The sequence below is a fragment of the Rahnella sp. CJA17(1/100) genome, assembly GCF_963881615.1.
Taxonomy (GTDB): Bacteria; Pseudomonadota; Gammaproteobacteria; order Enterobacterales; family Enterobacteriaceae; genus Rahnella; species Rahnella aceris.
The window spans coordinates 1-57,671 of the sequence record NZ_CAWOJA010000008.1; the positions used below are offsets into that span (position 1 = coordinate 1).

Sequence of the window (57,671 nt, forward strand, 5' to 3'; positions counted from 1 at the left end):
GCTAAAACTGCCCTCGAGACGTGAGCGTGAATATGTCAGGGAAGTGAGAGAAAAAAGGTCGAAATATCCCTTAAAAAACAATGCCGGTCACCTTAAGTGACCGGCATTAACCTGCGGGTGGCTTTTTCGTTTTGCGTTGCGAGGATCAGGCTTCGATCGCCATACGCAGTTTTTTCATCGCGTTCTTTTCCAGCTGACGAACACGTTCTGCAGACACACCGTATTTATCGGCAAGCTCCTGCAGGGTCGATTTGTTTTCGTCGTCTAACCAGCGGGCACGAATGATATCCTGACTGCGTTCGTCCAGACCTTCCATTGCAGAGGAAAGTTTGTCGGTTGCGTCCTGATCCCAGTTATCTTCTTCGATAGTTTCTGCAAAGTCAGAACTCTTGTCTTGCAGATACAGCATCGGTGCCATCGCTGCGCCGTCGCGTGGTTCATCATCCGGCGTCGGATCAAACGTCATGTCCTGTGCGGCCATGCGTGATTCCATTTCCAGCACATCTTTGCTCGTTACACCCAGTTCGCGGGCGACGTGCTCGACTTCGTCGTGGCTGAACCAGCCCAGACGCTGTTTGTTCTTACGCAGGTTGAAGAACAGCTTACGCTGCGCTTTGGTGGTAGCGACTTTCACGATGCGCCAGTTACGCAGCACATATTCGTGAATTTCCGCTTTGATCCAATGCACAGCAAAGGATACCAGACGGACACCGACTTCCGGATTAAAACGGCGAACCGCTTTCATCAGGCCGATATTCCCTTCCTGGATAAGGTCTGCCTGAGGCAAACCGTAGCCTGAATAGTTGCGGGCAATGTGAGCAACAAAGCGCAGGTGAGACAGGATCAGCTCTTTCGCTGCTTCCAGATCACCGTTGTAATGCAGCCGTTCAGCCAGCGCCCGTTCTTCCTCTGCGGTGAGCATAGGATAGGCATTGGCCGCCCGAACATAGGCTTCCAGGCTACCTTGGGGTACTAATGCTAAAGTGCGCATTTCTTTGGTCATTAAAGCCTCTCATGTATGACGTAATGCAGGTTTTATACCACGTTGCTGCGGGATGATACCGCGACATTGCTGGCCATAAAGGCGACAACAAAGCAACGCCGAGCCCTTCATATTCGCTGCTCTACGACCACGAATTTTACATAAAGTTCACGGAAAGATTCAACAGTCTGAAGACTGTAAGTGACAGACTGACTATTGGATAGTGAATTTGTGCCATTACGGGGAAAGCAGGAAAATGATGTGGCGGGCTGACCTGAAACAGCTTCCCCCTGAGACACAATTACTGAGCCGCAGGGGGACATTATAGCAAATTATCACTACTGTGGTGTAAATCGCCGTAAATGTTGAACCGTCGCCAGCCAGGCGGCAATCCAGCCAATCATCGCGGAAACGATCAGCAGCAACAGGCTTTCGTCCCAGCCCAGACCGTGCAGGTCAAAGGTGGTGCCGAAGACCTGCGCAACCTGCGTCACCACGCTCTCAAGCCGCAACACCAGCACTTCCGAGAGGATGAGTGATAACAATGCACCGGTGAAACCGAGCATCGCGCCACCGTTGAGGAACGGCCGCAAAATAAAGCCATCGGTCGCGCCAATCAGCTTCATCACGTTAATGGTATCGCGGCGGCTGAAGATGCTCAGTCGCACACTGTTACCAATAACGAGGAAGACGGCGATCACCATCAGAATGCCGATCATCGCCGCAATCTGCCCGACCAGACCGGTCAGCGCCGCAAGACGGGCAAACCAACTGTCGTCCATCCGCACTTCATCAACGCCATGTACAGCCGCCACGCGGTCACGCAACGTGCTGAGTGTCGCAGAGTCCTGGAAATTCATTTTAGGCGTGATGATCGCCACCGCTGGCAACGGGTTTTGCTCCAGCATATCCATTGCGCCGCCAAAGCCTGACCAGTTGCGGAATTCACCCATCGCCTCTTCACGGGACAGATAATTAACTTTATCCACGCCCGCTTCGGTTTTCAGGGTTTTGACCACGTTTTCTGCGGCGTCATCATCCAGCGCTTTATCGAGATAAACGGTCAGTTGTGGCGTCGGATACCACTGCTCTGCCGCCGTACTGACGTTTTTCCACACCAGATAACACACGCTCGGCAGCGTCAGGGAAATGGCGATCACCATCACCGTCAGCAGTGTTGCCAGCGGCTGACGCAGCATGTCAGCCAGCGCGTTCATCCAGGCATAGCGCCACTGTTCGCGCCAGCCGCCCTGCAACGCTTTACTTTTCGCGGCACGGGCGCTTTTTGCAGTTTTAGCCGGATTCGGACTGTTCGCCATTAGTACACCCCTCCCGACATACGCCCCTGACTCAGCGTCAGCGTGCGGTAATTACGACGGGCAATCAGACCCACATCATGCGTCGCCATCAGAACGGTAACGCCGACGCGGTTAAATTCTTCGAACAGACGCAAAATGCCTTCCGACAATTCGCCATCGAGGTTACCGGTCGGTTCATCCGCCAGCAGCACCGCGGGCTTGTTCACCACCGCACGGGCAATGCCCACACGCTGTTGTTCACCGCCGGAAAGCTGGATTGGCAAGTTCTTCGCTTTATCCAGTAATCCGACTTTATCCAGCGCAGCCGACACGCGGCGGCGGATATCTTCACTGCTTGCACCTGAAATGATCAGCGGCATCGCCACGTTGTCATACACGGTACGATCCATCAGCAGATGGTGATCCTGAAAGATCATGCCGATCTGACGACGCAGGAACGGCACTTCACTGGATTTCAGGCGGCTGATATCATGACCGCCAAACAAAATGTGTCCGGCACTCGGACGCTCTATGCCGCAAATCAGCTTCAGCAGGGTACTTTTACCCGCGCCAGAGTGTCCGGTCAGAAATGCCATTTCTGCTTGCTGGATATGAAAATTGACGCCCTGAAGCGCCTGTCGTCCGCCCAGATAAGCTTTACTGACCTGTTCAAAGCGAATCATCCGTATTAATCCTCTCGGGCAAAAAGTGCCTCAATAAAATCGTCTGCCTTAAAAGGCCTTAAATCTTCGATACCTTCACCGACGCCAATGTAACGGATCGGAATGCTGAACTGATCAGCGATGGCAAAGATCACGCCGCCTTTCGCGGTGCCATCCAGTTTAGTCAGCGTTATCCCGGTCAGCCCGACGGCTTCGTTGAATAATTTGGCCTGACTCACTGCGTTCTGGCCGGTACTGGCGTCGAGCGTCAGCATCACTTCATGCGGTGCGTCTTCGTCGAGCTTTTTCATCACGCGGACGATTTTCTTCAGCTCTTCCATCAGGTGCGCTTTGTTTTGCAAACGCCCGGCGGTATCAGCAATCAGCACGTCGATATTGCGGGCTTTCGCCGCCTGAATGGCATCGAAGATAACCGACGCGGAATCGGCACCGGTGTGCTGCGCAATCACCGGGATCTTGTTACGCTGACCCCAGACTTGCAACTGTTCAACGGCTGCGGCACGGAAGGTGTCGCCTGCTGCCAGCATCACGGATTTACCCTGTGCTTCAAACTGGCGCGCCATTTTACCGATGGTGGTGGTTTTACCGACACCGTTCACGCCAACCATCAGAATGACATACGGGGTTTTCCCGCTGACATCCAGTGGCTCGTCAACTTTCGCCAGTATTTCGGACATTTCTTCCTTCAGCTTGCCGTACAGCGCATCTGCGTCTTTCAGTTGCTTACGCGAGGCATGTTCAGTCAGTGAAGTGATGATTTTTCGGGTGGTCTCGACGCCAACGTCGGCGATCAGCAGCTGTTCTTCCAGCTCCTCAAACAGATCGTCGTCGATTTTCTTACCACGGAACAGACCAACGAAACCGGAGCCGAGATTCTGCTTGGTTTTGACCAGGCTGCGTTTCAGACGGGCGAAGAACCCTTCTTTGGTCGGGCGTTCCTGCTCGGTTTCACCGGCGGGCAACACCACAATCGGATCCAGCGCCACAGGTAAGGGTTCGTCCACAGCGACAGAATCATCAATCGAATCAATGGCGTCCTGACGCAGATCTTCGGCAATTTCTTCTGCCGATTCAACAAATTCGTCTTCAGCGATATCTTCAACAACGGCAGGCTGCGCGGCAACCTGCTCAGTGATGTGAACAATTTCTTCTGCCAGTTCAGCGGCGGCCTGCTCGCGAACCGGTTCAGGTTTGTCTTCCGGCTCAGGCTCTGTCAGCGGTTCGGGTACAATTTCCGGTTCCGGCTCAACAAATGGCTCGGGTTCAATTTCAGGCTCAGGTTGAACGTGTGCGGCCGGTTCAGTTTCAGGTTCTGCTTCAACTTCAGGTTCTGCAACAGCCTCGCGAGCTACCGGGACTGCCGGTTCTTCCGTCAGTTGTTCTTCGACAACCGGCTGTTCTTCGCGTGTTTCTTCCTTCTGCTGCTCTTCTTCCTGACGGCCACGACCGAACCAGGAGAAGAAACCGCGTTTTTTATCTTTTGCCATTTTACAACTTCACTCCTCGCCGTTAATGACTGGCGAACGGATTATTAATAGGGTTATGGTCAGGCAGTCTATCACTTTCCCCTGCGGGCAACACGCCCGCGTATTGAATTCCGCTGGTTTTTCAATCGACAATGTTAAACATTTGCCCATTGCCCGCACACCGGTAGAATAGCCCTCCAAACGATAGGCAACGAAGCCCGACGGCTTTGGATGACACAAGCGAACTATGGCAAAGAAACCCAACACGCCCGCCGCAGGCCAGATCCGAATTATTGGCGGACAATGGCGCGGACGCAAACTTCCGGTCCCTCACAGCCCGGGGCTGCGTCCGACCACCGATCGCGTGCGCGAAACGCTGTTTAACTGGCTTGCGCCAGTTTTACAGGGCGCACATTGTCTGGACTGTTTTGCAGGCAGCGGCGCACTCGGTCTGGAAGCCTTGTCCCGCTATGCGGCCAGCGCGACATTGCTGGAGTTTGAGCGCCCGGTTGCGCAACAGTTAGAGAAAAACCTGGCGCTGCTAAACGCCAGTGATGCGAAAGTATTTAACGTCAATGCCCTGAACTGGCTGGCAAAAGCCGGAAGCGCCTTTGATGTGGTTTTCCTCGATCCGCCTTTCCGCAAAGGCATTCTGCAAGACACCCTGAACCTGCTGGAGCAAAACCAGTGGCTGGCCGATGAAGCCTGGATTTATGTCGAAACAGAAGCCGAACATGACACGCTGGATGTGCCTGCCCGCTGGCGCTTACACCGTGAGAAAGTCGCCGGACAAGTTGCTTATCGTCTTTATCATCGCGATGTGACGCCTGAAACCGGCTCACCAGAACAGGAGCAGTAAGATGTTGATCAATATTGGTCGGTTGTTGATGTTATGTATTTGGGCGTTTCTGGCGTTTAACCTGATCCACCCGTTCCCGAAGCCGATCAAATACTTTTTAGACGTGGCAATTGTCTTCATGTTCTTTATGCATGGCCTGCAGGTGATGCTGCTTAAAGCCACGCAGGGCAAGGAAAAGGACACCATCGGGCCGTGGCTGCAAACCCGCATCTTCCTGTTCGGCGTCTTCGAACTGATGGCGTGGCAGAAAAAACAGCCTCCGTTGCCAGCCAAAAAGTAATCCCCGCTTTTACGGCGCGCCCTGCGCCGTAAATTCCCCCTATCCTAAACCAACATTCATCAGACCCGCCGTTACGGGGATTTCTGATTGTCGCCGCCATGCTCTCTCTCCTACACTGAAAGCAAGTTCAGGAAAACAGGATGTGTTTTCCCGCAAGCAGACCCTGACATCGGTTTTATGTTCTGTTCTGAAATATAAAAGGATAAACAATGAGTTGGCCATTCCTCGCTGTATTTTTCTCTGGCTGGTTGTTCGTTGACGCCAGCTATCGTGGCCCGCGCTGGCAGCGCTGGGTCTTTAAACCCGTCACCTTATTATTACTGCTGTTGCTGGCCTGGCAGGCGCCGACACTCAACGTTTACAGCTATCTGATCTTACTGGGTCTGGCGGCGACACTGGTGGCAGACAGCCTGTTACTGCTGCCTGAAGAACGCTTCATGTACGCCATCGGTGCCTTCTTCCTGTCGCATCTGCTGTATACGCTGAGTTTCGCCAGCCAGATGACCATCACCTTCTTCTGGCCGCTGCCGCTGACGTTACTGATCATCGGCGCGATACTTCTTGCGGTGATCTGGGCACGGCTGGCGGAGCTGCGATGGCCAGTGACCACTTACATCGCCATGACCCTGCTGATGGTCTGGCTGGCTGGCGAACAGTATTTTGCCCGCAGTACCGACATGGCATTTTCGCTGTTCTGCGGCGCAGCGCTGTTACTGCTGGGGAATATTTTCTGGCTGCTCAGCCGATACCGCTTCACCTTCCGCGCCGCCGACGCGCTGGTTGCCGCCTGTTATTTCGGCGGGCACTTCCTGATCGTCCGGTCGTTATACCTGTAATATCCCACAGCGGAACCGTTCTGGTTCCGCTGATAAAATACTTGTTGACCTTAGAGCCGACTCCAACGTTTACACTGGGGGTAATTCCACTCGGTTTCGAACCGGAGGCTTTATGATCCCACTGCAAAAAAACAACACCTGTCGCTGCGGATGTCAGGGCAAACATGCGCCTGCACTGCGTATCAACAAAATTGGCGCTATTGCGCAGCCCGGCACACATCCGGCTGGCTGCTGTAGCGAAAAAACCCCGCTGGCGGTTTCCGCCTGCTCCACCACTGACAGCTGCTGTGCGCCAAAAACAGGTGAGCACTCACATACATCGGACGATGGCAACGCCGAAGGTTCGCCGGGCGAAGACGAACCCGCCTCACCGCTTTCCGGCAGTCAGCAATACAGCTGGAAAGTACAAGGTATGGACTGCCCTGCCTGTGCCCGAAAAATTGAAAAAGCCGTTTCAGGTATTGATGGTATCAGCCACGCTAAAGTGCTGTTCGCTACTGAAAAGCTGGTGATTGATGCAGGTTTTGATATCACCCAACCCGTGCAAAATGCCGTTACCGCCGCAGGTTTTACCCTGCAATCGCTCGACAAACCGCAGGAAAAACCCACCGCCGAACCTTCCCGTTTGCAGGAAGCGCTGCCGCTCATCGCTCTTTCGGTTCTGATGCTGCTGAGCTGGGTGCTCGATCATTTCAACCCGCAACTGGGTAAAATCGCGTTTATCGCCACGACACTGGTCGGGCTCTGGCCGGTACTGCGTCAGGCGATTCGCCAGACCCGCGCCGGTTCGCCATTCGCCATCGAAACACTGATGAGTATCGCCGCGATCGGCGCACTCTTTATCGGTGCGACAGCCGAAGCCGCCATGGTTCTGTTGCTGTTTATGGTGGGCGAACGCCTTGAGGCTTTTGCCTCCAGCCGGGCACGCAGCGGCGTAAAAGCGCTGATGGCGCTGATCCCGGATACCGCTGTCCGCATTGTGAATGGCAAATCTGAAACCGTGCCGGTCAGCAGCTTGCGCCCCGGCGATATCATTGAAATCGCGGCAGGTGCACGCCTGCCTGCCGACGCTGTTTTACAAAGCGCCGCCAGTTTCGACGAAAGCGCGCTGACCGGCGAATCAGTTCCGGTGGATCATCTGCCCGGTGAAAAAGTCCCCGCAGGCAGCCTGTGCGTTGACCGGCTGGCACGCCTCGAAGTGGCTTCCGCGCCGGGCAACAGCGCCATTGACCGCATCCTGCAACTGATTGAAGAAGCCGATGAACGCCGTGCGCCGATCGAGCGTTTCCTCGATACTTTCAGCCGCTATTACACGCCGGTCATTATGCTGATGTCGTTGCTGGTGATTATCGTGCCGCCACTGGCGATGGGGCTATCGTGGGAAACCTGGATTTACCGCGGGCTGACGCTGCTGCTGATTGGCTGTCCGTGTGCGCTGGTGATTTCGACGCCAGCAGCGATTACGTCCGGGCTGGCAGCGGCCACGCGTCAGGGTGCATTGATCAAAGGCGGTGCAGCGCTTGAACAGCTGGCGCTGATTCAAACCGTTGCCCTGGATAAAACCGGTACGCTGACCGAAGGCAAACCTGAAGTTACCGACGTTTTACTGCTGAACGGCGCCAGCGAAGGCGAAGTATTAAGTCTGGCATCAGCGGTAGAAGAAGGTTCGCATCACCCGCTGGCGCAGGCGATTTTGGCCCGTGCAAAAACCAGTAATCCGCTACCGCTCACGGCGCAGGATCGCCGCGCGCTGGCCGGTTCCGGCGTGGAAGGCCTCGTTTCAGGCCGCAAAATTCAGGTGCTGGCACCGAAAAGTGTGGCTGAAAACAGCCTGACGGCAGAAACCCTCGCGCAAATTACTGACTGGGAATCCACCGGAAAAACCGTGGTGGTGGTGTTGCAGGAAGAAAACGCGATCGGGCTGATTGCCATGCAGGATCGTCTGCGGGATGACGCGGCCGAGGCATTGCAGAAACTGAAAGCGCTCGGCGTATCGGCGGTCATGCTGACCGGTGACAATCCGCGGGCGGCGAAAACTATCGCTGACCGGCTCGGCATTGATTTCCGTGCGGGCTTACTGCCTGCGGATAAAGTCTCAGCGGTCACCGCGCTGAATGCACTGAAACCGGTAGCCATGGTCGGTGACGGCATTAACGATGCGCCCGCCATGAAAGCCGCGACTATCGGTATTGCGATGGGAAGCGGAACGGACGTCGCGCTGGAAACGGCGGATGCGGCACTGACGCATAACCGCCTGAGCGGGCTGGCGCAGATGATCAGCCTTTCGCGTGCCACACGGGCGAATATCCGTCAGAACATCACGATTGCGCTGGGGCTGAAAGCGATTTTCCTGGTCACCACGCTGATGGGATTGACCGGATTGTGGCTGGCGGTGCTGGCGGATTCCGGCGCAACGGCGCTGGTGACCGCCAATGCGTTAAGGCTGTTGCGCAATAAATCGAAATAAACAACACGGGCTGAGCCATCAGCCCTGTTTTTCTGCCAACCCTTTGCACAGCAAATAGCGGTACGGCACGCTTTCGGTATCCGAGGCCAGCAGCGTATGTTCCATAAAACGGCAGAAACCGGGGATATCGCGGGTCGTTGCCGGATCATCAGCGATGATCAATAACGTTTCGCCGTCTTGCATGGTGCGTACCGCTTTACGAACCATCATCACTGGCTCCGGGCAACGCAGACCCAACGCATCAAGCTGATGGTCAGGATTGATAAAGGGGTCGGTCATTTCGTGTCTCAACATCTACATACGTGAATGGGCGGTTGTTTGGCAAAGGCGGATAGTTTAACCCGCTGGTTTTCTGGCGCAACAAACACGGCTCATTGCGCTAAAATTAACCGGTAGATCTGTTGCGCAAACGGTGCGCAAACAGGTACTATGCGCGCCGCACGCCATTACGGGTGCGAAAGTAAAAATTTTCTTGGGTTCCCTCACCCCAATTTATTCATAAAAAAAGGTCACATATATGTACTCTTTTACTGCTCAGCAGCGGTTTTCCGCGCTGATATGGCTTTCGCTATTCCACATCGCCATCATCACCTCCAGTAACTATCTGGTTCAGTTACCCGTTTCCATTTTTGGTTTCCATACCACCTGGGGCGCGTTCACTTTCCCGTTTATTTTTCTGGCTACCGATCTGACCGTCCGTATATTTGGCGCGCCGCTGGCACGACGGATTATTCTGTCCGTGATGGTGCCTGCACTGGCCATTTCCTATGTCATCTCGGCGTTATTCTTTGAAGCGCAATGGCAGGGTGCAGAAGCGCTCAGCAGCCTGAATATCATGGTCGCCCGTATCGCCACCGCCAGTTTTATGGCGTATGTGCTGGGGCAAATTCTTGACGTTCATGTGTTTAACCGCCTGCGCCAGAACCGCCGCTGGTGGATAGCACCGGTCGCCTCAATGTTCCTCGGCAATATCAGCGATACCCTGTCCTTCTTCTTTATCGCTTTCTACAAAAGCAGCGATGCCTTTATGGCACAGCACTGGGTAGAAATAGCGATGGTGGATTACACCTTCAAGGTGCTGATCTGCCTGGTGTTCTTCCTGCCGATGTACGGCATGCTGCTGAATATGCTGCTTAAGCGTTTATCAGCACAAGGAAACAACCCGCATTCCGCCATCAGTGCGCACTAAACCGGGTCGCCGGGAAGACACAAATGGCGCCATAATCTGACTTGCATTTGTGGCCTGAATAGGTTGCCATAAAGGCTGTTAAGTCAACATGTAAGCCTGGTGAACAGGCCACTTAAGGAAGCCCGATGCGTAATATCGCGAAAATGATGGGAATGGCAGTACTGATCGCCGGTCTGGCTGCGTGTGACGGTAAGTCGACCGATGCACCTGCCGCAGATAAAGGCGCACCAGCGGCCGCAGCCACGGCAGCCACCACGCCGGTCAGCCTGCTGGACGGCAAAGTCACCTTCTCCCTGCCGCAGGGAATGAGCGACCAGAGCGGTAAACTGGGCACACAGGCAAATAATATGCACGTGTATGCAGACAGCACCGGACAGAAAGCGGTGATTGTCATTTTGGGTGATAACACCCCGGAATCACTGGACGTTCTGGCGGGTCGTTTACAGGACCAGCAAAAAGCGCGCGATACCAATCTGCAAGTCGTCACCAATAAATCTATTCAGGTCAACGGCCAGACATTGCAGCAGTACGACAGCGTGATCACTTCTGCTGGTCAGAAAGCCTATTCGTCTATCGTTTTAGGCAAGGTCGACAGCCATCTGCTGACCCTGCAAATTACTCTGCCTGCTGATAATCAGCAGCAGGCGCAGACCGATGCGGAAGCCATTATCAGCACACTGAAAATTCAATAATTTCAGACCGTGTGAAAATATCAGGCGGAGCTTAGTCTCCGCTTTTTTTTGTATTATGCCATGACTCGACCTTACCAATCCGCCTCATTTATAAGGTGAAAATATATCGTTATATTATTTACAATGAAGTACAGTGGTATATAACAGAGAGTAACCGATAGTATTATTATATATTTTAACCAGCACATATCATAAAATGGAATAATTAACTTAAGGAATAAGTTATGTACCATAGTGATTTTATTATTAATAAGTTGGCGAATGATGAAATACTTGCAAAAAAGTTGGATGCAGCGGTTACCGGAGTTAAGGAGCAGATTCTCGATCAATCTCACAGAATTCAGGATGGCGCAACAAGGCTAGTGTATTACACTTCATGTTTTACGGAGAATTATAAAGATGTTTGCGCAAAGCTGAAACGAGAAGATGTTCGATTCCTTGAGTCTTTACAGCAGTTAATTAAAGACAGAAGGATCATATCTGACATGATACAGATTTATGTCGAATCACTTATTAAAAATAGAAACCAAAGCCAACTACACTATATCCAGCGCACCTTAATGAAAGCAAGCGTAAATATATCAACGAGTTCTCTGACGACACAATCATTTGCATTAGGCATAACAACGTCCATTTGCCTTGGATTCAATATTCATACCAGCTTCAGCCAGAAAATTGGGAAGGTGTCCGCACTTGCCGCTGCCGGAATAGGCTTTTACGGATACGTACAGGAAGCTGCAGAGAGTGCGGAACGTTTGCAGGTTCTGAGTCCTGCATATTACTACGCGTTATATATGCGAAAATTAGAAATGATGTATTTTTTAGTTGAGCCTCTTTTTATGAAAGCTCACTCCTTTAGCACGAATCTTACATCAGATGATGAAGTCGCCAAAACAATAATTGATATGGTAAGGTGAACATCATGATTAATTTTTTAAAGCGATGGTTTAAACATCAACAGTCTTATTTTTTCTGGACTTACATTCCATTAATTATAACTGTGATCTTCGGTGTATTTATGGTGAGTTTTTTTCCTGATATCGCGATACAGTCAATTGGGGCGTTTTTCCTGCTGATGCTAGTTTTCGTTTTTTTATTCTCACGGTAAATTTCATGAACTCGGATTATATAAGGATATAAAATATGTCAAACCCAGCTCACATTTGGTTAACTGATGAAAATGGCTCGCCTATTGTTGGGGGATGTCTGATACCCGCCAGGCTCGGTTCCATTGAGTTAAAATCATTATCACACAATGTTAACATTCCTGTTGATCAGCACATGGGGAAATTAACAGGAACAAGAATTCATTCACCGATTATTATGCAAAAAGAGTTTGACCAAACCACACCGCTTCTTTTCCGGGCATTATGTGAAGGCCGCACACTGCAATCCGCAATAATAAAAATGTATCACATATTGGATGCGGGAATTGAAAGTGAATATTTCAATATTATTTTAGAAAACGTCAAAATCACATCTATTTCCCCCTATTTGCTTCCAAATGGAATGACAAGTACACATATAGAAAATATCGAATTACGTTATCAAGCCATAACTTGGAAAAATGTAGAAGGGAATATTATATACAAGGATACGTGGAATGAGCGCATGACAGCTTAGTGCCGAAAAGAATGTCTGACGATTTAGAATGAGTCTTTTGATATGTCACGAACCTGCCAGGCGGAACTTAGTCTCCGCTTTTTTTGTTTCTTATTGTCACCCTCGCTCACAAAATCGCCTCCCTCTGTAATAAAAATGTAACATTTCCGTCATAAATCACAGTTCGTTTGTGCGCGAATGGCTAAAATGATGTTCGTTTTGGAACACATTGGCTCCGCCATTTCGTCCGTGGCTCATGATGAGTCCGCCCTGATTTATGCCATCGGAGGCATTTATGCTCAGTATCTTTAAACCCGCGCCCCACAAAGCTCCTGTTGATGAGGCTCACGTCGATCCGCTGTACCGCCGTCTCCGCTGGCAAATCTTCATGGGGATTTTCTTCGGTTATGCGGCCTACTATCTGGTGCGCAAAAACTTCGCGCTGGCCATGCCTTATCTGATTGATCAGGGCTTCTCCCGTGGAGACTTAGGGTTCGCACTGTCCGGGATTTCCATTGCTTATGGCATCTCAAAATTCATCATGGGTTCGGTGTCTGACCGTTCGAATCCGCGCGTATTTCTGCCCGCCGGTTTGATTCTGGCGGCGGCCGTGATGTTGTTTATGGGCTTCGTGCCGTGGGCAACCTCAAGTATTGCCATCATGTTTGTGTTGCTGTTCCTGTGCGGCTGGTTCCAGGGCATGGGCTGGCCGCCGTGCGGACGTACTATGGTGCACTGGTGGTCGCAGAAAGAACGCGGCGGCGTGGTGTCGGTGTGGAACTGTGCGCATAACGTCGGCGGCGGTATTCCTCCGCTGCTGTTCCTGCTCGGTATGGCGTGGTTTAACGACTGGCATGCAGCGCTGTATATGCCTGCCTTCGGCGCAATTCTGCTGGCAGTGTTTGCCTTCATGACCATGCGCGATACACCGCAATCCTGCGGTTTGCCGCCCATTGAAGAATACAAAAACGATTATCCGCCGGACTATGTGAAAGAGTCCGCCGAGCAGGAACTGACGGCGAAACAGATTTTCATGCAGTACATTTTGCCGAACAAATTGCTGTGGTATATCGCGCTGGCTAACGTCTTTGTCTATCTGCTGCGTTACGGCATTCTCGACTGGTCACCAACGTATCTGAAAGAAGTGAAGCATTTCGCGCTGGATAAATCCTCGTGGGCGTATTTCCTTTATGAATACGCTGGCATTCCCGGCACGCTGCTGTGTGGCTGGATGTCGGACAAAGTTTTCAAAGGCAATCGTGGTGCTACCGGCGTGTTCTTCATGGTGCTGGTGACTATCGCTACCGTCGTTTACTGGCTGAATCCGGTCGGCAATCCGGGTATTGATATGGCCTGTATGATCACCATCGGTTTCCTGATTTACGGGCCGGTGATGCTGATTGGGTTACATGCGCTGGAACTGGCACCGAAGAAAGCAGCCGGTACCGCCGCAGGCTTTACCGGACTGTTTGGTTATCTGGGCGGCTCGGTCGCGGCCAGCGCCATTGTCGGTTATACCGTGGATTATTTTGGCTGGGACGGTGGCTTTATCGTGATGATCGCCGGTTGTGTGCTGGCTGTTCTGTTGCTGTTACTGACCATGCTGAGTGAAAACAAACACAAAGCGCAGCTGGCTAAAAACATCTGACTTTGATTTATCTTCGTTGGGAAGGCACCGGAAGGTGCCTTTTTTGTTTTTACGCGGCGTCGGGGAGGATACGCCTGCCTGCTTCATCAAACAGTAAAACACTGGCAGCATTAAACCCGAACCTGAGCGGTGTGTTTTTAGCAAAGGAGAGCTGTTTCGACGATTTCATTTTCAGGATGTGCTCACCAACGCGCGCATATACCAGCGTGGAATCACCCTGCAATTCAGTGAAATCAACCAAAACTTCAAATGCATGATCCGTCACTTCATTCAGGCGCAACAGCTCAGGGCGGATGGCCAGCGACACCATTTGTCCATCCTGCGCCGCCGGGAATTTATCCTCCAGCGGGTACATCGGCTGGCCGTCAATACTCAGCTGGCGGCCGACGACTTGTGCCGGGATCACATTGATTTTCGGCGTACCGATAAAACCGGCGACGAACAGGCTGGCCGGGCAATTATACAGCTCAACCGGCGTGCCAATTTGCTCAATGTGACCTTTGTTAAGCACCACTATCCGGTCCGCCAGTGTCATGGCCTCGACCTGATCGTGGGTCACGTAAATCATGGTGTTTTTCAGACGGGCATGTAGCTGACTGATTTCCTGACGCATCTGCACACGCAGCGCGGCATCAAGGTTCGACAGCGGTTCATCAAACAAAAAAACTTTCGGCTGCTGAACAATGGAACGCCCGATAGCGACGCGCTGACGCTGTCCGCCGGAAAGATTTTGCGGTAACCGGTCGAGCATGTCGTCCAGCCGCAGGATCAGGGCCGCTTCGCTTATGCGTCGGGCAATTTCTTCCGGCGGCGTGCGGATATTTTTCAGACCAAATGCCAGATTCTGTCTGACGGTCATGTGCGGATAAAGCGCGTAGGACTGAAATACCATCGACAGACCGCGCTTCCCGGCGGGTAAATCCGTCACATCAGTTTCTTCAATGTGAATAGTCCCGTCGCTCAGCGCATCCAGCCCGGCAATCATGCGCAGTAACGTTGATTTCCCGCACCCTGACGGACCGACCAGTACCAGAAACTCACCTGAATGGATCTCCAGAGACAAATCGGGGATCACGACAGTTTTGTCATAGTATTTTTTGATATTTTTGAGTGTTAAGCCTGACATAACGTTGTCCTTTGAAACAAAAAGATGAGCGGTTACGCCCCGGCAAGGGCGAGCAGTTTTCCGGTGATTTCAGTTAACAGCGCGGTGGATTGTCGGGTTTCGACGTTGAGGCGCAGGAGCGGCTCAGTATTGGAAGCGCGCAAATTAAACCGCCAGTTATCGAATTCCATACTCAGCCCGTCAGTCTGGCGGATACTTAGCGCCAGATGTTGGTAATGGTCGCGGACACGGCTGATGGCCTCAGCGGGCTGACTGACGGAGATATTGATTTCGCCGGATACCGGGAAAAGGGCTTTACGGGCAGCAATCAGTCCGGACATTTTCCGGCTGCACTGGCTGAGATGTTGTAGTACCAGCAAGGCCGGGATCATCCCGCTGTCGCAGTAACCAAAATCGCGGAAATAGTGATGGGCGCTCATTTCACCGCCGTAAATAGCGTTTTCACTGCGCATTCTTTCTTTGATGAAGGCATGGCCGGTTTTGGTTTCGATGGCGATACCGTGTCTGGCGCTGACAATGTCGCGGGTATTCCAGACCAGACGCGGATCATGAAGGATTTTTTCGCCGGGCGAGCGTTGCAAAAACAGTTCAGCCAGCAATCCCACAATGTAATACGCCTCAACGTATTCACCCTGTTCATCAAAGATGAAGCAACGGTCAAAATCACCGTCCCAGGCAATGCCCAAATCCGCCTGATGTTCACGCACCGCATCGCATGTCGCCAGTCGGTTTTCCGGCAACATCGGGTTGGGAATACCGTGGGGGAAAGTGCCGTCCGGCTCATGGTGAATTTTTATTAGCGTAAGGGGAATACCGCGTGCCAGAAAGGCGTGTTCCAGCGCATCCAGCGTCGGGCCAGCCGCACCGTTTCCTGCGTTAACCACCACCCGCAGAGGCCGTCCGAACGGTAACGTTAAATAGCTAAGCAGATGATCCAGATAAGCGCGGCGGTTTGAAAGCTGCTGATACCCACCGGGCTGCGCCACCGCCGAAAACAGATGTTTTTCGGCCAGTGCCTGAATATCGTGTAAACCATTTTCGCTGCTGACAGGTCTTGCATCCCGTCCTACCAGCTTCATACCGTTATAATTATCCGGATTATGGCTGGCGGTGATCTGAATTCCGCCATCAGCCTGCCGGGAACGGGTGGCAAAATACACCTCTTCGCTGCCGGTCATACCAATATCAATCACGCCGCAGCCCTGATCCATCAGTCCGCGCGCAACGGCCTGCTTGAGAGCCGGTGATGTCAGGCGAATATCGCTGCCCAGCACCACCCGTTTTGGGCGATAAAAATGCGCAAATGCACAACCGATACGGTAAGCAATATCCTCGTTTAATTCACTGCCCAAAACACCGCGTATATCGTAAGCTTTAAAACACGTTAATAAGGCCATATTTCATCCTGAAAATAGACATAAGTACTTGCGTCTTTATGGCCCCACCGGGAATCAGGTAGAACCACGTATAATTAACGTAAACTCAAGGTCTAAGTGAATATTATTTTTCCCCTCCAGCAGCAAGGCCGCGGCTATCTCACCTTTTCTGACCGGATCCTGGGCAATGGTAGTGAGCCCGATTTCATTCTCTGGCCGGGGAATATTATCAAATCCGGTAATCGCGATATTTTGCGGAACACGTAACCCGGCCTGCCGGCAATAATTAATCGCACCTTGCGCAAAGCGGTCAGACAGGCAAATAAACGCGGTTATTCCCGGATTTATTTTAAGTAATTCCTGCGCTGCTATTTCGCCAAACATCTCGTGATGGCTTGTTTCACAAAGAAAGCAATTATCGAGTTCGATATTCCATTCGCGGAAAGTCTCCACACAAGATTTCACCCGGGTGATCATAACGTCATTATCGCCTGAAATATCCTGACTCAATGGCACGACACCCTTACGCCCCTGCAGTGAAGGAAATGAAATAATGCCGAATTCACGGTGTCCTTTTTCCAGCAGGTGCAGGCAAATTTCCCTCATCGCCCGGTAGTTATCAATGGAGACACTGCTGTGCGGGGGAATTTTAAAATCCGTGGTCACCACAGGCAGATTTTTTGACAATGCCTTAGCGATAATCTGGTCATTATTGTGTGTCGCATTAAGGATATAGCCATCTACCGCAGTGTTAATCACACTGGCCCGCGCGCCCTGTCCGTTATGCAACGGGATCAGGATGATGCTGACACCTTTCCGGTCACATTCACCGGCGATGCCCTGCATGAGCTGCACGTCATGGCTGTCAGTAAAAACATAACTCAGCGTGTCATTGAAGATAATGCCAATTGCGTCCGACCTGCCGGTACGTAATGCGCGCCCGATATTATCAGGGCCGTAGAAATTAACGGAATGCGCATAATCAATTATTCGTTTTCTTAAGGATTCAGATAACTTTCCCGGATTATTAAATGCATTCGACACCGTCGTATGCGTCACCCCTAATTCACGGGCAATTGACTTTAAGGTTATCTTACTCAGTTTACACACTCCTGAATGCTTTGAATAAATGAAATCCCCTGTCTGAAAAACCATTAATTCGCCAATATATACTCACAGAAAATAGGCTATTGCAATGAATATATAAAATAAAGTTTAACGTTAAACAAAATCATTTCTGTGACCGTAATAACGTTTACTGATTGTATGTCCATGCTAGCGTTTAAAATAGAAGTCCACTCATAAAAATATAATATAAATAACCATTAAATATAATGATGAATTATTAATAACAACCTAATGGAAATAGGATACAGCATGAAAATAATGAAACTGGCTGCACTTGCAGGTATCACGTTATTTCTTTCGGGCTGCGGGCCTGAGGAGAAAGATCAAACCAGCATTAAAATGTGGATAGCGCCTAATGTTACTCAGGAAGTGTATTGGGGCGAGGTGGTAAAAGAATGGAACAGTAATCCGGCCAACAGAAAAGTGGAATTCACGCCAATACCGGCTGCGGGGAGTTCTGAAGAAGCCATTATGAACGCGCTGGCATCAGGCACTGAGCCCGATATATCCACCAATATTTTTATCGGCTTCGCGAAACAGTTATCTGAACTTAAACAACTCAATGACTACGCCAAAATGCCCGGTTTTCAGGAACTGGTTGAAACCCGACATATGGGGAAAGCCATGGCATCATGGCAGTTCGAAGGGCAGCAAAATGTTATCCCGATTTATATCAGCCCGGTCGTGTACTGGTGGCGCAGCGATCTGCTGGCTGAGCAAGGTTTTGATCATGTGCCGACCACCTATGATGAGATTTACACGCTGTCAGAACGGATAACGCAAAACCAGAAAGGTTACAGTCTGCAAATCACCAGCGGCAAAAACTGGTGGGATCGCTGGTTTGACTTTATTCCGCTGTATTACGCCGCCTCTCAGGGCAGCCCGTATATTCAGGATCACAAATCCAGCTTTGATAACGAAGCCGGACAACAGACCCTCACCTTCCTCAACAAAATGTTTGCGAACAAATGGACCAGCTACGACTTCACCGCCGCAGACGATCCGCTGGCAGCGGGAACCGTGCTGGGCGCGGTACGTGGTCCATGGGATATCGACCGCTATCAGAAACAATTTCCCGAAGTGTTAAAAACCATCCGTATCGGCCCGATGCCGACACAAACCGGCGAACCCGGCGTTGCCACCATGGCTGACAGCAAAGGGATCGTGATGTTCAGTACGTCAAAAGTGCAGGCCGACGCCTGGAAGTTTATTCAATGGGTATACAGCGATCCTAAACATGACCGACGCTGGCTGGAACTCACCGGCATGCCGCCTGCCCGGGAAGATCTGCAAAGTAATCCGATTTTTGAAGAGTATCTGCAACAGCACGCATTGGTTAATGCGATCGCCTCCTACGTGTCGAAAGCGGTTCCGCCAGCACCAGTCACTAAAACCGTTGAAGTCCAGCGGACGATGACGCAAATGATTGAAAATTTGGTGTTTAAAAATAGCCCGATACCCGAGGTGATTCAGGCGTCCTCACAAGAGATCGACAAAACGCTGGAGCAGTAAGTGATGATAAAAATGAAAGAGTCATCACTCGGAGGCCTTCTGGCCTCCACTTACCTCGGATATTCGCTGGTATTCTGGCTTTATCCTTTTCTCTGGCTGGCGGTGCTGAGCTTTACTGACTGGAAATTTATTGGCGCACCGTCTTTTAACGGCGTGAAGAATATTATCGCCGTCATGCAGAATCCTTTATTCTGGACGGCGATGTATAACGTATTTAAATTTCTGGCTTACTATCTGCCCATTGTCCTGGTGTCTTCATTATTATTCGCGTTCGGATTAAGAAAAATAAAATATGGCAAAGCGTTTGTTGCCCTGAGCTTCCTGCTCGCCAATGTTTCATCCGGCGTGGCGTATTCCATTGTATTTTCCAAACTGTTCAGTGAAACAGGACCGATAAATACGTTCCTGATGGACATGTTTGGCGTTAACGTCCCGTGGTTCACCCATCCGGATTTCGCCATGTTATCGATTGCCCTTATTATCACCTGGAAATTTGTCGGCTATTACGGCCTGATTTTTTATTCCGGGCTGATTACTATTCCCAAAGATATTTACGATGCCGCCGATCTCGATAAAACCACGGGCCTCGGAAAAATATGGCATATCACATTGCCCCTGATGAATGCCCAGATAGTCATGGTGCTGGTTCTCGCGATCACAGTAGCGTTCAGTATTTTCACCGAACCCTATCTCATCACCGGAGGCGGTCCGCTGAAAAGCACCACCACGCCAATGGTGGTGATGTATGAAGCCGCCTTCCGGCAGATGCAGCCAAGCTGGGCCGCTACCATGTCAATTATTGTCGCGCTGTTCAGTTTCACATTGATCTGGATATTGCGCCGGTGTCTGGAAAAGAAAATCGAGATCGTATGATGAAGACACAATCTGTGGAGACGGGAGCCGCCGCTCCTGTACAAAAATTTTTACTGAAACAAACAATCAGCTCCGTGGCGATCCACCTGCTGATGTTTGCGCTGGCCATCACCTGGTTATATCCGTATTTGTGGATGTTAATCGGTTCGTTTAAAAATACAGCCGATATTTATACGACATCTCTTTTTTCCGGCCCGCTGTCATTCGATAATTATATTTTCCTGTTTGATGGTACCGGTAAAGCGGAAAAACCCTTTCTGCGCACATTGTTTAACTCCATATTCATTACATCAACCATAACGGTATGCGTCACGCTGAGTTCCTGTTTAATTGGTTATGCGCTGGCAAAAATGGAATTTAAAGGCCGGGATATTTTCAAAAACCTGCTCATCCTGCAAATGGTTTTTCCGGCTTTCATGTTTATTATTCCGCATTTCGTGCTGATGCGTGAACTCGGCATGATTAATTCCTATGGCGCCCTTATTTTACCGTTTGTGATGAATGGCTGGGGGATTTTTATGATCTCGCAGAGTTTCAAAGGCACGCCAAATGACTATATTCATGCCGCAAGGTTAGATCATGCCGGTCTTATCAAAATATTGCTCCATGTCATGCTGCCCCTCAACAAATCGATTCTGGCTATCGTCGCGATTTTTACTTTTACCAGCGCCTGGGACAATTTCCTCTGGCCGCTGATTGTGATGCAGGATGCCAACAAAATGCCGCTTTCAGTGCTGCTGGCAACGTTCAGTAAATCCTATGGCATTTATGTCGGCCCGGTACTGGCGGGTTCGGTAGTGCAAACCTTACCAATCGTCGTTTTGTTTATCCTCTTCAGGAAGCATTTCCTGGAAGGGATGTCGCTTTCACTTAAATAACAGGCCTGAATGATGGACAACCTGAAAACATGGCAGGACCGGGTATTTTATCAGGTGTATTTACCCTCGTTCTGCGACGGTAATGCTGACGGATTAGGCGATTTCCTGGGGCTGGTTTCTAAACTGGATTATCTGGCTGAGCTGGGCATTGGCGGCATCTGGATCACCCCCTTTTATCCCTCTCCGCTGGTGGATAATGGCTACGACATTAGTGATCACTGCGCCGTTGACCCGCGCTTTGGCACAGTAGACCTTTTCGATGAACTGATTGCGGCCTGTCATCAGCGCGATATCTTGCTGGTCATCGACGTGGTGATTAACCACGTTTCGGACCAGCATCCGTGGTTTCAGGCGGCGCTCCGTCAGCCGGACAGTCCGTTCCGTGACTTCTTTTTCTTTCGTGAACAAACCAACAACTGGACCTCTTTCTTTGGCGGTTCAGCCTGGACGCAGGAACCCGGCGGGACGGCCAGTTACTACCATAAATTCTCGCCTCAACAGGTATGCCTGAACTGGTCCAATCCCGCCGTTGAGCATGAGATCAAAAAAATCTTCGATTTCTGGATAGCGCGCGGCGTCGACGGCTTCCGGTTTGACGTGATTAATTTTCTGACCACTGACGGTATCGGGGAAGATCATCCACCCGTTGAGGCAGGCGCAGAGCCCCCTCATGATAAAGATATCAATCAGCCCGGTGTGCTCAGCGTGGTGAATCGCCTGTGTCGCCATATCCGTGCGCAAGGTGAATTCCTGCTGATTGGCGAAGTGGGCAGTGATGAATTGCCGGTAATGGCACCTTATCAGGGCACAGAGTTGCTGGACGTGGTGTTCAATTTCAACCTTGGCAGCCAGAAACGCTTCGATATTGCAGCGATCTTCGCCGAAATACAGGCAATGGAAAACACACTCTCCGGTTTACCGACACTGTTTTTCTCCAGCCATGATATGTCACGCATGATCAGCCGTTTCGGTGAATCACCCCGCGATATTCCCCGCGCTGTAGCCATTTTTGCCCTGCAAATGACCACCCGGGGCTTGCCTTTTATCTTCCAGGGAGAAGAAATCGGCATGACCGATTTTGTCCCGCAGAATTTGCAACAGATGCGGGATATTCAGGGAATCACGCACTATCACACCGCTATTTCACAGGGCATGAATGAGGAGCAAGCGCTTACTTACGCATTACCTTTCTGCCGCGATGCCTCCCGTTTACCTGTCCCGTGGACGCCAGCCGATGCCCGTGAAAGCCAGATTAACGTCGAAAATGAGAGTAAGTGCTCACAATCAGTTTTGACCCGTTATAAGCAGCTGATCCACATAAGAAATACACACCCTTCTCTTCAGGGGGGCCACTATCAGTACCTCACGCTGTTTAAGCAATGTCTGATTTTCCGCCGCCAGCTGGGCGCGGAATGTCTGGAAGTGATGATCAATTTCGGTCCGCCTGTCGTCAACGTGGGCTATGCCGACGGCAATTCAGTCTTGTTTGGCACGGATGAACCGCTGCTGGAAAAAAACCAAATTCTTATCAAAAAGGTAAACCATGAAAATGCTCAGAAGTGAAAAAAATCCGCTGTTAACACCTGCTGACATTGCACCTTCCCAGCCCGGCTGGAAGGTCGATTGTGTTTTTAACGCAGGCGTATGTTCGTATCAGGGTGAAACCCTGCTGTTGCTTCGTGTCGCGGAAAGCGTGATCTCAACGGATGCTAATTGTCTGGAAGTACCGCTTCTGGTGAACCAGCAAAACGTCTGGCGGGCGGGCACGAAACGTTTTCGACGTGACGACCCGGCCTATGATTTCAGCGACCCGAGAATGATTGCGCTGAAAGCTGACCCTTCAGTGATCTGGCTGACCTCCATGTCGCATCTGCGGTTAGCGCGTAGTCATAATGGCGAAGATTTTAGTGTTGATGCACAGCCCTTTTTGACCGCTGATACGCAATACGAACAATTTGGCTGTGAAGATCCGCGAATTACGCTGATCGATGGCGTTTACTACATCAACTATTCGGCCATTTCGCCGTATGGCATTTCCACCGCGCTGGCGACGACCACCGATTTTGTCACGGTGGAAAAACAAGGCGTGATTTTCTGCCCCGATAACCGCGATGTCTGCTTCTTCCCGGAAAAAATTAACGGCAAATATCAGGCGCTGACCCGTCCTTCACCCAAACATTTTGGTAAGCCGGAGATCTGGATGTGTGAATCACCGGACATGCTGCACTGGGGCAATCATCGCCATTTACTCGGCAGTGCTTCCGGCGACTGGGATGCGCTGAAGCTGGGTGGCGGCGCACCGCTGATGAAAACGACGCGCGGCTGGTTGCAGATTTATCACGGCGTGGATAAAGACCAGCGTTATTGCCTCGGCGCGATGCTGCTTGATCTGAATAATCCGTTCAACATCCTCGCCAGGTCTCCAGTGCCGCTGTTACAGCCTGAAGCGATATATGAGAAAGAAGGATTCTTTGGCAACGTGGTGTTCACCTGCGGCGCACTGCTGGAACAGGATTTGCTGAAAATTTACTACGGCGCAGCCGATGAATGTATCGGGCTGGCGACAATGCCGCTTGATGCCTTATGGGCGCATCTCGGATTGCCGCTGTGAGCAGGGTTGAAACATTACTCCGGCAATTTCGTACTCTGAAATTGCCGGTACCCGCCGGAGAAAAAATCCAGTTCTCCGGCGCAGGAGACGACGATGTTTATAACCTGACCGCTCCGTTTCAGTGCGGTGATACTTCGGTCATTGCGGCCCGTGTCGAGCCCAGAAACTCCGAGTTATCACAGGTAAAATTTTTTGCATTTGATGGTGTCCGCCAGTGCGAATTACTGCCCGACGCGCCGGTCTTCGCTCTACAGGATCCGTTTTTTACCCGGATCTGCGGGGAGTTTATTTTTGGCGGGGTGAGTGTTGAACCGGCGGATGACACCAGCGGGAGACTGCGCTGGAAAACCGTGCTGTACCGGGGGACCGATTTGTATTCCCTGCGCCCATTTTTTATCGGGCCTGAGGGCATGAAAGACATCCGTCCGGTGGGTTTACCGGACGGAAAAGTATTACTGTTTACCCGTCCGCAGGGTGAAACCGGCGGACGGGGTACCATCGGCTATATTCTGCTGGATTCACTGGAGGACCTGACCCTGGGCAAGATAGCTCAGGCGACATTGTTGCAGGGACAGGTCGCCGCCGAAGAATGGTGCGGCGTGAACGCAGCTTATGTTCTGGATGGCCACCAGATCGGTGTGCTGGGACATGTCGCCCGTTTCGATGCGCAGGGGCACCGGAACTATTACGCCTGCTCGTTCATTTTCAACTACCAGACGTATCACCGGACAGCGCTGAAAATCATCGCTGAACGCAACCAGTTCAAACCAGGAGCCGCCAAACGTGCTGATCTTGAAGACGTTATTTTCCCCGGTGGCCTTTGCATTACTGAGTCATCCGTGCCCCGGTTATATTGCGGAACCAGTGACTGTGAAGCGCAATGGATTGGAATTAATAATCCTTTCCTATAACGGAATAAGATAATTTACGGGTGAATCTCACTAAATCACTTATCAGCACGGCTCCGAAATAAATTCCCCCCCTCAATACCATTAAAAAATTTGATTTATTTGTCGACACGAAACATCATATTAAAATCTGTATCAAAATATTACTTCATTAAGTATCCATGGGATAAATTTGTTTTGTGTAAATATTCATTCCTTAAATATATTCTGCCCATTTTAATGGCTGGCATCATTACATCCGGCGTTGCGGCCCCCCTGAATCCGGCAGACCGAGACCTGATCCGTCAGGAACAACAGGAATTATTAAGGCAAAGCCAGCAACAACGTGATGATCTACAACGCAGTTTTTCTCCCGTTTCACCCACCGAATCGCACATAGAAGAAAATAATGGCCCCTGCTTTTACATTCATAAAATATATATAAATAACGTAACACTTCTTTCTGATAAAAAACAACGCGAGATTAATAAACCTCATCTTAACCAATGTATTGGGATGAACGGGATTGCGGAGATAACCCGTCAAATCTCTGACTGGTATATTCACCAGGGATATATAACCAGCCGGGCTTTTATCACCGAACAGGATTTATCTCAGGGCGAATTACATATTTCGGTACTGGAAGGACGTCTTGAGAAAATTACCCTCGAAGGCATGTCAGCGACACAATTAAGAATGGCTTTCCCGGGACTGGAAGGCGGCATTCTTAACCTGCGTGACATCGAACAGGGTATGGAGCAAATCAACCGGTTGCGCAACGATCCGGTGCAAATAGAGATCCTTCCGGGCAAGAAATCAGGCTATTCCATTGTCAATCTCACCGCCTCGCCGGAATTCCCGCTCAGTTTCTCACTTAACTTTGATAACAGCGGGCAGAAAAGTACCGGTACAGGGCAATCTGGCGGCTCACTGACGGCCAATAATGTGCTGGGTATTGCGGATAAATGGTTCGTCAGCGGCGGGCGCAGCAGCGATTTTTCATCCACGCATGACGCACAAAATGTTCAGGCCGGGCTGAGCATTCCCTACGGTTATAACCTGTTTGATTACAGCTATAGCTGGAGCAACTACCTCAGCACCATTGACAACAATGGCTTTGGCTGGGCATCGACCGGCGACAGCATCAGCCACCGTTTTACCACCTCGCGGGTGTTATTCCGCGATGGCGATATCAAAACCGGTGCCTCCATCGGACTGACACATCAGATCAGCAATAACTATCTCAATGATGTGTTGCTCGACAGCAGCAGTCGCAAGCTGACCAGCCTGCTGTTTGGCCTCAACCACACGCAAAAAATCTTCGGTGGCGTCGCAACTTTCAACCCCACTTTCAGCCATGGCGTGTCCTGGCTGGGTGCGGAAGACGATAACGGCAAAAATGATGACTTGCCGAAAGCCGGATTTAAAAAATGGAGCCTGAACGGCAGCTTTCAGTTGCCGGTGGCTGAAGATTTATGGTGGCTGACCAGCGTCTACGGTCAGTGGTCGCCGGACAGGCTGTATGGCAGCGAGCGTCTGACCATCGGTGGCGAAAGCTCGGTACGCGGCTTTAAAGAGCAATATCTTTCCGGCGATAACGGCGGCTACTGGCGTAACGAGCTGAACTACAGACTGTTCACATTGCCGCTTATCGGCCAGGTCAGCAGCGTGGTCGCACTCGACGGTGGCTGGCTGCAAAAAGATAACAAAGACCCGTGGGCGTCCGGCACGTTGTGGGGAGCCGCTGTCGGGCTTTCTACCACAAACCGTCACTACTCCAGCCAGTTTACCGTGGGTACACCGTTGCAATATCCGGACTGGTTAGCGCCTGACCACCTCAGCATTTATTACCGCATCGCGTTTGTGATTTAAGGGAAAACGATTATGGATAATCATCAACAACCAATGTGTTTTGCTCAACGCATACTGAGTTATTTGATCTGTGGCTTGCTGGCAGGACAACCTGTTTTGCCGGTGTTTGCCGCACCGGCGCCTGCAAATAGTGCTACAGGTATCGATAAGGCCGGAAACGGTGTGCCGGTAGTGAATATCGCCACACCTAACGGAGCGGGGATTTCCCATAACCAGTTTCAAAATTACAACGTCGGTAAAGAGGGGCTGATCCTCAATAATGCCACCGGCCAGCTAAACCAAACGCAGTTAGGCGGGCTGATTCAGAACAACCCCAACCTGAAAGCAGGCCAGGAAGCGCGCGGCATTATTAACGAAGTGACGGGCGCGAACCGTTCACAACTGAACGGTTACACAGAAGTCGCAGGAAAAGCGGCCAACGTGATGGTTGCTAACCCGTATGGCATCACCTGTAACGGCTGCGGGTTTATCAATACACCGAACGCCACGCTCACCACGGGTAAACCGGTGTTCGATGCGAGTGGCAACTTACAATCCCTTGATGTCAAAAAAGGTTCCATCACCGTTGAAGGCCAGGGGTTGAATGCCAGCCAGTCGGATGCGTTGTCAATCATCTCGCGGGCCACCGAAGTGAATGCACAAATTCATGCTAACGCGCTGAACGTTATCGCCGGCGCTAACCGCGTGGATAAAAATGGCCGCGTAACCGCGATGGCCGGTGAAGGCGCAGCACCCGTGGTGGCGGTGGATACCGGCGCGCTCGGCGGCATGTACGCCAGTCGTATCCGCCTGATTTCCAGCGATAAAGGCGTGGGAGTTAACCTCGGCAACCTGAACGCCCGTCAGGGGGATATCACGCTGGATGCCAGCGGCAAACTCACCGTGCAAAACAGCCTTGCCAGCGGCAGCCTGAATGCCAGAGGGGAAAGCGTTACGCTGAGCGGTGAACATAAAGCCAGTGGCAGTATGAATGTCAGCGGGCAGGACATTGCACTTAACAACGGCACCTTTGCCAGCGACAACAATATCGTCCTGAACAGCGATGGCAAACTGACGTTAAGCAACAGCCGTTTGACTGCCGGAAACGACCTCAATCTCAACGCACAAGATTTAACACAGGATGACCGCAGCAGCGTCAATACGGCGCGTAATATTTCAGCACAGGTGGCGGGAACGATAACAAATCAGGGCCAGCTGATAGCCGGTAATAACGCCGCCATAAGCAGCGCTTCCCTGTCCAACAGCGGAAAAATTGCTGCCAAAGGCACTACCTCGATAAGTACCGTAAAAACACTGAGCAACGCAGCGGGTGGAGAAATTCTTTCTGATGAAGCGCTGGTTGTGTCTGCGGAAGATATCCGGCAAAACGGGACCTTATCAGGCAAAAAATCACTGGCAATAGATGGCCAGTCACTGACAACCGCAAAGGGTTCACTGTCGACCAGTCTGGGCAATGTTTCACTGAAAACCGGTGAAGCAAGTCTGGGCGGGGATGTTATCGCCCACGGCGATCTTAGGGTGCAGGCGAATAAACTGACCAGCCAGCGTGACGCGCAGCTCCAGTCTGATGGTACGCTCACGCTGACAGCCACGGATGCCACGCTTTATGGCACTCAGGTGGCACAGGGTGCACTCACGCTTACGGCACAGAATCTGATTCATGGCGGCGTAACCACTGCGGCGAATCTCACTGTAAACAGCGGACACTTTAATAACCTGAGTGACGGCTTGTTTTTAAGTCAGGGGCATCTGGATATCAGCGGGAATACCGTTCTCAATGCCGGACAGGTAATGGGGAACAGCCTGTCACTGACGTCCGCTACGTTCAGTAGTGATGGCCTGTGGCAAGGAACTTCTGCGCTGCACATGACGGCAGATGAACTGAGCACAGGCAGCACCAGCCGCACGCTGACGGCAGGCTCACTGACCCTGGATGCGGGTTTACTCAATACCGCAGGCACCCTGCAGGGACAAAATGTTGTTATCACCGCCCGTGACTGGACGAACACAGGTTCCCTGCTTGGGACGGATAAACTGGATGTTTCACTTACCGGCACACTGAGTAACGACGGTGACATCTTAAGCCAGGGCAACGCCAGCCTTGCCATGCAAAGCATCGCTAATCATGGCTCTCTGCTGAGTGCCGCAGATCTCACCCTGACGGGAGAGTCGCTTGATAACCGTGGCGCATTGCAGGGCAATAATCTGGTGATAAACGGCGCGTCGCTAAATAACAATGGCGACATTATCGGCGTCAACGGACTGGTAGTGGCGCTGACGAGGGCATTTATTCAGCAACAGGACAAAACGCTGTTAACAGGCGGAGCCCTGAGACTGAACGCGGCGACGGTCAATAATGCCGGGCAAATTCAGGGTACGGATATTGCGCTGATCAGCGATTCTGTCGACAACAGCGGGCGTATTCAGGGGAACAATGACCTCGCATTCACCGGTAATCTGACCAACCGCGCTGCCGGTATTGTCCTGAGCCAGAACACCCTGAACCTCACCACGCCAAATCTCGTGAACTACGGCCTGATTCAGGGCGGCGGCACGACACGTATTGATGCCTCAGCGTCCGCACGTAACGACGGTAAAATCCTCTCCGGCGGCGAACTCACGTTTAACACGGCGAGCCTGACCAACTACAACTGGCTACAGGCCACATCTCTGCTGCTGAATGCCGCTGCAATCGATAATTCAGGAACGGTGTTTAGCACCTCGAATCTGGCGGTTCATGCCGACCGGATTGAACACAGGGCCGCAGGTAAACTTTACAGCGGCGGTAACTTACTGCTGACCAGCGGCGTTTTCGAACAGTTGGGTCAGGTGGTTGCGCTGGGTAATTTAACCCTGAAATTAACCAGCGCTTTTACAGGAAAAAACGTGCTGGCGGCAGGCAACGTGCTGGATATCACCAGCAATGGCGCGATAAACAATCAGGGCGTGATGCAAGGCCAGGCGGTGAATATGACTGCCGGAACGACGCTCACTAATAACGGACAAATCACCACCGGCAGCGGTGCAAGCACCCTCTCAGCAGGCAGTATTTCGATGAACACCGCAGGCACATTACAGGCTGGTGGCGACGTGGTACTGAACAGCCGTGGGAATATTACGGTGGCCGGTTTTATCGGCACTGCGGGCTCACTGACCCTCAATGCCGCCAGCAGTATCCTCAATACCACCCTGCTGTATGCGGGCAACAATATGTATCTGCTGGCCAATACCATCCGCAATAACCACGGCGATATTCTGGCCGGTAACAGCCTGTGGATGCAGCGCGATATGGCGGGCAATGCGAACGCCGAAGTGGTGAATACTTCGGGGAATATCGAGACGGTAAATGGGGATATTACGGCATCAACGTCTTATTTCTACAACGGTTATGAAGATATTCAGGTTCAGCGTACCTTAGTCTCCGTAGAAGACGGCAATGTTATTACCCCCCTGCCTTACAATGGTGATTACTGGCTGAGAACGGACGATCGCGGTGAATATCTCATGGTTAACATGTTTTATGAACTGGAGCCAGTGCCGGAATATCGTTTGCGGGAAAGTGATAGTGAAACGGTTACAGTCAGTACTCGCGGTAATGTTGGACGCATTGTAAGCGGGCGCAACCTGTCTGTTTCGGCCTCGGTGCTTGAAAACCAGGCGGGGCTGCTCATGGCTGACGGGGATATTTCACTTCGCGGTGGAGAGCTGCGCAATCTGAGTTACCAGGCCGGAACCAGCGCCATAGAAACGATTTATACCCTCGACTACGCGGGTAATTACGCCATGGGCGCTTTTCAAATGTGGGGATATCGTAAGGGTGACCGTCTGGTTCTGGAGCCGGAGGGTCAACTCTATCGTGCGGTTATCCAGGCTGGCGGGAATATTATCGCCTCTTTCAGTAACGATATCAGCAATATAATACTCAACCCAAATACCCGGGGAGCGGGTAACATCATCACTGCCCCGACGCTAAATACACTCAGCCAGCCTGATGGCGTTCAGCAGCAAGATCTCGCCAACGCAGATAGCGCGGACATCACCTCGCCGCAATGGTACGACAGCCTCACCGATGCGCTTGCTCACATCGCCGGGGGCAACAGCTTGTATCCTCTGCCGTCGGATAATAATGGCTATTTTGTCCCTTCAACCGATGCGAACAGCCCGTATCTGATCACCACGAACCCGAAACTCGACGGGCTGGGGCAACTGGATCAAAGCCTGTTTGGCGACCTGTACGCATTAATGGGGATCCAACCCGGTACGGCTCCGCGTGAAACTAACAGCCAGTACACCGACCAGAATAAATTCCTCGGTTCGGCGTACTTCCTCGACAAACTTAACCTGCAGCCGGAATACGATTATCGCTTCCTCGGTGATGCGGCATTCGATACGCGCTACGTCAGCAACTTTATGCTCAACCAGACCGGCAGCCGCTATATCAGCGGCCTCGGTTCTGATCTCGAGCAGATGCAATACCTGATGGATAACGCGGCAGGTACGCAGCAGTCGCTTGGACTGGCCTTTGGTGTAGCGCTGACGGCTACGCAAATCGCCGCGCTCGACAGCAGTATCTTGTGGTGGGAATCCGCCAGCATCAACGGCCAGACGGTAATGGTGCCAAAAGTGTATCTGTCACCAAAAGACGTGACGGTGAATAACGGCAGCGTGATTGCTGGCAATAATGTCGGACTTTCAGGCGGCAGTGTCACCAATAGCGGCAGCACCCTCGCCGCAAACAATAACCTGTTTATCGGTAGTCAGAGCAGCATCAGCAACCTGAATGCTGGCCTGATGCAGGCAGGCAGTGCACTACAACTGGGCGCGCTGGGCGATATCAACAACATTGGATCCGCGATATCTGGCAAAACCGTCCAGCTTGAGAGCACAGGCGGCAGCATTAATAACATCACACAGACCGAACAACTGGTGGCAAGAGGCTCCGGTGCCCGGGGGGAATCTGACAGCTTTGCGGACACCTTTGTCAATCCGGTAGCGAGTATTACCGCACAGGATGGTATGAGTCTGGTCGCAGGCAAGGATATCAACATCGTCGGGGCAGACGTCGCCGCAGGCAAAAACCTCCTGATGCTGGCAGGCAATGATCTGAACCTGAATGCCATAGAAACCAGTCAGAGTGCCAGTCGTGGCAAAAGTGAAACCCACAGCACTGACAACGCCCGCACGACGATAACCGCAGGCGGCGATCTGACGCTGGTTGCCGGGCAGGATATCAACAGCCAGGCCGCAGGACTCGCCGCAGAAGGTGACGTGGCGATGCAGGCCGGTCGCGATGTGAATCTGATGGCGACAGAAACCACCGACGGCAGCAGCTACAAAGCGAAGAAAAAGGTCGAAATCAACGAATCGGTACGCCAGGACAGCACTGAAATCGTCAGCGGCGGCAACACCACAATCGTTGCCGGACGTGACGTCAACAGCGAAGCGGCACAGGTAATTGCCAGCGGCGATATCGGTATTGGCGCAGGCCGTGACATTAACCTCGAAACCGCCACTGAAAGTGATTACCACTTCAAAGAAGAAACCAAAACTAAAAAAGGGTTCATGAAAAAAACCACCACGCACACGGTGGAGGAAGACAGCGCAACCCGTGAAGCAGGCACCCTGCTCAGCGGCGATAACGTAACCCTCATCGCCGGAAATGATCTGCTGGTGAAAGGCTCAGCGGTGGTCGGCGACGGCAATGTCAGCCTGAATGCGGGCAACAATATCGACATCGTGGCGGCGACCAACACCGACTCAACATACCGTCTCAAAGAGAAGAAAAAGAGCGGCATGTTCAGCGGCGGCGGCATTGGCGTCACCATTGGCACCAGTAAATCACGCTATGAAATGAACGATGAAGGCACCACGCAGAGCCAGAGTTTCAGCACCGTCGGCTCGACGGGCGGCAACGTCAGCATTAACGCCGGTGCCCAGGCTCATATCGGTGGCGCAGATATTATCGCCGGGAAGGATTTAAGCATTAAAGGCGACAGCGTGCTGATTGAACCGGGCCGCGATGCGCGCACCCACGATGAATCGTTCGAGCAGAAACAGAGCGGGCTGACGATAGCGTTATCGGGTGCGGCAGGCAGTGCGGTAAACAGCGCGGTGTCGACGGTGCAGTCGGTGAGTGATGAAAGTGACGACCGGCTGGCGGCGCTGAAAATTGCACAAGGCGTGATGAGCGGCGTATCGACCGGTCAGGCGATGGAGCTGGCGCAGGCCACCACCGGCGATGCTTCCACGGCGTTTGGTATCAGCGCCTCGGTTGGCACGCAGTCGTCCAAATCCGAGAGCCACAGCGGGCAGAATACCGCCACGGGCAGCACGCTGACGGCGGGTGATAACCTGTCGATAACCGCGACGGGCGGCGATATCACCGCCGTCGGCAGCCAGATTAAAGCCGGGCTGGACGTGGCGCTGAACGCGGCAGACGACATCAACCTGATTTCCTCGCAGAACACCCAGTGGCTGGAAGGAGAAAACAGCAGCAGCGGCGGTGCCATAGGGATTGGCATCGGCATGGGCGAGAGCGGTGCCGGTATCAACATCTCCGCCAGCGGCAACGCCTCCAGAGGCAGCGAGTCGGGCAACGGCACGCAGCATAACGAAACCACCATCGACGCGGGCAACCGCATCAGCATTAACAGCGGCGACGACACAACGATTGCCGGTGCGCAGGTGAGCGGCAACAGCGTGGTGGCGGATATCGGCGGCGACCTGACCATCAGCAGCCTGCAGGACAGCGACTATTACGACAGCAGCCAGAAGAGCATCAGCGGCGGCGCCAGCTTCTCCTTCGGCACCATGACCGGTTCGGGCGGCATCAGTGCCAGTAACGACGGCATGGACAGCGACTACAACTCGGTCACTGAGCAGAGCGGTATTTTTGCCGGTGACGGCGGCTTTGATATCACGGTGGGCGGGCATACCCAGCTCGATGGCGCGGTGATTGCCAGCACAGGTTCTGCGGATAAAAACAGCCTCGACACCGGCACGTTAGGCTTCAGCGACATCGGCAATAAAGCGGAATACAGCACCGAACACCAGGGCGCAGGCATCAGCACCGGTGGGACTGTTGCAGAGAACTTTATCGGCAATATGGCGAACGGCGTGCTGGTGGGTGCAGGCGGTGAAGGTGAGGCATCAGGCACCACGAAAGCGGCGATTTCTGCGGGCACCATCAACATCCGCGATACCGAAAACCAGCAGCAGGACGTGGCGGATTTAAGCCGTGATGCGGAACATGCCAACGGCAGCATCAGCCCTATCTTTGATAAAGAGAAAGAGCAGAAGCGGCTGGAAATCGCGCAGGCGCTGGGGGACGCAGGCAGTCAGGCGGCAGATATTGCGCGGACGGCGGGTGAGATTAAAGCGATAAGTGCAGGCAAGACAGAGCTGGCAGAAAAAGGCATAACCCCGCCGGGCAAAGAAGGAACAAAAGAGCAATGGGATGCCTACACTGCGGCGCTGAAAGAGACCGGCAGCTACAAAGATACCCAGAAACAGTACGGTACCGGAAGTGATATCCAGCAAGGTATCAGCGCAGCGACGATGGCACTTCAGGGGCTGGCGGGCGGTGATATGGCAGCAGCACTGGCAGGCGGTGCGGCTCCGTATCTGGCGGAGCAAATCAAGAAACAGGTCGGCGAAGACAACGCTGCCGCCAATGCCATCGCCCACGCCATTGTCGGCGGTGTGATCGCAGAGCTACAGGGACGTGACGCCGCTGCGGGTGCGGCAGGTGCCGCTACCGGTGAGCTAATCGCCCAGGCACTTTATCCGGGCGTGAAACGCGAAGATCTGACGGAGAACGAAAAGCAGAAAATCGTGGCGCTGAGTACGTTAGCTGCGGGTCTGGCGGGTGGAATTGCGGGTGATGATACGGCGGGTGTTATTGCTGGGGCGCAGGGTGGGAAGAATACGGTTGAGAATAATTATCTGAGTTTTGATCAGGCGCGTGCGTTCGATAAGGAAATGACAGAGTGCAGGGCTTCTGGTCGTGATTGTTCAGACACCATCCGTAAATACGATGTGTTAAACAAAGAGAATCGAGCGGATATGCAGATACAGGTCGCAGAAGATCCATTAACGGCACTCGCTGGTCAAACTAAGTGGAATATTGAGGGTGGCCTTGCCGCAGGTGAGCGTCCTGACTGGCTATACGGATCATTGGAGAATGATGATGTCAAAATATATGTTCTGGATAATAATAGTTATGATTTGAATTATCTGAATGGCAACACCAACATGGGTAATAAAGGGCTGGCCTTCATAGGTGAACCTGAAAATTTCTGGGGTATAGTTGCTGGCGGTGGATCCTTATTTACATCCTCTGCAACCTTCGGAAATAAGTTGATCGGTGCAGGGTTGAGCTATGGAGCTAATGGCGGGGTTCAACTTCTGAATGGTAATACCGGTGATAAATTTGATTATCTGAGCTTTGTCACATCGGGAATTACTGGCGCTGCAGGGGTTGGTAAGTCACTGAACTCAAATTTAATGATTAATGTTGGTAACGCGTATTTTACCAGTCAGCTTTCAGGGCAGGATTCAAAGGCTGCCATGATGGGTGCAGCGGCAGGTACGGGTATTGGTTTTGGTATTGGTTCAGGTATTACTAATCAAATGGAAAGTCGGGCAATCAAAGATTACTTTGGTATGTCAGCCAGTAGTAATGCCCTTAAATATACAGAGAATACTTTTAGCTATGGATTGATTTTTAAAGGTGGGGAAATGAGTCCTCTTCCTGGGGTTTTTGGAGGAACAGCGGGTGCTTTCGGCCTAGAGTATAGCGGTTCGGTTATAAATCAAGAGATACTGAAGAGGAATAAGCAATGAAACATCCATTAACATTCCTACTGCTCATGATCTTTATTTGGTGTTTTATGATTTCTTGTATTGGTTTTTTCATTGAGTGGTTATTAACAGATAAAACAATTCTCCAGCTTAACTGGGTTCGCATTATTAAAAATGGAGGAGTGATAGGCTGTATGCTCGGTATAGGGAACTGGCTTATGTTTCGATTTAATTTACACCAACTCAGGTAAATATAAATACCTGCTTTGATCGAGATTTTGTCTGTAATCCAGCAAGGTATCACGCAGCAACTATGGCGCTTCAGGGACAGTACGGCTCCGTATCTGGCGGAGCAAATCAAGAAGCAGGTCGGCGAAGATAACGCTGCCGCCAATGCTATCGCCCATGCGATTGTCGGCGGTGTGATCGCAGAGCTACAGGGACGTGATGCCGCTGCGGGTGCGGCAGGTGCCGCTACCGGTGAGCTAATCGCCCAGGTGCTTTATCCGGGCGTGAAATGCGAAGATCTGACGGAGAACGAAAAGCAGAAAATCGTGGCGCTGAGTACGCTGGCTGCGGGGCTGGCGGGCGGAATTGCAGGTGATGATACAGAAAGTGCTGTTGCGGGTGGTCAGGCAGGTAAGAATGCGACGGAATACAATCACTTTAATCTGCCTTCAGGGATGATGGATTATATTGATACAGCAGGCTCATGGAATCAGTTTGCTGTAGATAATAATCTCTCGCCCGAGCAGACACAGGCAGGGCTGGATAAAATAGCGAAAGGGGATTTGCCGGAAGGGGCGAATATCACCAAAGCGATAGTCGAAGGCTATCAGGATGGCGTATTTATGGCCGGTGCGTTTTATCTTGGTCCGACAATAGCCATAGGAAAAGGCATTGCCGGTGCGGTGATTGGCGGAGGGGCTAATTCTGCATTCCAGTATATAAATATGGCACCCGATGGTGAGTTCAGTTATTACAGTGCAGCGGTTGCGGCAGGAGCAGGTTATCTGGCTCCGGGTTATAAAATCGGCGAAAATACGCTGATTAATATGGGCGGCGCATTTATGACGGATGGACCGAGTTTGTCTGGTCAGGGCGGAGCCATTGCGGGTTCTGTGTTCGGCGGGGGATTTGGGAAATATGCGCCGATCGGGGTTGGTAAGGTTATTGATGGTAATTTACCTGGGTTTATTTACGATGCAGGTGGAGCGTTTACATTTGAATATATAAACTCTGTAACGAAAGAAGTGATGATCAATAAGGATAATAAATGAAAAATAAATTAACAATTTCAACCCTTATCCTGATGACATTTTATTTTTTTATTTGCTTTTTATTTTTGGGGTTGCTTATTAGAATTACGATCGAATTTTATTATACTGGAACAGTAGATTTTAATTTAAATAAATTTATACATCTGGTTAAAATGAGTAGCGTTCCTAGTTTGTCAATAACTCTGGCAGCCTTCATCTTCAATAAAATCGATGAATACAATGGCCGCAAAAAGCCTCCAGTCGATAGTGATAAGTGATAAGTGATAAGTGATCCTTTAAGAGATCCTTTAAGAGATCCCGTCGATTTGGCCAGGATCTCTTATCAACCGGCCATGTGGAGTCATTGTCCAGAAGACCATCAAGAAATTTTCTAATGACTGAAATAATTTTACTTTTAACTACATAAAAAAGGATTTTTCTATGAAATGGACTTGTATTAAATGTGACGCACCAATATCTCAGCACAAGGAATACTGCCCTGCGTGTGAAGAAAAACGCTACAGAAAAATCGGTGGTTTTCTATTTATTCCACTTTTTAATTTATTTTATTTAGGTGTGGTTTATTTTATAAGTGCGGCAGGGAATATAATAATCATAAATGAAAGTTATACCATGATGATAAGCACTCATAAACTGTACTTCTTAATGGCATTAGTTGCTAATAGCGTACTGTTCTTTATGATTATCTATGTGATCTCCATTTTCTTAAGAAAGAAAAAATCACTCCCCAAACTTTTCATTTTTCTTATTATAAGCACTGTTGCCATACCCTGTTTAGACCAGATGAGCGCTGTTAATATTTTTGATGGATACAAAATTGGTTTTGAACAAATAATGCCAATAGTCAGGGCTTTAGTGTTCGCTATCATTTGGTCTTTATATTTTTTAAAGTCAGTCAGGGTTAAGAAAACTTTCATTTATTCATAGTGATTTAGTATATGTACTTAATTACAGATAATAATCCATTCCACCACGAGATGAACGAAGAAGGCACCACTCACAGTCAAAGTTTCAACACTTTGGACAGTGCGGTGACGACAGCACAGTCGGTGAGTGACGAAAGTGACGACCGGCTGGCGGGTGGTTTAACCGGAGACAGTACGGCAGACGGTATGACAGGCGCGATAGCAGGAAACACGACGGTGAACAACAACCTGTTAGGTGGTGGTACGGAAGTGGGACAAGAAGCGTGGATACGCCAGCACGGTATTGATATGGCAAGCTGCGAGTCAGCGCCTGGTTCAGCAAGTAGCCAGAAGGCGCTGAATGAACGGGATGCGGTGACTGGAGCGATGGCGACCGCAGGGCTGATTTATCTGCCGGGTGGCATGCAGGCGACAGGTGCTATTGGCGGCAGTGCGAATGCAGCAATCCAGTATGGCTTGAATGGTAAAACCAATCCTACAGATGTGCTTATAGCTACTTATGTGGGAGCATTTACGGCGAATACGGGGCTGTGGGGAACTGTGGGTTGGAATGCCGCAGGCGGTGCGACATCAAGTTATCTGAAGGGATATGATCCATTTAAGGGAGGGGCAATAAATGGCATAGCTTCAGGATTGGGCTATGGGGCCGGTAAGTTGGTTCAAGGGCCACTGGATAAGATAATTAACCAGAACTGGAGAAACTGGGAATGGACAGACATGGGGATGGGTATATCAAAACCCATGCGACTGGATCCATTACCAGGAACGGCAGGGAATATAACTGGCTCAGTGATAACTGAGTACAATAATGATCAAGCAGGGAAGAAGGTGGGAGGAAAATGAAGAAAATCTCTACCAAAAAATGGCTCATGATCTTTATTTATCTAATTTTTAGCTGTCCATTAGTTATTTTTGTTGCATCGTGTAGCACTTTACTATTGGGTGATTTATTTTTACTAATTATGTACGGTGACCCTATAGACTTTTTAGCAATTGATTTTCTCAAAATACTAAAGGCTAGTGTTGCAGGAGGAATAATTTGCGGTGCTGGCAGTTGGTGTATTTACTATTATCATTACAGGTCTTATAAGTGATTTGCAAGTGCAGATCCCAAAGCAGGGTAACACCCTGCTTTGGTTTTGCTGCGAATCAGCTTTCTTCGGCCAGATACATCTTACGCAGGTAATGCGGCACGGCATCGTCAGCATTGGATCCGATGATTTCTGCATCCGACATGGCAGCTTTCAGACGTGGCAATGAACCGCTCATCAGACAACCTTTACCGGCCATGCTCAGCATTTCCAGGTCATTCAGGCCATCACCAAAGGCGATGCAATCCTTCAGGGAATAACCCATCAGCTTGGAAACATATTCCAGCGCATGCCCTTTCGATACGCCGCCTGCCATCACTTCCAGACATACCGGCAGTGAGAAGCTGACATTCACACGGTCGCCCCAGCGCGCATTGATCGCTTCTTCCAGTGGCAACAGTTTTTCATGATCTTCACAGGTGAAATACACTTTGCAGATACCGTCAGTTTCCAGCAAACCCGGTTCATACAGTTTGTATTTGAAAACGGATTCGCGGAAAAAATCATCCTGATCGGCGCGGTCACGGTTCATGTACCAGTCATCGTTGCGATAAACGTTGGTCAGAATATCCGGATTGTTATGCATGATGCCGAACAGGTCTCTGGCGATGTCTTCATCCAGATTGTGCGAGAAAATCAGGTCACCGTCGGTGTTATGCACGCGCGCACCGTTGGAGGTGATCATGTACGCACTGATTTCCAGATTGTCGCGCATCTGCGCTACATCGATATGGTGACGCCCGGTGGCGAACACGAAATGCACGTCGCGCTGGGTCAGCAATTTCAGCGTCTCTTTGGCGAACGGGCTCAGGGTATGATCAGGTGATAGCAGCGTGCCATCTAAATCGGAAGCAACAACATGGTACATAGCGTTAGGTTCTAACCTCTGATGGAGTTGTGCGCGGCGAACCGCGGATTAATGCTGTCGCGCAAAAAAGCGCATGATAGCGTCCAGCGCCTGTGCCCTCAGGTCGTCCCGTTCAAACAGGATCTCATGGCGCGCGCCTTCAATGACCAGCGGTTTTTCCCCTTCACAAGGGTGTCCCGCAACGGCCATGGCCTGACAAAAAGCAAGATGGGACCGGTTATCCACCACACGGTCTTCGCTCGCCTGCAATAACAGAACAGGGGTGGTGATTTTTTCGGCTTCTTTCAGGATATGCATCCCCGCCTCAATCCCTTCACGTACCCAATGATAGGTTGGCCCGCCGACCTGCAGCTCAGGGTAATCGGCATAAAAACGCAGATTACGGCGATAACGCTCACGGCTGTGTGTCAGGCGGTTGACCACAAACGGTAATGGCCGCCAGTGACCGGTGCCCAGCGCATAGCCGTCACGGCGTAGCGGACGATTCTCCGCCCAGTTGAGGATCCGGCGGGAAATCCAGCCCGGCATGGGCAAATAAATGCCGGTCATCGGCGCGAGTAACGCCGCTGCATCAAACTTGCCCGGATTTTTCGCCAGAAACAGCGCCAGGATCGCACCGCCCATGGAGTGTGCCAGCGCGAACTTTTTCGCGTACTGACGTGGGGCAATCTCCAGCTGATAAAAGCTTTCGAAATCCTCAACATAATCGTCAAAATGCTTAACGTGGCCACAATGCGGATCGTCGAGCATACGCCCGGAACGCCCCTGACCACGGTGATCGACAATCATGACATCGTAGCCGCAATGGAATAAATCGTAGGCTACTTCAGGATATTTTACGTAGCTTTCTATACGACCCGGTGACACCACGATGACTTTATCATGCGCGGAGGAACAGAACCGGACATAGCGGATCGGGACATCGTCAACGCCGCTAAACTCGCCTTCTTCGCGCGTACGCCAGAAATCCAGCAAAGGTCCGGTCGCAAAGGCGGAAAACTCCTTCTCTCGTGTTAACCACTTCCCAAAATTCACAGGCATTCAATGATCCAAAGTCGTCAGGCAGGGAGGAGGAAAAGTGTTATTTGTGAGTTATAGCGCAATTATAAACAATGGCGTATTGTGCCATAAAACAACATAAAACGTATTCAGGGAGTCTCGCAATGACACTTGACTGGTGGTTAACCTACCTGCTCACCACTTCTATTTTAAGTTTATCCCCCGGTTCCGGCGCGATTAATACGATGAGTACGGGCATCAGCCACGGCTATCGCGGTGCGGTGGCGTCCATCGCCGGGTTACAGCTCGGTTTAACCATCCACATCGTGCTGGTCGGTATCGGGCTGGGCGCACTGATCTCATCATCGCTGATGGCCTTTGAAATTCTCAAATGGCTGGGTGCGGCGTACTTAATCTGGCTGGGTATTTGCCAGTGGCGTTCTGCCGGTGCGATTGATCTGAGCGCGCTCGCCAGCAGTATGCCACGTCGCCGTTTATTCAAACGCGCCATCCTGGTGAACCTGACCAATCCAAAAAGCATTGTGTTTCTGGCCGCGTTATTCCCGCAGTTTATCATTGCGCACCAACCTCAGGCTGCACAATACGTGGTACTGGGCGTGACCACCGTCGTTGTCGATATTATTGTGATGATCGGTTACGCCACGCTGGCCACGCGCATCGCCGGCTGGGTGAAAGCCCCGAAACAAATGCAGTTGCTGAACCGCATTTTCGGCTCGCTGTTTATGCTGGTGGGTGTGTTACTGGCAAGTGCGCGGAAGGTTTAACGCCGCAAAATGCAAAAAGGGTTCGGCATCAACCGAACCCTTTTTTATGCGCAAAATGCGTTGATTAACGATTCACGATAAGCGCAACACCAAAGCCTGCAAACACCACGCCTGCCACGCCATCGATCCATTTTGCTAAACGCTGATAGCCGCGACGCATTTTCGGCAGGGCAAAAACCAGCGCCACTAGCGAGAACCAGGCCAGGGTTTCCACCACAATCAGCAGAAATATACCCAGACGCTCGCCACCGCTGACACTGTCGCCAACGAACATAGAGAACACGCTGCCGAAGTAAATAACAGCTTTAGGATTCGAAAGATTGGTCAGCAGCCCGCGCATAAACGTGCGGCCACGGGCAGGCAGCGTTACAGGAGTGTCGTCGCCGTTTTGTTTTTTAGCACGTGCTGATTTCATCAACTGCCAGCCCATCCAGCACAGATAGAGGCCGCCACCGACGGTGATGATCTGATGCAGCCAGGCCATTTTTTGCAGAATTAAATGTAATCCCATCAGCGCAACCGCTGCCCACACCAGTACGCCGAGCGTAATACCAATCACGCCCATCATGGCTTCTTTACGCGACCGGCTGGCGGCGGTTTGTGAAACAAAGAAGAAGTCCGGCCCCGGACTCATCAGCGCGATCAGATGAACCATCGCAACCGTCAGGAATAGCATCAGCATGATTAACTCTCTGTGTTATGTGTAGGAAACAGAATTCTTATTCGTCGCCGTTATCGATGTGATCGCGGATCATCGCCATAAATGGCCTGCCGAATTTCTCCAGCTTACGCTGACCAACACCCGTGATGTCCAGCAAATCGCTCGCGCTGACGGGCAGATGTTCAGCCATTTCCAGCAGCGTCGTGTCGTTAAATACCACGTACGGCGGCACATTATTGTCATCCGCCAGTGACTTACGCAGTTTACGCAATTTAGCAAACAACTTACGATCGTAATTCCCGCCGTAAGTTTTCTGGCTGGCACTGCTTTTAATTTTGAGCGTCTGAATACGCGGCACGGCCAACTGCAACGGGATTTCGCCCCGTAAAACCGGACGCGCCGATTCCGTCAGTTGTAACGCCGAGTGCATGGCAATATTTTGCGTAATCAGCCCGAGGTGGATCAGCTGGCGTACCACGCTGGTCCAGTGTTCGTTGCTGTGTTCTTTGCCGATGCCGTACACAGTCAGCTTGTCGTGGCCGTATTCGCGGATACGCTGGTTGTTCGAACCGCGCAGCACTTCGACCACATACCCTAAGCCAAAACGTTGTCCGACGCGCGCAACGACCGACAACGCTTTCTGCGCATCCAGCAAACCGTCATAGCGTTTTGGCGGGTCAAGGCACACATCGCAGTTACCGCAGGCGTTCTGTTTGCCTTCACCGAAGTAATTGAGCAGCACCAGACGGCGGCAGGTTTGCGCTTCCGCAAACGCATTCATGGCATTCAGCTTATGGCGTTCAACATCCTGCTGAGCGCCCGCCGGTTTCTCTTCCAGACAGCGGCGCAGCCAGGCCATATCAGCCGGATCGTAAAGCAGCACCGCTTCGGCAGGCAGGCCGTCACGCCCTGCCCGGCCCGTTTCCTGATAATAAGACTCGATGGTGCGTGGAATATCAAAGTGCACCACAAAACGCACGTTAGGTTTGTTGATGCCCATCCCGAAGGCGACGGTGGCGACCACAATTTGCAGGTCGTCGCGCTGGAAACCTTCCTGCACGCGGGCGCGGGTGTCGTTATCCAGCCCGGCGTGATACGCGCCGACGCTCAGCCCGCGGCTTTGCAGACGGGCGGCTGTGTCTTCCACTTTGGCACGGCTGTTACAGTAAATAATGCCGCTTTTACCGCGCTGATCCTGCACAAAGCGGATCAGTTGATCGAGCGGCTTAAATTTTTCCACCAGCGTGTAACGGATATTCGGACGATCGAAACTGCTGACCTGAATCAGCGGATCGTTCAGTTCCAGCAGGCGGACGATATCGTTACGGGTGGCTTCATCGGCGGTCGCGGTCAGGGCGATCACCGGCAGTTGCGGATAACGCAGTTTCAGCTGGCCGAGCGCGCGATATTCCGGGCGGAAATCGTGGCCCCATTGGGAAATACAGTGGGCTTCATCCACGGCAAGCATCGCCGGATTCCACTGTTGCAGCTGCTCGAGGAAATCGCCCATCATCAGGCGTTCCGGCGCGATATACAGCATTTTGATACGTCCCGCACGGCAACCGGCCATCACTTCCAGCTGTTGCTCACGGGTTTGCGTTGAGTTCAGGCAACCGGCTTCAACGCCTGCGGCCATCAGCTGGTCGACCTGATCTTTCATCAGCGAGATGAGCGGCGAAACAACCAGCGTCAGGCCGTCCATCACCAGCGCGGGAATTTGATAGCACAGCGATTTACCGCCGCCTGTTGGCATCACTACCAGACAATCCCGGCCAGAAAGGGCGGTATTGATGATAGTTTGCTGGCCTGGTCTGAATTGCTGATAGCCGAAGGTATCGCGTAATACCTGATGAGCCAGCTCTTCTTTGTTTATCACTGCCGCCGTAGACACTCAATTCCCCAACTGTTCAAACCACCCGGCTAAGCCCTAAAGCCGCCGGGGCTGTACTGCACCGACATAATATACCCTAAATAATTCCGGGTGCGGCCAACGCAACTGCAACCAGAAGTATGGCGCAATTACATGATGTCGTTAAGCATGATACCCACACCGATACGGGTCTGCTTATGGTTGTAGTCGATCAATGACTCGCCGTAGCCGCTGAATACCTGAGTATAGAAGCGGACCTGTTTGGAAATCGGGTAGCTCCAGCCAGTCGTCGCACCGCCGTAACCGGTATTCCAGTTGTAACGGCTTTCCACGCTGAACACGCTGTCACCCCACGCATAACCGACTTTCAGGCGGTAATAACCCATGTATTTGTTGATGTCCGGGTTATCGTCGTTTTCATCGCTTTCAGGGATGCGGTACCACGGTTTTAAATCCACCTGCCAGTTACCGTTTTGCGCCATGAAACGGGCATACACGCGGTTCCAGCTGCGGGACGTCGGATCTGAGCGGCCGTTAGACTGATGACTGACACCATATTCTGCTTCGCGCAATGTCCAGCCGAGGAAATCGTAATCCGTTGCCCAGGCGAGGAAAAGCTGTGGCTCGTAGTTGGTCTCACGAAAAGGTGAAGACTCGCCGCTGTTGGAAAGCTGCCAGAATGATTTTTGCGTGTAAGACGCGCCGAGCACCGAGTTATCACCCGCAATTCCACGCCACAACGGGAACGCCAGGCTGAGCTGGAACTCAACTTCATCATGACGTGCTTTATCTGCCCAGTCGTAAGACTGAATGGCTTTCTTGTTGATATTGCTGGTATCAGTGTAAATCAGGTAGTTTTGTTCGTAAGGATATAATGTGAACGGGTTGTCGTGCTCCTGCAACATATTCGCAATAATACTTCCGCGTACCGCAGGTTTATCATGCACTTCCTGCACAGTGGCCTCTGCGGCGTGTCCCAGCATTGGCATCGCCAGCATGGCGGCTCCGACAGCCCAATTTTTACGCATTATTCCTTACCCTCACCCTAAAGTTATCGACTGATTATTTTTGAAAATATGCCGTCTGCCCGGCCAACCACGCGCTGACTAAAATCCGGAAATCTCAAAGCAGGGCATTTTACACACAAATACATTTCTAGATGAGTACTGAATACATTTATCCTTCGCTGTGTAGAAATCCTTCCTGCCCGCACCTAAAATCAACACTTCGTTAACTTTTTCGGCGAACATACTGTCCACTCGTTTTCGTCAGGAATTTATTCATGTCTGCTTCATCTCTCAGCCACGAGGCCGCCCTGCAACTGATCGGCAATATTTTCGTTTACGATATGCCGTTTAACCGCGAACTGGGCCTCGAGCTGAAACGTCTCGACTGCGACTACGCAGAGTTAAAATTTACCAACCAGACAAAACTGGTGGGCAATGCCGCACAAAAAATCCTGCACGGCGGCGTAATTGCTGCGGTGCTGGATGTCGCCGCCGGTCTGGTCTGTGTGACCAGTTCACTGATCCGCCGCGACAAACCTGATCACCCGTTACTGGAAGCCGAAATGCGTCAGCGTTTATCCAAAATGGGCACCATCGATTTACGCGTTGATTACCTGCGTCCGGGCCGTGGCGAGTATTTTATTGCCTCCGCCAGCCTGATCCGTGCCGGGAACAAAGTCTCCGTGGCGCGCGTGGATTTACACAGCGACACGGGCATTCACATCGCGACCACTACGGCGACCTATATGGTGGGCTGAGATCAGGTAAAATCCGCTTCTTTCCTTACTCTTTTTTCAGGTACCCACATGGACGCACACCGTACCCGGCAAGGTGTTATTTTTGCCTTTATCGCCTATCTGATCTGGGGGATCGCGCCGGCGTATTTCAAGCTCATCAAACAGGTTCCGGCGGATGAAATTCTGACTCACCGGGTGATCTGGTCTTTCTTCTTTATGTTAGTGCTGCTCTCCGTCAGCCGCAGCTGGGGCGATGTCCGCCGGGTATTGGCACAACCGAAGAAAATCGGCATGTTACTGATTACCGCCCTGCTTGTCGGTGGGAACTGGCTGATTTTTATTTGGGCAATTAATCATAATCACATTCTGGAAGCCAGCCTCGGCTACTTTATCAATCCGCTGGTGAATGTGGTGCTTGGCATGCTGTTTTTGCGTGAACGATTCCGAAGTTTGCAATGGTTCGCCGTGGCGCTGGCTTTCGCCGGGGTGCTGGTGCAGGTGTGGGTATTTGGTTCCGTGCCGGTCATCGCCATCGGGCTGTCCCTGACATTCGCCTTCTATGGCCTGCTGCGTAAAAAAATAGGCGTGGATTCGCAAACCGGGATGCTGATTGAAACCCTCTGGTTACTGCCGGTGGCCGGGATTTATCTGTTCTTTATTGCCCACAGCCAGACCAGCAATCTGGCAGCGAATCCGTGGTCTCTGGATTTATTGCTGATGGCGGCCGGGATTATCACCACCATTCCGCTACTGTTCTTTACCGCCGCCGCTGCCCGGCTGAAGCTCTCCACGATGGGCTTTTTCCAGTATCTCGGGCCAACGCTGATGTTCCTGCTGGCCGTGGTGTTTTACGGTGAAACCGTCAACACCTCACAACTTATCACCTTCGGCTTTATCTGGGTGGGACTGCTGTGCTTTATCGGCGATGCGCTCTATACGCAGGGCCGTTTACGACGAGGAAGAAGCGGACACAGCGCTGCGTGAGATAAAGCGCGCCATCGCGGGGCCAGTTGCCAGGATGGTGATCAGACGCAGCGTCTGCATCGCCATCACAAAACCTAAATCGGCGTGGCTGCCTGCCGCAATAATCGCCACGGTGTCCAGCCCGCCCGGGCTGGTCGCCAGATAAGCCGTCAGCATATCGACGTGCAAAAGTTTGGTCAGCACCCATGCCATGCCCCCGCAAATCAGCATCAGCCCGATAATCGAGGCAATCATCTGAGGCAGCGTACGTAAAGCCAGTTTGAAAATCGGACGTGTAAAGCGCAGCCCGACACTCCAGCCAATCAGCGTGTACGCTATCGCCAGCAGCCATTCCGGCACTTCTAAGGTCACCGTTCCGGTGGAATGCAAAACCGCGCCGACAATGGCCGGAAGCAGCAGCGCGCCGGAAGGGATACGCAGGCGCGGCCCCAGCCAGACACCGGCTACTGCCAGAAATAGCGTGGCAAAGAAACGCCAGGTGAGCGGCGGAAACCAGACCACTGCCGCCGCCAGCGATGCGCTGTCGCCCATAGCCATACGCGCAACAAATGCGGCAGCCGTGGCAACAAACAACACGCGCAGATACTGCATAAACGCCACCAGACGGACATCCGCACCGAAATCACCGGCCATCGCGACCATGGCGCTGGCACCGCCAGGTGATGAACCCCACGCGCCGGTCGGGCCGGGTAACTGGCTAAAACGTACCAGCAACCAGCCGGAAAGTCCGCTGGCAAGCAGTGTCGCCACCAGCACCATCAGCACCAGCGGCCAGTCATTGAGTAACGGCGGCAGAATCGAGGGCGACAGACTTTGCGCGATCATACAGCCCAAAATGCCCTGCGATATTTTGAAGAACAGCGGATGAATACGCACGCTGGCACCCAATAAACCCATGACGACGCCGACAATCATCGGCCCGAGCAGGAGCGCAGCGGGAACGTGGAAGGTCTGAAAAATAATGCCCAGAATCAGTGAGGAAACGACGAGGATAAACCACTGCCCCGCCGGAACCATCCTTTCCATCAGCATGGTCGGTTATAACCAGTTTTTACGTTTGAAGTACAGGTAAGGCGCCAGCCCGGCGAGGATCATCAGCGCAATCGCGCCCGGATAACCGAATGACCATTTCAGTTCCGGCATGAATTCAAAGTTCATCCCGTAACTGGAAGCCACCAGCGTTGGCGGCAGGAACACCACCGAAACCACCGAGAAAATCTTAATAATGCGGTTCTGTTCGATGTTAATAAAACCCATCGCCGCCTGCATCAGAAAGTTAACTTTCTGGAACAGGGATTCGTTGTGTGGCAACAGGGATTCGATATCGCGTAATACTTCACGCGCCTGCTCAAGCTGACCTGCGGGTAAACGAGCCTTACGCACCAGGAAATTCAGCGCGCGCTGGGTATCCATCAGACATAAACGCACTTTCCAGCCGATATCTTCCAGTTCTGCCAGCGTGGAAAGTGCAGCATCGTATTCGTCGCCCTGATGCCCTTCCATGATCACCCGGCTGAGTTTTTCCAGATCACTGTAGATATTTTCAATTTCATCCGCCAGTTGCTCTATTTTAGTTTCGAACAAATCCAGCAGCAGTTCATAGGCGTTGCCGTCAACCAGCGTCTGGTTGCGGGCACGCATACGGTAGAGACGAAATGCCGGTAATTCGCGCTCACGCAGGGTATACAGACGACCTTCGCGCACGGTAAATGCCACGGTGCTGTTGCCGGCATGATCTTCGGCATCTTCATAGTAAAAGAAGGAGTGAATGTGCAGGCCGTCTTCATCTTCAAAGAAACGTGCAGAAGCTTCGATGTCGTCCAGTTCAGGACGTGTCGCCAGGCTTTGCCCTAATTCACTTTGAACGCGCTCACGCTCCAGCTCGTCAGGTTCGACCAAATCCACCCACAATGAGGTTTTGAGATCGTCTGACTCGTCCAGCTCTAAACGGGATAAGCGGCTGTTTTCTAATTTAAAAGCACTCAGCATGTGCCCGTTCTCCCAAAAATGACAGAAAGTGGACAACGCGTTGAAGCACAGAAAATCACGGGGTGAGAATTGTCACCGGCGTAATTCAGACCAAATTCAGATCTGACTCACAGCGACAGAACGGGGGTCGCTGACAACCACTAAGGCCATCAGCAAAGAGGAGGGCCTTAGAAGTGGTACCTAATGAACAGGTTATTGAGCCAGTATCTACTGGGTGTGTCCAAGGCGAAGTTCCTCATTGATAATAGTGCGCGCATGTTACGCCGGGAATAAAAAGACTGTCAACCGCGAACAAATCTATTCTGGCAACATTTATGCATAAATTTCAGGCTGGCCTGATAACCTTACCGGCTTATCGGATGGCGCTTTTTTGGCTACACTCAATGCCCTGATCTCCCCTCACTTTTCAGATACCCAAAATGATTAAGCAGATAAACCAAGATACGTTATGCGACCTGATCACCAAGGCGGCGCATTCACCGCGACTGCGTCAAAATCTGAATATGCATCCGGCGCCTGAAGATGACGTTCAGCGTCTGGCCATCGCCATGGAACCCGGCACTTATGTGCGCATTCACCGCCATCCACACACCTGGGAAATGCTGACCGCGCTGCGTGGTCGCTTTCTGGTACTGATTTACGATAACAGCGGCGAAGTCACCGACCGCCTGTGGCTCGGCGCAGAAACCCGTCTGCTGGAAATCCCGGCCAATACCTGGCACAGCGTGCTATCTCTCGACGAAGGCGGCGTGATTTTTGAAGTGAAACACGGTGCGTATCAGCCAGTTCAGGAACAGGATTATCTGCCAGGCACCCCGCCGGAAGGCGAAGCAGGCGTAAAAGAAACGCTGGAATGGTATGCGAAAGCCGAAGTGGGTGAAACTTTTAGCCTCTGACCTTTCGGCTCCTCCCCCTGCGAAGGGGGAGGATGGGAGGGGGTTTTACAGACAAAACAGGAGATTAAGCGCGCTTAAACGTTGGTTTTTGACCTTAATACCCCACCCCAACCCTCCCCTTCGCAGGGGAGGGAGTTAAAAATCAGACTGCTTCGAGGCGAGCGTAGGCGGCGACGAGCCACTTAATCCCTTCGCCCGGGAACGCCACTTGTAACCGGCTGTGTTCGCCGCTGCCTTCCATATTGACGATAGTACCTTCGCCGAATTTAGGATGCACAACGCGCTGGCCGAGTTTGAAGCCGGTGTCGCTGACGCTGGTTGGCGTGCCGACGCTGCGGTTGCTCATCGGGCGTGACACACTGGCGCGCATCCTGACTTCTTCGACACAATCTTCCGGCAGTTCGCCGACAAAACGTGACGGGCGATGAGACACTTCTTTGCCGTATAAACGGCGGGTTTCCGCGTAGGTCAGGGTCAATTTTTGCATAGCGCGGGTGACGCCGACATAGGCCAGACGGCGTTCTTCTTCCAGACGTCCGCCTTCTTCCAGCGACATCTGGCTCGGGAACATGCCCTCTTCCATGCCGACGATAAACACCTGCGGGAACTCCAGCCCTTTCGCCGAGTGTAGTGTCATTAACTGCGTCGCATCCTGATTGGCATCCGCCTGCCCTTCGCCCGCTTCCAGCGCGGCATGCGACAGAAACGCCTGCAGCGGCATCAGATCTTCGTCTTCATCCTGATAGCTGAACTGGCGTGTTGCTGTCACCAGTTCCTCTAAGTTTTCGATTCGCGCCTGCCCTTTTTCGCCTTTTTCCTGCTCATACATGATGAACAGGCCGGAATCTTTAATCACCCGGTCAGTCTGCACGTGCAGCGGCATATCTGAGGTTTCATGCGCCAGTGCGTCAACCAGTTCGGTGAAGCGTTGCAGTGAAGATGCCGCACGACCTGCCAGCACTTTTTCCTGCAACAGCGCGCGGGTGGCCTGCCACATGGTCATCTGACGATCACGTGCTGTCTGGCGCACCACATCCAGCGTGCGGTCGCCGATGCCGCGCGTCGGTGTGTTCACCACGCGCTCAAAAGCGGCATCGTCATTGCGGTTCGACATCAATCGCAGATACGCCAGCGCATCTTTGATTTCCTGACGGTCGAAGAACCGCTGACCGCCATAAATACGGTATGGCATCGCCATCTGCAATAAGGCTTCTTCCAGCACACGCGACTGGGCGTTGCTGCGGTAAAGAATGGCGCAATCTTTCAGCGCACCGCCGTTGTCCTGCCAGGTTTTGATGCGGTTAACCACAAAGCGCGATTCATCCAGTTCGTTGAACGCGCAATAGAGTGAAATCGGTTCGCCTTCGCCGTCCTCGGTCCACAGGTTCTTACCCATACGGCCATTGTTGTTTTCAATCAGTGAGTTGGCGGCTTTCAGGATAGTGCTGGTTGAACGGTAGTTCTGCTCCAGACGGATGGTTTGTGCATTCGGGAAATCTTTCAGGAAGCGCTGGATGTTTTCAACCTGCGCACCGCGCCAGCCGTAAATCGACTGGTCATCATCACCCACGATCATCACATTATTGTTGTCACCTGCCAGCAGGCGGATCCACGCGTACTGAATGCTGTTGGTGTCCTGGAATTCGTCCACCATCAGGTTGGTAAAACGTTCGCGGTAATGCTGCAAAATATGTGGCTTGTTCAGCCAGAGTTCGTGGGCGCGCAGCAATAACTCAGCAAAATCCACCAGCCCGGCACGATCACAAGCTTCCTGATAGGCCTGATAAATGCGTAACCAGGTCGCTTCAACGGGATTGTTGTAGGTTTCGACATGCTGCGGGCGCAGACCTTCGTCTTTTTTGCCGTTGATGTACCACATCGCCTGACGCGGGGGCCATTGTTTATCGTCGATGTTCAGGGCTTTGATCAGGCGTTTGATCAGACGTATCTGGTCATCACTGTCGAGGATCTGGAAATCCTGTGGCAAATTGGCGTCTAAATGGTGTGCACGCAGCAAACGGTGCGCGAGGCCGTGGAAGGTACCAATCCACATGCCGCCCTGACTGGTGCCGATCAGCTGGTCGATACGGTGGCGCATTTCTGCCGCCGCTTTATTGGTAAATGTGACGGCCATAATAGAATACGGCGAGCACTTTTCTACCGCCAGCAACCACGCAATGCGGTGAACCAGCACGCGGGTTTTGCCACTGCCTGCCCCGGCCAGCACCAACAGATTGCTGCGCGGCGCGGCCACGGCTTCACGTTGTTTTTCATTCAGGCTGTCGAGCAGGTCAGAAACGTCCATAGGCACCGTTTGTCAGATGAGAAAAGCACTCACGCGAAAATTATCGCCGCGAATGCATTTCCACTGTGAATTTATACAGAGTAATTTAAGAAGGGATTATAGCAATGCTGTCAGCGATGCCAACTGCGAAATCTCAATATGCGGTAACAGACGGGCATCGTTAATGTGCATCAGGTCGCCTTCGCGCAAATTAATCCAGCATGATTGCATCCCGCAACGCACCGCGCCCGCGACGTCTGTCGTCAGGTCATCGCCCACATGCAGAATGTTTTCCAGCGGGATATCCAGCTTCATCGACGTTTTTTTATACATGTCGGCGTAAGGTTTGGCACGGCCATGATCGCCCGCCCGCAACGTAAACTGGAAATATTGTGCCAGACCACAGGCGTGCGGATCGGCATTGCCGTTGGTGATAGCAACCAGCGGCCAGCGTTCGGCCAGCGCCGCCAGCGCGTCGTGATTTTCCTGCGGAACATAAATCCTGCTGCGCCACTTCGCGAAGGTTTCCATTGTGGCTTTGGTGCCCTGCTCAGCCTCACTGCGACTCAGACCCGCGCGGGTCATCGCCAGCAAAACCGCCTGACGGCGCCATTCGGTGACGTCGTGATAAATCTCCGCGTCCTGCGCCAGTAATTCTGCACGCATCAGGCGGACAGTATCCGGTGCCATATCCGTCAGCGCCGGATGGAAACCCTGCATGAATTTCAGCGTTTCGGTATCGGTACGGCGGATAACGTCGTAATTGTCATACAGCGTGTCGTCTAAATCGAAGGTGATCGCTTCAATGCGTTTCAGCGGACGATAGAACTTCATCAGGATTTTCCTCGTTTTGCGCGGGGATGCGCGGCGTCGTAAACCGTCGCCAAATGTTGAAAGTCGAGGTGGGTATAGATTTGGGTGGTGGACAGATTCGCGTGCCCCAGCAGTTCCTGTACCGCGCGCAGATCCCCGCTGGATTCCAGCACGTGCGTGGCAAAAGAATGTCGTAGTTTATGCGGATGAATATGGCTGTTAACGCCCTGTTTCACGCCCCATTCAGCAAACCGCTTTTGCACGTTGCGCGCAGAAATACGGCTGCCTTTGCTCGACAAAAACATCGCGTCATCCTGCGGATTAAAATCAGCGCGGCGTTCCAGCCAGTGTTCGAGCCAGGTGACAGCCGTTCGCCCGATCGGCACTTTGCGCTCTTTGCTGCCTTTACCCAACACGCGCACTTCGCCGGAGGCCATATCGATATGTTTGCAGTCGATACCCACCAGTTCCGAAAGACGCAGCCCGCCGCCATACATCACTTCCAGCATCGCGCGGTCACGCACGGAAAGCGGATCATTGAGATCGATGTCCAGCAGTTTATTCACTTCATCGACATCAAGATTTTTTGGCAAATGCTTGGGTGAACGCGGCGTGGAAATGCCTTTGGCAGGATTGGCGCTTAATACGCCCTGACGCACCAGCCAGTCAAGAAAGCTGCGCAGCGAAGACATGCGCAGCGCCAGACTGGATGGCCCCAAACCGGCGCGTTTACTGCGCGCCAGTAACATGCGGACTTTTGGCGCATCGAGTTGCTGCCAGTTGGAAATACCGATCTCGCCGGAGATGGCGATCAGGGCTTCTAACTGGCGGCTGTAATTGGTGGTGGTAAGCGGGCTGAGCTGGCGTTCAACATGCAGGTAACGCAGAAACGCCTCGACTGCGGGATAGAGAGGCGATTCGGTGTGATTCATACGCGTTCGATCCAGCGTTCCAGCAGGCCAGGTAACATTTTTGCCAGTTGGTTGAGTAGCACCGTGCCCATTCCAGGCTGATAATGCTGGGGATCACGGCTGCTGAAAATCAGCACGCCCAGCTCACCCTGTTCGCCCATCAGCGACAGTGCGACGGAACCCACGGCTTTCGCCTGCGGCAATAACAGCAGTAATTCCGGACCGTTCAGGCCGCCGAGATAATGCGGCGTTTCACCCAGACGCTGGATGCGCATGGATTCAAACGCGCTGCGGCTCACCGCAAGATGCGTGAAATCTGATGGCGCGCCGATGCGCCAGCCTTCACTGAACAAGCGCACATTGGCGCCCGCCAGCCCCAGACTGCGTGCCCAGCGTTGCAGGCGGTTAAGCATATCCTGCAAACTGCTGGCCGCCGCGAGCGTGGCCTGAAGCTCGATCATCCGCCCGAACAACGCTTCGTTGACCGAAGCCTGCTCCATCAGCAATGTAATTTCTTCTTCAAGCTGGGCAATCTGATGACGCTGACGTCCGAGTTGCCATTCAACCAGCGAAATACTGCCTTTCACCGGATGCGGTACGTGCATCTGCTCGACGCTGCGCGCATTGCGAATAAAGAAATCCGGGTTTTGCAGCAGATATTGCATCACGCTGTCATCGTCGAGAGCTATTACCGGTTCAATCTGGTCATCAAGATTGTTCATAGATGAATAAATCCGTCGTAAACATGAGTGGCAGGTCCGGTCATATAAAGCGGATGACCCGGCCCTTTCCAGCGAATGTCGAGGCTGCCTCCCGGCAGTTCCACCTGAACTTCTTCTGCGAGTAAACCTTGCTGAATGCCAACCGCAACAGCCGCGCAGGCACCACTTCCGCATGCCTGTGTTTCACCGGCGCCGCGCTCATACACGCGCAATTTTACGCTTTCCGGGCTGAGGATCTGCATGAAACCGACGTTCACACGCTCAGGAAAACGGTCATGACTTTCCAGCATCGGCCCGAGAACCTCGACTTCTGCTGTCAGCACATCATCCACCTGTAATACGCAATGCGGGTTTCCCATCGACACCACACCGCAAAATACTGTGCGCTCTTCTGCACGCAGAATATAGGTCTTTTCCGGTTTCGCTGCACGGAAAGGCACCTGTTGCGGCTCGAAAACCGGCTCGCCCATGTTGACCTGCACTTCTTCATCTTCGGTGACAGTCAGCACCATGCGGCCGGTCTGCGTGCTGACGCGGATATCACGTTTGTTTGTCAGACCTTTAATGCGGACAAAGCGGGCAAAACAGCGCGCACCATTACCACACTGCGCGACTTCACTGCCGTCCGCGTTAAAAATACGGTAATGAAAGTCTAATTCGGGATCGTAAGGAGGTTCCACCACCAGTAACTGGTCAAAACCTACGCCACGGTGACGGTCAGACAAACGACGGATCAACTCGGGAGAAAAATAGACATTTTGAGTGACGGCATCAACGACCATAAAATCGTTACCCAGGCCGTGCATTTTGGAGAACTGCATAACTGACTCCGTTTACCGCTGGTCAAATCCAGTCGCGATGATCCTTTAAGAAGAGGGTTCTGCCAGCATGGCACGAAACCCCCGACAATTTGCTGGTCAATCTCTGGAGTTCGTCGTGAGGCTTTCTGGTGATACCCCTTTTTCCTGCGACGAACCATCGTTCGCCGTACCCGGAACATTGCTGGTTTTTTGCGTGGCTGATTTTTCCGGCGGTGGGAAATACAACGGCCCTTTAAGTCCGCAACCGGAGAGAGAAAAGAGTATTGTCGCGGCCAGAGACCAGCGTAAAGCGTTTTTCATTTTATGAATGCCCGTAATTCATGCGACCAAGCTCTCTATAATCGCAGGTGGATCATGAAAAGCAACAGGAATCGACAAAACCCCCGGGCACATTTTCAGGGTTTAAAGCGCAGGAAAGCCGGATAATCTGCCACATGTCCGTGATATGGACACCTTTTCTAATGCAACTGGAATTGCTGCTTCAGCCGCGAAGGTTCGACGTCGCTTTCAGGCAAGGTGGCGCAGGCGGCAGAGAGGGCATTGCTGCGAAAAGGGATCACCTGAATCCGGTCATCGAGCGACACAATTTGATAGAACTGCGGCAGGTTGAAGTTAATAAAGCTTGAGCCGTAGGTAAACCGGTCATGGGAAGACGAGTAGAACCGGCTGACATCGCGCACCAGATCCTCTTTGCTGCCTTCGCAGTGGTGATAGACCTCAACACGGTTGGATTCATCAAGAATGTAGATATTAAAGCCGATGTCATCCGAACTGTCTTCGAAGAAGAACTGAATGATCCCTTCGCTGGCGTAGCCGTCAATCACAGCGGGGAGATGCGCCTGATCGGTCTGCAATTTCACCGACAAACCGTGCAGTTTGTTGTTGGAAATCGCGCCATAGAATTCGATCGCATTCTCCAGCTTTTGCACAGAAACGCTGAGACGTTCAAAGAACAGTCCCCAGGTTTGCCCGGCAACACGCACGGCTTTGAAACGCCCGGGTTCGAGTCGTTTGCTCGACAGGCGAAGCTCAATACATTCCGACACCAGTTGCTGAATCCGCGTACGGATAAGGCCGCGTAAATGCTGACTGTAGCAGAACACTTCTACCGATTCCGGCGGTGCAGCATCCTGATGCATTTTGCCCAGGATAGTTTTCAGCGCTTCAAGCACCGCCTGTTCACCGCTGAAATGCAGCGTACGCACTTCATTCCATGAGTTGCGATAGAGCAGGTCAATACTGCCGACCATGCATTGCTGATTCTGCCCGAAACTGAAAACATCCAGCTTACGGAAATCAAAATGCACCACCTGATTGCGGAAAGCTGCGGTCGGATCGTGTTCCAGATTAACGATAATCGCTAAGTGACGAATTTCGCACGGGCTGTACAACGCTTTTGGCGTCGGTGCCGCCAGACGCAGCGGGAAGTTGTGCGAAACATCTGCCACCAGTTCGCGCAGTTTGGCGATATCACACAAGCTGCCGCTTTTAATATGCAGGCGTGTCGTGGACGTCAGTAGTCCGTTGAAATAGGCCCACGCCACCAGTTTATTCAGATAGCGGTTATATTCCAGCGGCTGGTGGCTGACGATAGATTCCATCGACGGCGACTGATTATACAGATACCAGCCGGTGCGGTTCGCCCGGCCAATCGGCACATGAATAAAGGTTAAATCGCTTTCTGACAGATCAGGTGAAATCTGCGGATTCACCAGCGTGACTTTGCCCGGCAGCGCTTCAAACGCGGCGTACAACTTACGGGTCAGCACGCCGATATCCTGCGGGCTGGCACTGACGCTTAAATTGTTGCGACGGGCAAAGCGGATCAGGTTGCGATAGCTTTGCATCATGGCATCGAGCAATTCGTTATGCGCTTCGCGCACACGCTCGATTTTCCAGTTCGCCCGGTTATCCAGCATAGCCAGACGTTCTTCATCCCATCCCCATTCAGCCACCAGTTGACTGAGAATTTCACGACGCCAGCCAACCGATGCCCGTGCACGGGAGAGTTTTTCGCAGACTTTTAAATAGAAACAACGGCGGACTAAATCAAGGCGGGTGAAATCTTCAATCTGGGTGAGATAACGGGTCACGCGGTCGAGCATCATACAATAGGAATCAAGCCCGAAGCAGACGATCTCACCCTGATGCAGGCGTTGTTTAATATCCATCGCCAGCAATTGCGTTTTAGGGTATTCCCAGGAGTATGTTTCCAGCAGCAACGTTTTGAGCACCGCTTTATAAGGAGAATCGATACTTTTATACAACTGCCACAAACTCGCGCCGAAATACTCCTCCGCTGACAGCGTACTGAGGCCACCGAGATCGAGCCATTCGTTTGGCGTCAGCGCGCCCTGCGCATACAGCGAAAGCACATATTCGTCGTAATGTGCTTCTTCTTCACCCGGCACCATATTCCATAGAATACGCTTACCGGCCAGACGCACGGCGGTACGGTAGAACTCGTCGAGCAATAAGATGTGCTGCGTTGAACCACAGTCTTCACCACCCAGGCTGCCACTTTCATTGTGGCGGAAGCGGTTTTCATCGATCAGGAAGAAGCTGACTTCTACGCCCAGCGAGGCCGCCCATTTTTCTAACAGGCTGCATTTTTGCTGTAAGCGGTTACGCTCTTCGTTATCGAGCCAGGACTGATGGCAGACCCAGATATCCAGATCAGAGCTTTGACTCTGGCCAATGGAAGAGGTGCTGCCCATGGAATACACGCCAGTGATCGGCAATTCACCTTTCACAAGAGGTTCGAGCGCGCTGCCCCATTTATCTTCAAGGTCAGTCAGGTAGGTTTGTTGGGATTCATCAGGCGTGAAAACACAGATACCATGCGGAACCTTACCTTCAAGGTATCCCGGCATCAGAGGGTGATGTTGATGTAAAAAGACAGGAAGCAGCTGGTAGACCTGTTGAAACGCAGGACCCATTGCTGCCAGTGCGCGATCTAC

General features: G+C 52.0%; 47 protein-coding genes (1 of these 47 running past the window's edge). 25 read left to right on the forward strand and 22 right to left on the reverse strand.

Annotated features, from left to right (window positions below; genetic code table 11):
• Positions 1-145 precede the first annotated feature (145 nt).
• From rpoH to ftsY, 4 genes are all read right to left on the reverse strand, one after another.
• Positions 146-1,003, reverse strand: coding sequence for an RNA polymerase sigma factor RpoH (gene rpoH / locus AACU55_RS04890; RefSeq protein WP_013577470.1), 858 nt, complete (start codon positions 1,001-1,003; stop codon positions 146-148).
• A 317-nt stretch (positions 1,004-1,320) separates the two neighbouring features.
• Positions 1,321-2,301 carry a permease-like cell division protein FtsX gene (gene ftsX, locus AACU55_RS04895; RefSeq protein WP_013577471.1) on the reverse strand — a complete coding sequence of 327 codons (981 nt, stop codon included), beginning with the start codon at positions 2,299-2,301 and terminating at the stop codon, positions 1,321-1,323.
• Positions 2,301-2,963: a cell division ATP-binding protein FtsE gene (gene ftsE / locus AACU55_RS04900; protein ID WP_013577472.1), complete on the reverse strand. Its 663-nt coding sequence runs from the start codon at positions 2,961-2,963 to the stop codon at positions 2,301-2,303. The genes ftsX and ftsE overlap by 1 nt, the downstream gene beginning before the upstream one ends.
• A gap of 5 nt (positions 2,964-2,968) precedes the next feature.
• Positions 2,969-4,450, reverse strand: a complete 1,482-nt coding sequence (ftsY, locus tag AACU55_RS04905; protein ID WP_134706766.1) for a signal recognition particle-docking protein FtsY — start codon at positions 4,448-4,450, stop codon at positions 2,969-2,971.
• 226 nt (positions 4,451-4,676) lie between these two features.
• Between ftsY and rsmD the strand changes: the two genes are divergently transcribed.
• The 4 genes from rsmD to AACU55_RS04925 all read left to right on the forward strand — a co-directional run bounded on the left by rsmD (position 4,677) and on the right by AACU55_RS04925 (position 8,871).
• Entirely contained in the window at positions 4,677-5,288 is a 612-nt protein-coding gene (gene rsmD, locus AACU55_RS04910; RefSeq protein WP_013577474.1) for a 16S rRNA (guanine(966)-N(2))-methyltransferase, read from the forward strand.
• A 1-nt stretch (position 5,289) separates the two neighbouring features.
• On the forward strand, positions 5,290-5,568 hold the full coding sequence (locus tag AACU55_RS04915; RefSeq protein ID WP_013577475.1) for a DUF1145 family protein: 279 nt from the start codon (positions 5,290-5,292) through the stop codon (positions 5,566-5,568).
• 209 nt (positions 5,569-5,777) lie between these two features.
• Positions 5,778-6,404 carry a lysoplasmalogenase gene (locus AACU55_RS04920; RefSeq protein WP_037035408.1) on the forward strand — a complete coding sequence of 209 codons (627 nt, stop codon included), beginning with the start codon at positions 5,778-5,780 and terminating at the stop codon, positions 6,402-6,404.
• 112 nt (positions 6,405-6,516) lie between these two features.
• Complete coding sequence (locus tag AACU55_RS04925) at positions 6,517-8,871, forward strand: zinc/cadmium/mercury/lead-transporting ATPase (protein WP_134706767.1); 2,355 nt, start codon at positions 6,517-6,519, stop codon at positions 8,869-8,871.
• Between the two features lie 18 nt (positions 8,872-8,889).
• On the opposite strand, the gene tusA is transcribed toward AACU55_RS04925, so the two are convergent.
• Positions 8,890-9,150, reverse strand: coding sequence for a sulfurtransferase TusA (gene tusA, locus AACU55_RS04930; protein WP_013577478.1), 261 nt, complete (start codon positions 9,148-9,150; stop codon positions 8,890-8,892).
• Between the two features lie 238 nt (positions 9,151-9,388).
• On the opposite strand from tusA, the gene AACU55_RS04935 reads away from it, so the two are divergent.
• The 5 genes from AACU55_RS04935 to glpT all read left to right on the forward strand — a co-directional run bounded on the left by AACU55_RS04935 (position 9,389) and on the right by glpT (position 14,002).
• Complete coding sequence (locus AACU55_RS04935) at positions 9,389-10,060, forward strand: 7-cyano-7-deazaguanine/7-aminomethyl-7-deazaguanine transporter (RefSeq protein WP_134706768.1); 672 nt, start codon at positions 9,389-9,391, stop codon at positions 10,058-10,060.
• A 125-nt stretch (positions 10,061-10,185) separates the two neighbouring features.
• On the forward strand, positions 10,186-10,752 hold the full coding sequence (locus AACU55_RS04940) for a DcrB family lipoprotein (protein ID WP_013577480.1): 567 nt from the start codon (positions 10,186-10,188) through the stop codon (positions 10,750-10,752).
• 224 nt (positions 10,753-10,976) lie between these two features.
• The gene (locus tag AACU55_RS04945) at positions 10,977-11,669 is read left to right on the forward strand and encodes a hypothetical protein (RefSeq protein ID WP_134706769.1); all 693 of its coding nucleotides are present in this window, start codon (positions 10,977-10,979) and stop codon (positions 11,667-11,669) included.
• 226 nt (positions 11,670-11,895) lie between these two features.
• The gene (locus tag AACU55_RS04950) at positions 11,896-12,375 is read left to right on the forward strand and encodes an Hcp family type VI secretion system effector (protein ID WP_013577483.1); all 480 of its coding nucleotides are present in this window, start codon (positions 11,896-11,898) and stop codon (positions 12,373-12,375) included.
• A 274-nt stretch (positions 12,376-12,649) separates the two neighbouring features.
• Positions 12,650-14,002 carry a glycerol-3-phosphate transporter gene (gene glpT / locus AACU55_RS04955; RefSeq protein WP_013577484.1) on the forward strand — a complete coding sequence of 451 codons (1,353 nt, stop codon included), beginning with the start codon at positions 12,650-12,652 and terminating at the stop codon, positions 14,000-14,002.
• Positions 14,003-14,051: 49 nt separating this feature from the next.
• On the opposite strand, the gene AACU55_RS04960 is transcribed toward glpT, so the two are convergent.
• Genes AACU55_RS04960 through AACU55_RS04970 form a run of 3 tightly spaced genes read right to left on the reverse strand, consistent with a single transcriptional unit; the run spans position 14,052 to position 17,659 of the window.
• On the reverse strand, positions 14,052-15,128 hold the full coding sequence (locus AACU55_RS04960) for an ABC transporter ATP-binding protein (protein ID WP_037035413.1): 1,077 nt from the start codon (positions 15,126-15,128) through the stop codon (positions 14,052-14,054).
• Positions 15,129-15,160: 32 nt separating this feature from the next.
• The gene (locus AACU55_RS04965; RefSeq protein WP_134706771.1) at positions 15,161-16,525 is read right to left on the reverse strand and encodes a phosphomannomutase CpsG; all 1,365 of its coding nucleotides are present in this window, start codon (positions 16,523-16,525) and stop codon (positions 15,161-15,163) included.
• A 54-nt stretch (positions 16,526-16,579) separates the two neighbouring features.
• The gene (locus AACU55_RS04970) at positions 16,580-17,659 is read right to left on the reverse strand and encodes a LacI family DNA-binding transcriptional regulator (protein ID WP_240785679.1); all 1,080 of its coding nucleotides are present in this window, start codon (positions 17,657-17,659) and stop codon (positions 16,580-16,582) included.
• Positions 17,660-17,881: 222 nt separating this feature from the next.
• Here AACU55_RS04970 and AACU55_RS04975 point away from each other — a divergent pair, with 222 nt between their 5' ends.
• The 12 genes from AACU55_RS04975 to AACU55_RS05030 all read left to right on the forward strand — a co-directional run bounded on the left by AACU55_RS04975 (position 17,882) and on the right by AACU55_RS05030 (position 38,116).
• The gene (locus tag AACU55_RS04975) at positions 17,882-19,144 is read left to right on the forward strand and encodes an ABC transporter substrate-binding protein (protein WP_112197608.1); all 1,263 of its coding nucleotides are present in this window, start codon (positions 17,882-17,884) and stop codon (positions 19,142-19,144) included.
• A gap of 3 nt (positions 19,145-19,147) precedes the next feature.
• The gene (locus AACU55_RS04980; protein WP_037035432.1) at positions 19,148-20,017 is read left to right on the forward strand and encodes a carbohydrate ABC transporter permease; all 870 of its coding nucleotides are present in this window, start codon (positions 19,148-19,150) and stop codon (positions 20,015-20,017) included.
• Between the two features lie 53 nt (positions 20,018-20,070).
• Complete coding sequence (locus AACU55_RS04985) at positions 20,071-20,895, forward strand: carbohydrate ABC transporter permease (RefSeq protein ID WP_037035433.1); 825 nt, start codon at positions 20,071-20,073, stop codon at positions 20,893-20,895.
• A gap of 12 nt (positions 20,896-20,907) precedes the next feature.
• On the forward strand, positions 20,908-22,458 hold the full coding sequence (locus AACU55_RS04990) for an alpha-amylase family glycosyl hydrolase (protein ID WP_134706772.1): 1,551 nt from the start codon (positions 20,908-20,910) through the stop codon (positions 22,456-22,458).
• A complete protein-coding gene (locus AACU55_RS04995; RefSeq protein ID WP_134706792.1) occupies positions 22,445-23,506 on the forward strand; it encodes a glycoside hydrolase family 130 protein in 1,062 nt (353 codons plus the stop codon). Before AACU55_RS04990 ends, AACU55_RS04995 begins: the two co-directional genes overlap by 14 nt.
• A complete protein-coding gene (locus tag AACU55_RS05000) occupies positions 23,503-24,417 on the forward strand; it encodes a DUF1861 family protein (protein ID WP_134706773.1) in 915 nt (304 codons plus the stop codon). Before AACU55_RS04995 ends, AACU55_RS05000 begins: the two co-directional genes overlap by 4 nt.
• A gap of 216 nt (positions 24,418-24,633) precedes the next feature.
• A complete protein-coding gene (locus AACU55_RS05005; protein WP_167686167.1) occupies positions 24,634-26,265 on the forward strand; it encodes a ShlB/FhaC/HecB family hemolysin secretion/activation protein in 1,632 nt (543 codons plus the stop codon).
• A gap of 12 nt (positions 26,266-26,277) precedes the next feature.
• On the forward strand, positions 26,278-35,109 hold the full coding sequence (locus AACU55_RS05010; RefSeq protein ID WP_167686168.1) for a hemagglutinin repeat-containing protein: 8,832 nt from the start codon (positions 26,278-26,280) through the stop codon (positions 35,107-35,109).
• Between the two features lie 236 nt (positions 35,110-35,345).
• The gene (locus AACU55_RS05015; RefSeq protein WP_339382225.1) at positions 35,346-36,347 is read left to right on the forward strand and encodes a VENN motif pre-toxin domain-containing protein; all 1,002 of its coding nucleotides are present in this window, start codon (positions 35,346-35,348) and stop codon (positions 36,345-36,347) included.
• Positions 36,344-36,604 (forward strand): hypothetical protein, encoded by a 261-nt coding sequence (locus tag AACU55_RS05020; protein WP_134706775.1) that lies wholly within the window; start codon positions 36,344-36,346, stop codon positions 36,602-36,604. The genes AACU55_RS05015 and AACU55_RS05020 overlap by 4 nt, the downstream gene beginning before the upstream one ends.
• A 163-nt stretch (positions 36,605-36,767) precedes the next feature.
• Positions 36,768-37,274, forward strand: a complete 507-nt coding sequence (locus AACU55_RS05025; RefSeq protein WP_134706776.1) for a DUF2569 family protein — start codon at positions 36,768-36,770, stop codon at positions 37,272-37,274.
• Positions 37,275-37,285: 11 nt separating this feature from the next.
• Positions 37,286-38,116 carry a VENN motif pre-toxin domain-containing protein gene (locus AACU55_RS05030; protein WP_240785681.1) on the forward strand — a complete coding sequence of 277 codons (831 nt, stop codon included), beginning with the start codon at positions 37,286-37,288 and terminating at the stop codon, positions 38,114-38,116.
• A 306-nt stretch (positions 38,117-38,422) separates the two neighbouring features.
• On the opposite strand, the gene yigL is transcribed toward AACU55_RS05030, so the two are convergent.
• Both yigL and pldB read right to left on the reverse strand, forming a co-directional pair.
• Positions 38,423-39,232, reverse strand: a complete 810-nt coding sequence (gene yigL / locus AACU55_RS05035) for a sugar/pyridoxal phosphate phosphatase YigL (protein WP_134706777.1) — start codon at positions 39,230-39,232, stop codon at positions 38,423-38,425.
• Between the two features lie 48 nt (positions 39,233-39,280).
• Positions 39,281-40,273, reverse strand: a complete 993-nt coding sequence (gene pldB, locus AACU55_RS05040; RefSeq protein WP_134706778.1) for a lysophospholipase L2 — start codon at positions 40,271-40,273, stop codon at positions 39,281-39,283.
• Between the two features lie 122 nt (positions 40,274-40,395).
• On the opposite strand from pldB, the gene rhtB reads away from it, so the two are divergent.
• Complete coding sequence (gene rhtB / locus AACU55_RS05045) at positions 40,396-41,016, forward strand: homoserine/homoserine lactone efflux protein (RefSeq protein ID WP_134706779.1); 621 nt, start codon at positions 40,396-40,398, stop codon at positions 41,014-41,016.
• Positions 41,017-41,080: 64 nt separating this feature from the next.
• On the opposite strand, the gene rhtC is transcribed toward rhtB, so the two are convergent.
• The 3 genes from rhtC to pldA form a co-directional block, all read right to left on the reverse strand.
• Entirely contained in the window at positions 41,081-41,698 is a 618-nt protein-coding gene (gene rhtC, locus AACU55_RS05050; protein WP_013577505.1) for a threonine export protein RhtC, read from the reverse strand.
• A 37-nt stretch (positions 41,699-41,735) separates the two neighbouring features.
• Positions 41,736-43,568, reverse strand: a complete 1,833-nt coding sequence (recQ, locus tag AACU55_RS05055; RefSeq protein ID WP_013577506.1) for an ATP-dependent DNA helicase RecQ — start codon at positions 43,566-43,568, stop codon at positions 41,736-41,738.
• Between the two features lie 128 nt (positions 43,569-43,696).
• On the reverse strand, positions 43,697-44,575 hold the full coding sequence (gene pldA / locus AACU55_RS05060; protein WP_013577507.1) for a phospholipase A: 879 nt from the start codon (positions 44,573-44,575) through the stop codon (positions 43,697-43,699).
• Positions 44,576-44,829: 254 nt separating this feature from the next.
• Here pldA and AACU55_RS05065 point away from each other — a divergent pair, with 254 nt between their 5' ends.
• Together AACU55_RS05065 and rarD are read left to right on the forward strand one after the other, a co-directional pair.
• Positions 44,830-45,312: a thioesterase family protein gene (locus AACU55_RS05065; protein WP_013577509.1), complete on the forward strand. Its 483-nt coding sequence runs from the start codon at positions 44,830-44,832 to the stop codon at positions 45,310-45,312.
• A gap of 48 nt (positions 45,313-45,360) precedes the next feature.
• Entirely contained in the window at positions 45,361-46,275 is a 915-nt protein-coding gene (rarD, locus tag AACU55_RS05070) for an EamA family transporter RarD (RefSeq protein ID WP_134706780.1), read from the forward strand.
• Here rarD and AACU55_RS05075 read toward each other — a convergent pair.
• On the reverse strand, positions 46,240-47,307 hold the full coding sequence (locus AACU55_RS05075; RefSeq protein WP_369794807.1) for an AbrB family transcriptional regulator: 1,068 nt from the start codon (positions 47,305-47,307) through the stop codon (positions 46,240-46,242). The genes rarD and AACU55_RS05075 overlap by 36 nt on opposite strands.
• Positions 47,308-47,313: 6 nt before the next feature.
• On the reverse strand, positions 47,314-48,264 hold the full coding sequence (corA, locus tag AACU55_RS05080) for a magnesium/cobalt transporter CorA (RefSeq protein ID WP_013577512.1): 951 nt from the start codon (positions 48,262-48,264) through the stop codon (positions 47,314-47,316).
• Between the two features lie 419 nt (positions 48,265-48,683).
• Between corA and AACU55_RS05085 the strand changes: the two genes are divergently transcribed.
• Complete coding sequence (locus AACU55_RS05085; RefSeq protein WP_037035466.1) at positions 48,684-49,160, forward strand: WbuC family cupin fold metalloprotein; 477 nt, start codon at positions 48,684-48,686, stop codon at positions 49,158-49,160.
• 142 nt (positions 49,161-49,302) lie between these two features.
• Here AACU55_RS05085 and uvrD read toward each other — a convergent pair whose 3' ends face one another.
• The 7 genes from uvrD to AACU55_RS05120 form a co-directional block, all read right to left on the reverse strand.
• Positions 49,303-51,465 (reverse strand): DNA helicase II, encoded by a 2,163-nt coding sequence (uvrD, locus tag AACU55_RS05090; RefSeq protein WP_013577514.1) that lies wholly within the window; start codon positions 51,463-51,465, stop codon positions 49,303-49,305.
• 96 nt (positions 51,466-51,561) lie between these two features.
• Positions 51,562-52,278, reverse strand: a complete 717-nt coding sequence (gene yigB / locus AACU55_RS05095; RefSeq protein WP_037035464.1) for a 5-amino-6-(5-phospho-D-ribitylamino)uracil phosphatase YigB — start codon at positions 52,276-52,278, stop codon at positions 51,562-51,564.
• Entirely contained in the window at positions 52,278-53,189 is a 912-nt protein-coding gene (gene xerC, locus AACU55_RS05100) for a tyrosine recombinase XerC (protein WP_119262182.1), read from the reverse strand. The genes yigB and xerC overlap by 1 nt, the downstream gene beginning before the upstream one ends.
• The gene (locus AACU55_RS05105) at positions 53,186-53,890 is read right to left on the reverse strand and encodes a DUF484 domain-containing protein (RefSeq protein WP_013577517.1); all 705 of its coding nucleotides are present in this window, start codon (positions 53,888-53,890) and stop codon (positions 53,186-53,188) included. Before AACU55_RS05105 ends, xerC begins: the two co-directional genes overlap by 4 nt.
• A complete protein-coding gene (dapF, locus tag AACU55_RS05110; RefSeq protein ID WP_013577518.1) occupies positions 53,887-54,711 on the reverse strand; it encodes a diaminopimelate epimerase in 825 nt (274 codons plus the stop codon). Before dapF ends, AACU55_RS05105 begins: the two co-directional genes overlap by 4 nt.
• Positions 54,712-54,807: 96 nt before the next feature.
• On the reverse strand, positions 54,808-55,011 hold the full coding sequence (lptM, locus tag AACU55_RS05115) for an LPS translocon maturation chaperone LptM (protein ID WP_013577519.1): 204 nt from the start codon (positions 55,009-55,011) through the stop codon (positions 54,808-54,810).
• 158 nt (positions 55,012-55,169) lie between these two features.
• Positions 55,170-57,671: the 3' portion of a class I adenylate cyclase gene (locus tag AACU55_RS05120; protein ID WP_013577520.1), read on the reverse strand. It continues 57 nt past the right edge of the window; only the last 2,502 of its 2,559 coding nucleotides appear in the window; the start codon falls outside the window, past its right edge — the gene reads right to left on this strand; it ends in the stop codon at positions 55,170-55,172.

Bases quoted from the DNA above. Each gene is read 5' to 3' on its own strand.
- AACU55_RS05025 (WP_134706776.1), top strand. From the start codon at position 36,768: ATGAAATGGACTTGTATTAAATGTGACGCACCAATATCTCAGCACAAG.
- pldB (WP_134706778.1), bottom strand. From the start codon at position 40,273: ATGCCTGTGAATTTTGGGAAGTGGTTAACACGAGAGAAGGAGTTTTCC.
- pldA (WP_013577507.1), bottom strand. From the start codon at position 44,575: ATGCGTAAAAATTGGGCTGTCGGAGCCGCCATGCTGGCGATGCCAATG.
- AACU55_RS04960 (WP_037035413.1), bottom strand. From the start codon at position 15,128: ATGTCAGGCTTAACACTCAAAAATATCAAAAAATACTATGACAAAACT.
- lptM (WP_013577519.1), bottom strand. From the start codon at position 55,011: ATGAAAAACGCTTTACGCTGGTCTCTGGCCGCGACAATACTCTTTTCT.
- AACU55_RS04935 (WP_134706768.1), top strand. From the start codon at position 9,389: ATGTACTCTTTTACTGCTCAGCAGCGGTTTTCCGCGCTGATATGGCTT.
- yigB (WP_037035464.1), bottom strand. From the start codon at position 52,278: ATGAAGTTCTATCGTCCGCTGAAACGCATTGAAGCGATCACCTTCGAT.
- ftsE (WP_013577472.1), bottom strand. From the start codon at position 2,963: ATGATTCGCTTTGAACAGGTCAGTAAAGCTTATCTGGGCGGACGACAG.
- dapF (WP_013577518.1), bottom strand. From the start codon at position 54,711: ATGCAGTTCTCCAAAATGCACGGCCTGGGTAACGATTTTATGGTCGTT.
- AACU55_RS04965 (WP_134706771.1), bottom strand. From the start codon at position 16,525: ATGGCCTTATTAACGTGTTTTAAAGCTTACGATATACGCGGTGTTTTG.
- xerC (WP_119262182.1), bottom strand. From the start codon at position 53,189: ATGAATCACACCGAATCGCCTCTCTATCCCGCAGTCGAGGCGTTTCTG.
- AACU55_RS05005 (WP_167686167.1), top strand. From the start codon at position 24,634: ATGGCTGGCATCATTACATCCGGCGTTGCGGCCCCCCTGAATCCGGCA.
- AACU55_RS05065 (WP_013577509.1), top strand. From the start codon at position 44,830: ATGTCTGCTTCATCTCTCAGCCACGAGGCCGCCCTGCAACTGATCGGC.
- glpT (WP_013577484.1), top strand. From the start codon at position 12,650: ATGCTCAGTATCTTTAAACCCGCGCCCCACAAAGCTCCTGTTGATGAG.
- AACU55_RS04980 (WP_037035432.1), top strand. From the start codon at position 19,148: ATGATAAAAATGAAAGAGTCATCACTCGGAGGCCTTCTGGCCTCCACT.
- AACU55_RS04940 (WP_013577480.1), top strand. From the start codon at position 10,186: ATGCGTAATATCGCGAAAATGATGGGAATGGCAGTACTGATCGCCGGT.
- ftsX (WP_013577471.1), bottom strand. From the start codon at position 2,301: ATGGCGAACAGTCCGAATCCGGCTAAAACTGCAAAAAGCGCCCGTGCC.
- AACU55_RS04970 (WP_240785679.1), bottom strand. From the start codon at position 17,659: ATGGTTTTTCAGACAGGGGATTTCATTTATTCAAAGCATTCAGGAGTG.
- AACU55_RS04915 (WP_013577475.1), top strand. From the start codon at position 5,290: ATGTTGATCAATATTGGTCGGTTGTTGATGTTATGTATTTGGGCGTTT.
- corA (WP_013577512.1), bottom strand. From the start codon at position 48,264: ATGCTGAGTGCTTTTAAATTAGAAAACAGCCGCTTATCCCGTTTAGAG.
- AACU55_RS04925 (WP_134706767.1), top strand. From the start codon at position 6,517: ATGATCCCACTGCAAAAAAACAACACCTGTCGCTGCGGATGTCAGGGC.
- AACU55_RS04945 (WP_134706769.1), top strand. From the start codon at position 10,977: ATGTACCATAGTGATTTTATTATTAATAAGTTGGCGAATGATGAAATA.
- AACU55_RS05105 (WP_013577517.1), bottom strand. From the start codon at position 53,890: ATGAACAATCTTGATGACCAGATTGAACCGGTAATAGCTCTCGACGAT.
- rsmD (WP_013577474.1), top strand. From the start codon at position 4,677: ATGGCAAAGAAACCCAACACGCCCGCCGCAGGCCAGATCCGAATTATT.
- rpoH (WP_013577470.1), bottom strand. From the start codon at position 1,003: ATGACCAAAGAAATGCGCACTTTAGCATTAGTACCCCAAGGTAGCCTG.
- tusA (WP_013577478.1), bottom strand. From the start codon at position 9,150: ATGACCGACCCCTTTATCAATCCTGACCATCAGCTTGATGCGTTGGGT.
- rhtB (WP_134706779.1), top strand. From the start codon at position 40,396: ATGACACTTGACTGGTGGTTAACCTACCTGCTCACCACTTCTATTTTA.
- rhtC (WP_013577505.1), bottom strand. From the start codon at position 41,698: ATGCTGATGCTATTCCTGACGGTTGCGATGGTTCATCTGATCGCGCTG.
- AACU55_RS04975 (WP_112197608.1), top strand. From the start codon at position 17,882: ATGAAAATAATGAAACTGGCTGCACTTGCAGGTATCACGTTATTTCTT.
- rarD (WP_134706780.1), top strand. From the start codon at position 45,361: ATGGACGCACACCGTACCCGGCAAGGTGTTATTTTTGCCTTTATCGCC.
- AACU55_RS05075 (WP_369794807.1), bottom strand. From the start codon at position 47,307: ATGCTGATGGAAAGGATGGTTCCGGCGGGGCAGTGGTTTATCCTCGTC.
- AACU55_RS05085 (WP_037035466.1), top strand. From the start codon at position 48,684: ATGATTAAGCAGATAAACCAAGATACGTTATGCGACCTGATCACCAAG.
- AACU55_RS05010 (WP_167686168.1), top strand. From the start codon at position 26,278: ATGGATAATCATCAACAACCAATGTGTTTTGCTCAACGCATACTGAGT.
- ftsY (WP_134706766.1), bottom strand. From the start codon at position 4,450: ATGGCAAAAGATAAAAAACGCGGTTTCTTCTCCTGGTTCGGTCGTGGC.
- AACU55_RS04990 (WP_134706772.1), top strand. From the start codon at position 20,908: ATGGACAACCTGAAAACATGGCAGGACCGGGTATTTTATCAGGTGTAT.
- AACU55_RS04950 (WP_013577483.1), top strand. From the start codon at position 11,896: ATGTCAAACCCAGCTCACATTTGGTTAACTGATGAAAATGGCTCGCCT.
- uvrD (WP_013577514.1), bottom strand. From the start codon at position 51,465: ATGGACGTTTCTGACCTGCTCGACAGCCTGAATGAAAAACAACGTGAA.
- AACU55_RS04920 (WP_037035408.1), top strand. From the start codon at position 5,778: ATGAGTTGGCCATTCCTCGCTGTATTTTTCTCTGGCTGGTTGTTCGTT.
- AACU55_RS05020 (WP_134706775.1), top strand. From the start codon at position 36,344: ATGAAAAATAAATTAACAATTTCAACCCTTATCCTGATGACATTTTAT.
- yigL (WP_134706777.1), bottom strand. From the start codon at position 39,232: ATGTACCATGTTGTTGCTTCCGATTTAGATGGCACGCTGCTATCACCT.
- AACU55_RS04995 (WP_134706792.1), top strand. From the start codon at position 22,445: ATGCTCAGAAGTGAAAAAAATCCGCTGTTAACACCTGCTGACATTGCA.
- AACU55_RS05030 (WP_240785681.1), top strand. From the start codon at position 37,286: ATGTACTTAATTACAGATAATAATCCATTCCACCACGAGATGAACGAA.